48 protein-coding genes and 1 other RNA gene (1 of these 49 running past the window's edge) are annotated in these 57,671 nt (G+C 61.6%); 16 read left to right on the forward strand and 33 right to left on the reverse strand.

Annotated elements, in window-relative coordinates; all coding sequences use genetic code 11:
* The first annotated feature begins 270 nt into the window (after positions 1-270).
* Complete coding sequence (locus AC07VF_RS24725) at positions 271-1,437, forward strand: zinc-binding metallopeptidase family protein (protein WP_495009868.1); 1,167 nt, start codon at positions 271-273, stop codon at positions 1,435-1,437.
* Positions 1,438-1,609: 172 nt separating this feature from the next.
* Entirely contained in the window at positions 1,610-3,415 is a 1,806-nt protein-coding gene (locus tag AC07VF_RS24730) for a putative bifunctional diguanylate cyclase/phosphodiesterase (RefSeq protein ID WP_346626686.1), read from the forward strand.
* 3 nt (positions 3,416-3,418) lie between these two features.
* On the opposite strand, the gene AC07VF_RS24735 is transcribed toward AC07VF_RS24730, so the two are convergent.
* A complete protein-coding gene (locus tag AC07VF_RS24735; RefSeq protein WP_495009869.1) occupies positions 3,419-3,913 on the reverse strand; it encodes a GNAT family N-acetyltransferase in 495 nt (164 codons plus the stop codon).
* 236 nt (positions 3,914-4,149) lie between these two features.
* Here AC07VF_RS24735 and ffs point away from each other — a divergent pair.
* The 4 genes from ffs to AC07VF_RS24755 all read left to right on the forward strand — a co-directional run bounded on the left by ffs (position 4,150) and on the right by AC07VF_RS24755 (position 7,155).
* Positions 4,150-4,246: signal recognition particle sRNA small type (gene ffs / locus AC07VF_RS24740), an RNA gene on the forward strand.
* 318 nt (positions 4,247-4,564) lie between these two features.
* On the forward strand, positions 4,565-5,491 hold the full coding sequence (gene coaA / locus AC07VF_RS24745; protein WP_074889248.1) for a type I pantothenate kinase: 927 nt from the start codon (positions 4,565-4,567) through the stop codon (positions 5,489-5,491).
* The gene (locus AC07VF_RS24750; RefSeq protein ID WP_192174202.1) at positions 5,491-5,859 is read left to right on the forward strand and encodes a Rap1a/Tai family immunity protein; all 369 of its coding nucleotides are present in this window, start codon (positions 5,491-5,493) and stop codon (positions 5,857-5,859) included. The genes coaA and AC07VF_RS24750 overlap by 1 nt, the downstream gene beginning before the upstream one ends.
* Before the next feature lie 99 nt (positions 5,860-5,958).
* Complete coding sequence (locus AC07VF_RS24755) at positions 5,959-7,155, forward strand: MFS transporter (protein ID WP_495009870.1); 1,197 nt, start codon at positions 5,959-5,961, stop codon at positions 7,153-7,155.
* A 61-nt stretch (positions 7,156-7,216) separates the two neighbouring features.
* Here AC07VF_RS24755 and AC07VF_RS24760 read toward each other — a convergent pair whose 3' ends face one another.
* Both AC07VF_RS24760 and AC07VF_RS24765 read right to left on the reverse strand, forming a co-directional pair.
* Entirely contained in the window at positions 7,217-8,923 is a 1,707-nt protein-coding gene (locus tag AC07VF_RS24760) for an acid phosphatase (protein WP_495009871.1), read from the reverse strand.
* 364 nt (positions 8,924-9,287) lie between these two features.
* Positions 9,288-10,064 (reverse strand): substrate-binding periplasmic protein, encoded by a 777-nt coding sequence (locus AC07VF_RS24765; protein ID WP_282372538.1) that lies wholly within the window; start codon positions 10,062-10,064, stop codon positions 9,288-9,290.
* Positions 10,065-10,274: 210 nt separating this feature from the next.
* Between AC07VF_RS24765 and dnaX the strand changes: the two genes are divergently transcribed.
* The 4 genes from dnaX to recR all read left to right on the forward strand — a co-directional run bounded on the left by dnaX (position 10,275) and on the right by recR (position 14,738).
* Complete coding sequence (gene dnaX / locus AC07VF_RS24770; RefSeq protein ID WP_495009872.1) at positions 10,275-12,428, forward strand: DNA polymerase III subunit gamma/tau; 2,154 nt, start codon at positions 10,275-10,277, stop codon at positions 12,426-12,428.
* 100 nt (positions 12,429-12,528) lie between these two features.
* Positions 12,529-12,855, forward strand: coding sequence for a YbaB/EbfC family nucleoid-associated protein (locus AC07VF_RS24775; RefSeq protein ID WP_037011416.1), 327 nt, complete (start codon positions 12,529-12,531; stop codon positions 12,853-12,855).
* 182 nt (positions 12,856-13,037) lie between these two features.
* Positions 13,038-14,066: an NADPH-dependent curcumin/dihydrocurcumin reductase gene (gene curA / locus AC07VF_RS24780; protein WP_192174207.1), complete on the forward strand. Its 1,029-nt coding sequence runs from the start codon at positions 13,038-13,040 to the stop codon at positions 14,064-14,066.
* Positions 14,067-14,135: 69 nt separating this feature from the next.
* Positions 14,136-14,738 (forward strand): recombination mediator RecR, encoded by a 603-nt coding sequence (gene recR / locus AC07VF_RS24785; RefSeq protein WP_495009873.1) that lies wholly within the window; start codon positions 14,136-14,138, stop codon positions 14,736-14,738.
* 240 nt (positions 14,739-14,978) lie between these two features.
* On the opposite strand, the gene AC07VF_RS24790 is transcribed toward recR, so the two are convergent.
* From AC07VF_RS24790 to ccoN, 12 genes are all read right to left on the reverse strand, one after another.
* Positions 14,979-15,527: an adenine phosphoribosyltransferase gene (locus tag AC07VF_RS24790; protein ID WP_192174208.1), complete on the reverse strand. Its 549-nt coding sequence runs from the start codon at positions 15,525-15,527 to the stop codon at positions 14,979-14,981.
* A gap of 63 nt (positions 15,528-15,590) precedes the next feature.
* Positions 15,591-16,325, reverse strand: a complete 735-nt coding sequence (gene fnr / locus AC07VF_RS24795) for a fumarate/nitrate reduction transcriptional regulator Fnr (protein ID WP_369307097.1) — start codon at positions 16,323-16,325, stop codon at positions 15,591-15,593.
* 131 nt (positions 16,326-16,456) lie between these two features.
* Positions 16,457-17,839, reverse strand: coding sequence for an oxygen-independent coproporphyrinogen III oxidase (hemN, locus tag AC07VF_RS24800; RefSeq protein WP_495009874.1), 1,383 nt, complete (start codon positions 17,837-17,839; stop codon positions 16,457-16,459).
* An 89-nt stretch (positions 17,840-17,928) separates the two neighbouring features.
* On the reverse strand, positions 17,929-18,687 hold the full coding sequence (locus AC07VF_RS24805; RefSeq protein WP_495009875.1) for a sulfite exporter TauE/SafE family protein: 759 nt from the start codon (positions 18,685-18,687) through the stop codon (positions 17,929-17,931).
* A gap of 297 nt (positions 18,688-18,984) precedes the next feature.
* The gene (gene ccoS / locus AC07VF_RS24810; protein ID WP_495009876.1) at positions 18,985-19,200 is read right to left on the reverse strand and encodes a cbb3-type cytochrome oxidase assembly protein CcoS; all 216 of its coding nucleotides are present in this window, start codon (positions 19,198-19,200) and stop codon (positions 18,985-18,987) included.
* Positions 19,201-19,225: 25 nt separating this feature from the next.
* Entirely contained in the window at positions 19,226-21,697 is a 2,472-nt protein-coding gene (locus tag AC07VF_RS24815; RefSeq protein ID WP_495009897.1) for a heavy metal translocating P-type ATPase, read from the reverse strand.
* Positions 21,698-21,713: 16 nt separating this feature from the next.
* Positions 21,714-22,247, reverse strand: a complete 534-nt coding sequence (locus AC07VF_RS24820) for a FixH family protein (protein WP_495009877.1) — start codon at positions 22,245-22,247, stop codon at positions 21,714-21,716.
* A gap of 12 nt (positions 22,248-22,259) precedes the next feature.
* Complete coding sequence (ccoG, locus tag AC07VF_RS24825; RefSeq protein WP_495009878.1) at positions 22,260-23,675, reverse strand: cytochrome c oxidase accessory protein CcoG; 1,416 nt, start codon at positions 23,673-23,675, stop codon at positions 22,260-22,262.
* 56 nt (positions 23,676-23,731) lie between these two features.
* Positions 23,732-24,712, reverse strand: coding sequence for a cytochrome-c oxidase, cbb3-type subunit III (gene ccoP / locus AC07VF_RS24830; RefSeq protein WP_495009879.1), 981 nt, complete (start codon positions 24,710-24,712; stop codon positions 23,732-23,734).
* The gene (locus AC07VF_RS24835; protein WP_463582274.1) at positions 24,709-24,930 is read right to left on the reverse strand and encodes a cbb3-type cytochrome oxidase subunit 3; all 222 of its coding nucleotides are present in this window, start codon (positions 24,928-24,930) and stop codon (positions 24,709-24,711) included. The genes ccoP and AC07VF_RS24835 overlap by 4 nt, the downstream gene beginning before the upstream one ends.
* Before the next feature lie 5 nt (positions 24,931-24,935).
* Positions 24,936-25,547: a cytochrome-c oxidase, cbb3-type subunit II gene (gene ccoO / locus AC07VF_RS24840; RefSeq protein WP_282372522.1), complete on the reverse strand. Its 612-nt coding sequence runs from the start codon at positions 25,545-25,547 to the stop codon at positions 24,936-24,938.
* Positions 25,547-26,989 (reverse strand): cytochrome-c oxidase, cbb3-type subunit I, encoded by a 1,443-nt coding sequence (ccoN, locus tag AC07VF_RS24845; RefSeq protein ID WP_495009880.1) that lies wholly within the window; start codon positions 26,987-26,989, stop codon positions 25,547-25,549. Before ccoN ends, ccoO begins: the two co-directional genes overlap by 1 nt.
* Positions 26,990-27,846: 857 nt before the next feature.
* Here ccoN and AC07VF_RS24850 point away from each other — a divergent pair.
* Entirely contained in the window at positions 27,847-28,536 is a 690-nt protein-coding gene (locus AC07VF_RS24850) for an alpha/beta family hydrolase (RefSeq protein WP_495009881.1), read from the forward strand.
* Here AC07VF_RS24850 and AC07VF_RS24855 read toward each other — a convergent pair.
* The 3 genes from AC07VF_RS24855 to AC07VF_RS24865 form a co-directional block, all read right to left on the reverse strand.
* The gene (locus AC07VF_RS24855; RefSeq protein WP_495009882.1) at positions 28,511-29,008 is read right to left on the reverse strand and encodes a hypothetical protein; all 498 of its coding nucleotides are present in this window, start codon (positions 29,006-29,008) and stop codon (positions 28,511-28,513) included. The two genes, AC07VF_RS24850 and AC07VF_RS24855, sit on opposite strands and share 26 nt — an antisense overlap.
* A gap of 162 nt (positions 29,009-29,170) precedes the next feature.
* Positions 29,171-30,688, reverse strand: a complete 1,518-nt coding sequence (locus tag AC07VF_RS24860; protein WP_495009883.1) for an immunoglobulin-like domain-containing protein — start codon at positions 30,686-30,688, stop codon at positions 29,171-29,173.
* A gap of 456 nt (positions 30,689-31,144) precedes the next feature.
* A complete protein-coding gene (locus AC07VF_RS24865; RefSeq protein ID WP_495009884.1) occupies positions 31,145-33,202 on the reverse strand; it encodes a hypothetical protein in 2,058 nt (685 codons plus the stop codon).
* Positions 33,203-34,260: 1,058 nt separating this feature from the next.
* Here AC07VF_RS24865 and AC07VF_RS24870 point away from each other — a divergent pair.
* On the forward strand, positions 34,261-35,682 hold the full coding sequence (locus AC07VF_RS24870; protein ID WP_495009885.1) for an autotransporter outer membrane beta-barrel domain-containing protein: 1,422 nt from the start codon (positions 34,261-34,263) through the stop codon (positions 35,680-35,682).
* A 76-nt stretch (positions 35,683-35,758) separates the two neighbouring features.
* Here AC07VF_RS24870 and AC07VF_RS24875 read toward each other — a convergent pair whose 3' ends face one another.
* The 5 genes from AC07VF_RS24875 to acnA form a co-directional block, all read right to left on the reverse strand.
* Entirely contained in the window at positions 35,759-36,424 is a 666-nt protein-coding gene (locus AC07VF_RS24875) for a hypothetical protein (RefSeq protein WP_282372832.1), read from the reverse strand.
* 421 nt (positions 36,425-36,845) lie between these two features.
* Positions 36,846-37,499, reverse strand: a complete 654-nt coding sequence (locus AC07VF_RS24880) for a hypothetical protein (protein WP_495009886.1) — start codon at positions 37,497-37,499, stop codon at positions 36,846-36,848.
* A 280-nt stretch (positions 37,500-37,779) separates the two neighbouring features.
* Positions 37,780-39,345 (reverse strand): methyl-accepting chemotaxis protein, encoded by a 1,566-nt coding sequence (locus AC07VF_RS24885; RefSeq protein ID WP_192174223.1) that lies wholly within the window; start codon positions 39,343-39,345, stop codon positions 37,780-37,782.
* Between the two features lie 102 nt (positions 39,346-39,447).
* Complete coding sequence (locus AC07VF_RS24890; protein ID WP_495009887.1) at positions 39,448-40,239, reverse strand: CPBP family intramembrane glutamic endopeptidase; 792 nt, start codon at positions 40,237-40,239, stop codon at positions 39,448-39,450.
* Between the two features lie 241 nt (positions 40,240-40,480).
* Positions 40,481-43,222, reverse strand: coding sequence for an aconitate hydratase AcnA (gene acnA / locus AC07VF_RS24895; RefSeq protein ID WP_495009888.1), 2,742 nt, complete (start codon positions 43,220-43,222; stop codon positions 40,481-40,483).
* 235 nt (positions 43,223-43,457) lie between these two features.
* On the opposite strand from acnA, the gene rlmM reads away from it, so the two are divergent.
* The 3 genes from rlmM to AC07VF_RS24910 all read left to right on the forward strand — a co-directional run bounded on the left by rlmM (position 43,458) and on the right by AC07VF_RS24910 (position 46,682).
* A complete protein-coding gene (gene rlmM, locus AC07VF_RS24900; protein WP_495009889.1) occupies positions 43,458-44,525 on the forward strand; it encodes a 23S rRNA (cytidine(2498)-2'-O)-methyltransferase RlmM in 1,068 nt (355 codons plus the stop codon).
* A gap of 76 nt (positions 44,526-44,601) precedes the next feature.
* Complete coding sequence (locus tag AC07VF_RS24905; RefSeq protein ID WP_495009890.1) at positions 44,602-46,029, forward strand: FAD/NAD(P)-binding protein; 1,428 nt, start codon at positions 44,602-44,604, stop codon at positions 46,027-46,029.
* Between the two features lie 164 nt (positions 46,030-46,193).
* Positions 46,194-46,682, forward strand: coding sequence for a hypothetical protein (locus AC07VF_RS24910; RefSeq protein ID WP_282372824.1), 489 nt, complete (start codon positions 46,194-46,196; stop codon positions 46,680-46,682).
* On the opposite strand, the gene soxR is transcribed toward AC07VF_RS24910, so the two are convergent.
* Positions 46,673-47,134: a redox-sensitive transcriptional activator SoxR gene (gene soxR, locus AC07VF_RS24915; protein ID WP_192174229.1), complete on the reverse strand. Its 462-nt coding sequence runs from the start codon at positions 47,132-47,134 to the stop codon at positions 46,673-46,675. The two genes, AC07VF_RS24910 and soxR, sit on opposite strands and share 10 nt — an antisense overlap.
* Before the next feature lie 179 nt (positions 47,135-47,313).
* On the opposite strand from soxR, the gene AC07VF_RS24920 reads away from it, so the two are divergent.
* Positions 47,314-47,655: an antibiotic biosynthesis monooxygenase gene (locus tag AC07VF_RS24920; RefSeq protein WP_495009891.1), complete on the forward strand. Its 342-nt coding sequence runs from the start codon at positions 47,314-47,316 to the stop codon at positions 47,653-47,655.
* Between the two features lie 31 nt (positions 47,656-47,686).
* Here AC07VF_RS24920 and AC07VF_RS24925 read toward each other — a convergent pair whose 3' ends face one another.
* From AC07VF_RS24925 to AC07VF_RS24965, 9 genes are all read right to left on the reverse strand, one after another.
* On the reverse strand, positions 47,687-48,790 hold the full coding sequence (locus AC07VF_RS24925; protein ID WP_192174253.1) for a sigma-54 interaction domain-containing protein: 1,104 nt from the start codon (positions 48,788-48,790) through the stop codon (positions 47,687-47,689).
* A gap of 145 nt (positions 48,791-48,935) precedes the next feature.
* Complete coding sequence (gene ssuD, locus AC07VF_RS24930; protein WP_192174231.1) at positions 48,936-50,072, reverse strand: FMNH2-dependent alkanesulfonate monooxygenase; 1,137 nt, start codon at positions 50,070-50,072, stop codon at positions 48,936-48,938.
* A 398-nt stretch (positions 50,073-50,470) separates the two neighbouring features.
* A complete protein-coding gene (locus tag AC07VF_RS24935) occupies positions 50,471-52,087 on the reverse strand; it encodes an inorganic phosphate transporter (protein WP_346628811.1) in 1,617 nt (538 codons plus the stop codon).
* A 130-nt stretch (positions 52,088-52,217) separates the two neighbouring features.
* Positions 52,218-53,234, reverse strand: coding sequence for a transporter (locus tag AC07VF_RS24940; RefSeq protein WP_346628812.1), 1,017 nt, complete (start codon positions 53,232-53,234; stop codon positions 52,218-52,220).
* Positions 53,235-53,341: 107 nt separating this feature from the next.
* Positions 53,342-54,175: an aldo/keto reductase gene (locus AC07VF_RS24945; protein ID WP_192174234.1), complete on the reverse strand. Its 834-nt coding sequence runs from the start codon at positions 54,173-54,175 to the stop codon at positions 53,342-53,344.
* 234 nt (positions 54,176-54,409) lie between these two features.
* Entirely contained in the window at positions 54,410-55,846 is a 1,437-nt protein-coding gene (locus AC07VF_RS24950; RefSeq protein WP_495009892.1) for an efflux transporter outer membrane subunit, read from the reverse strand.
* Positions 55,843-56,763, reverse strand: coding sequence for an efflux RND transporter periplasmic adaptor subunit (locus tag AC07VF_RS24955; protein WP_495009893.1), 921 nt, complete (start codon positions 56,761-56,763; stop codon positions 55,843-55,845). Before AC07VF_RS24955 ends, AC07VF_RS24950 begins: the two co-directional genes overlap by 4 nt.
* The gene (locus tag AC07VF_RS24960) at positions 56,760-56,969 is read right to left on the reverse strand and encodes a DUF1656 domain-containing protein (RefSeq protein ID WP_065988670.1); all 210 of its coding nucleotides are present in this window, start codon (positions 56,967-56,969) and stop codon (positions 56,760-56,762) included. Before AC07VF_RS24960 ends, AC07VF_RS24955 begins: the two co-directional genes overlap by 4 nt.
* Positions 56,966-57,671, reverse strand: partial view of an FUSC family protein gene (locus AC07VF_RS24965; RefSeq protein ID WP_495009898.1) — the 3' end only. 1,385 nt of this gene lie beyond the right edge of the window; the window shows 706 of its 2,091 coding nt (coding positions 1,386-2,091); the start codon falls outside the window, past its right edge; the stop codon is at positions 56,966-56,968. The genes AC07VF_RS24960 and AC07VF_RS24965 overlap by 4 nt, the downstream gene beginning before the upstream one ends.

Raw genomic sequence — 57,671 nt, forward strand, 5'->3', positions numbered from 1 at the left:
GGATGTCCGTTCGGCGCGGGCCCACGGAGCGTCGTCGGAGTGAGGGAACCCGACGAAGTCGGGCCAAACCGAGAGCAAGCACCCTTGGTTACTTGGGGTGCTTTTCCAAGTAACTCGCCGAAGGCGAAATGCCCGCCGTTAGGCGGGACCCCGGATCTGGACCTGAGTGAAGTAGTCCCGCCGATAAGCGGGACCCAAGAGTGAGAAAATCCCACGGAACCCCCGTCATCCTTGACGATCTAGTGCTAGCAGCCCCATCAGGATATCGCCATGTTCCAGTTCTTCGAGCACCTCAGCACACGGATCGCGGCGCCATTCGCCGGCGAAAGCAAGCGCAACAGCAAGGTCTGGCAGTGCCATTGCGGGCAGTCGGTGTTTTTCCGCAACAGCCAGTGCCTGGCGTGTTCGGCGGCCCTGGGTTATCTGCCCGAGCAGAGCAAAATCGCCGCGCTGGAACCGGGCCCCGAAGCGCAAACCTGGCGTCTCAGCGACGAGCCCCAGGCCGGGCTCTACCGTCGTTGCGCCAATCTGGACACCGCGGCGGCCTGCAACTGGATATTCCCGGCGCTGAACGCCGGAGAATTCTGCATCGCCTGTAGCCTCAACAAGACCATCCCCGACCTGTCCGTGCCGGAAAACCCCGAGCGCTGGGGCAAGATCGAGACCGCCAAGCGTCGGCTGGTGGCGCAGTTGATCACCCTCGGCCTTCAGGTCATCCCGAAAAGCGTGGATGAAGAGCGCGGGCTGGCCTTCGAATTCCTCGGCGTCGACCTGGAAGGCAACCTGCCAACCACCGGCCACGCCAGTGGCTTGATCACCCTCAACGTGGAAGAAGCGGACGACGCCATTCGTGAGAAGGTTCGCGTGCAGATGCACGAACCCTACCGCACGCTGCTTGGACACTTTCGTCATGAAGTGGGGCATTACTACTGGGATCGTCTGATCGCCGACACTTACTGGCAGGACGGATTCCGTAACCTGTTCGGCGATGACCGTGCCAGCTACGCCGACGCCCTTGATCATCACTACCAGAACGGCGCGCCGGCCGACTGGCAGCAGAGTTTCGTCAGCGCCTACGCGACCATGCACCCATGGGAAGACTGGGCCGAAACCTGGGCGCATTACCTGCACATGATGGACGCCGTCGACACCGCACTCAGCCTGGGCATGGGCGCTCGGGACATGGACCTCGACTACCAGCCGTTCCCCCTGGAAACCTTGTACGACCCTCAGCATCCGGGCGGGCCGGCGTTCCTGGCGTTCGTCAATGCGTGGATCGAACTGGCTGGCATGCTCAACGAGTTGTCCCGCGCCATGGGGCAGGCGGATTTCTATCCGTTCGTGTTGCCGCCAGCCGTCATCACCAAGCTGCATTTCATCCATTTGGTCATACAGGGCGCGGGCGGCAAGGCCGATGAGGTCCTGCAAGTGCAGTAGCACACTCATGTGAGTGCGTGAAAAAAAGCGATCCGTACGAAGCGGTGAAAGGGATTCACCGCTTGTCCGCGACCCCTGCACACCGCAAAAAGCGGTGCTATTTTCCCTATACATATCGTTTTGATACTACTGGCGAAGCGGTTGGCGAAGCGGTCTAGAAGGGATTTCAGTTATGGCCACCAGTGCTCCACTGCCCAAAAACGAGCGTTCCCGGCTTTCACGCATTACCCACATGGGGCTCATCGATGCGACGGCTGACGATGTGCTCGACCACATCGTCTCGATGGTGACCCATTATTTCCAGGTCCCCATCGCCCTCGTTTCCATCGTCAGTGAGCACCGCCAGTGGTTTCGGGCACGGGCAGGCCTTGAAGAGCGCGAGACGCCGCGCGATATCGCTTTCTGTGCCTACACCATCCTCAGCCATGAGGCGTTTCAGGTTCCTGACGCGATGCTTGACGCGCGCTTCAGCGATAACCCGCTAGTGACCGGGGAGCCCCACATCCGCTTTTATGCCGGCGTGCCCTTGGTGACCGCCGATGGTCTTGCCCTCGGCACGCTGTGCATCATTGACACCACGCCCCGGCCGCAACTTGATCCGCGCGACCAGGCCATGCTGGAAATGTACGGCGAGTTGGTGATGAAGCGCCTTAATAACCTGCGCAGTGCCAGCTTCGTCGATCAGCCCACGGGTTTGTTCAATCGCCTGCGTCTTGAGGAGGATCTGGAGGCGTTGCACGATCGCCGCAAATACGCGCTGGTCGCGCTGGACATGGTCGCACCGGCGTTCCTCGACAGCATCGTCAAGGCGCTGGGCTACAGCTTTGCCCAGGAGCTGGTGCGCTGCATGATCGATAACTGCCGCAGCCAGTTGCCTGCCGACACCGCGCTGTACAAAGTCAGCCCCACGCGTATCGCGCTGATCACCCGTCATGCCCGCCCCGAGCAGGCCGAGAGGGTGTTTCGGCAGTTGCTCGAGCATTTTCGTCAGCCGCTGATCTGCCGCAATATTCCCATTCAGATGGACGTCGGCATCGGTGTGCTGCCATTGGGCCTGGACCGCTGCGATGAGCGCGACTGGATTCGGCTGGTGGTCAGCGCGGCGGACGAAGCCCGGGGCAAATCGACGGGCTGGCGTTGGTACGAGCCCCATCTGGACTTCGCCCAGCAACGAGCCTTTCTACTATTGGCCGCGCTGGCCGAGGCGGTGCGCAGTCCGGATCAACTGTCGCTGGTGTATCAGCCGAGGCTGGAAGTGGCGACCGGCCGCATCGTGACCGTCGAAGCGCTGCTGCGTTGGCAACATCCCATGCTGGGCCCGATCAGCCCAATGGAATTCATTCCCCTGGCGGAAAAGACCGCGCTGATTCGCTCCCTCAGCCTGTGGGTGCTGAAAAAGGCCGTTGCGCAAGCGGCGATCTGGCAGGCCCAGGGCTATGCCTTCAAAGTGGCGATGAACGTATCGGCCATCGACCTCGCGAACTCATCGTTCAGCGACGCGCTGTTCGAGCACTTGTCAGTCAGCGGTCTTGACCCGAGCGGCTTCGAGCTCGAATTCACCGAAAGTGCCCTGTGCGACAACCCTGAAGTGACCCGCCTGCAGCTGGAGCGCCTGCGTGGATTGAACATCGACATCGCCATCGATGACTTCGGCACCGGTTACAGCAACTGGACCTACCTGCGACAACTGCCGGCCACCACGGTCAAGCTCGATAAGTCGCTGGTGGAAAACATCGACAGCAACGACAAGGACCGCGGCCTGGTGGAAGCCATCGTCGACCTGGCAAAGCGCCTTGGTTATCGCGTCGTCGCGGAAGGCGCGGAAACCGAAGGCGTCTACGAAATTCTCTGCGAACTGGGCTGCCACGAAGTGCAAGGCTTCCTCGTCGCGCGGCCCATGACCGTCACCGCCCTCGAGCACTGGATGAACGTCGAGCGCCGCCGCAAGGTTCGGCAGCTGCGATCACTGGCCCATTGAGCGTTACAGCGTGAGAAGCATCAGCCGCTCAAAGCTGGCGTAAGCCGCATCGCTTTCGGGCAAATCCTGCCAATCCAGCGCCAGGTACAGCTGGCGCGCCGGGCGATTGCCGGCCTCCACGGCCAGCATCAATTGCTCCGTGTCTGGCCATAACGCTCGCGCCAACCCCGGCAGCGCGCGCAGGCAACGCTTGCCCAGTCCCAACCCCTGAAACCCTTTATCAATCATCAGCGCGTGCAATGTGGTGGTGATGCGCGGGCGGTCACGTGCCCAGTCCGGCAGCAGCGACCTGCGCTTGAGGACGAAAAAGCCCCGTGGGATGTCGTCGATGAGCAGCACGAAGCCTTGCCGGTCGACGACGGGACGTGCAGTGAGCGTGTGCAGACCGCCATGAATGTCGCCGACGTGACGGATCTGCTCGGGCAGCAACTCGATCTCCAGCAACTGGCGCTGTTGCGTGGGGGAGAGGGATTCGTATGGGGTGAGCGCGAAATGCATCGGTGGTTCCTGTGTCTTGCGCCCCGGCGCGGCCGGGCAGGGGGCGAGCCACTTGCTGGAGGGAGGTGAAAATGCAGGCGCCATTGTGCCGCATTCGGCCCCTCAGCCGCTGCATCGCGCAGGCGGCGAGGGGCTGACGACGCTCAAAATCTTAATCTGAAACAAGAGGTTGTAACTTCGCGCGAGACCGGTACAATGGCGCGGCTCGCCACTGGCGAGCGCCGTTATGGTGACCCCATCGGTCCCCCCGCAACGATTACCCGTGAACCTGGTCAGAGCCGGAAGGCAGCAGCCACAGCGGGAACATTGTGTGCCGGGGTGTGGCTGGTGGGGTTGCCTCCATAACGAACTCTTGTCGCAATGACGAGTGTGATCATCAGCATCTCTCCTGGCTCGATCCTTTCAACTTTCTCAAACCTGTCACCGTCTTGCTCGCAAAATGCTGCGTGGCTTAACGTTGTCATTTTCTTATCGCGTGCCTGACCTGATATCGAGGTCTACGGTGGAAACCCTGGCTGCAGATCTGGCGCAATGACGTCAAAGCCATAAGCCAATCGCCCCGACAGACCCAAATAAATCTGCCCTCCATTTGGATCAATACGATAGTCTTCGCACCATTGTCGATACGGACACCTGACTGGAACGCGATTGATGGCCCCTGATGACTATCTGGTAATGAGCAGCGCGGAGTGGGCGGGGCTGCGCGCCAGTACGCCATTGACGTTGTCCGAAGAAGACCTCGCCGCATTGCGAGGCGTCAACGAGGACATCTCGCTGGAGGATGTCGCCAACATCTACCTGCCGTTGTCGCGCCTGATCAATCTGCACGTCAGTGCTGCACGCAACCTCGACAGCATCAAGGACACCTTTCTCGGACGCCCTGCCAAACGCCAGACCTATGTGGTGGCGGTGGCGGGCAGCGTCGCGGTGGGCAAGAGCACTTTCGCCCGGGTGCTGCAGGCGCTGATGGCGCGTTGGCCGGATCATCCCCGGGTGGATCTGATCACCACCGATGGCTTTCTGCACCCCAACGCCCGGCTCGTCGCCGACGGCATCATGCACCGCAAGGGTTTTCCGGAAAGCTACGATCGCAAGCGCATGGTCAAGTTTCTCTCGGACCTGAAGGCCGGCACGCCGGAAATCACCGCCCCGGTCTATTCCCACATCAGCTACGACATCGTCCCGGACCAGTTCTTCAAGGTCAGCCAGCCCGACATCCTGATTTTCGAAGGGCTGAACGTGTTGCAGACCGAGGGCAATGACGGGCAGAAGCCGGGCAGCATCGTCTCGGATTTCTTCGATTTCTCGATCTATCTGGACGCCGAAGAAGGCGACATCGAGCGCTGGTACGTTGAGCGCTTTCTGATGCTGCAACGCACCGCGTTTCGCGCGCGAGGCGCCTACTTCCGCGAGCTGGCTGACCTGCCGCCGGAGAAATCCCCTGATGCGGCGCGCAAGATCTGGCACGACATCAACCGTCCCAATCTGCTGGAAAACATCCTGCCGACCCGCGAGCGCGCCAGCCTTGTGGTGCGTAAGGCGTCGGATCATTCGGTGAAGGAACTGTGGCTACGCTGATGAGGAAGTCCATCGCGGCCGCGTCGGCGTTATTCGCGTTGTGCGTCAGCGCTGGCGCTCTGGCGGACGGCAACAAGTTGCTGCTTGAATGCCAGGACGGGATCAACAGCATGAGCGGCGCCGTGGCGCAGAACGGCGTGGGTGTCGGCCATTGCGTCGGGGTCCTGCAAGCGACGATGGACACCCTGGACCTGTTCCACGAAGCGGGCGGATTGCCCCGACTGGTGTGCGTGCCCGAAGGCGGTATTCCGATGATTCAGTCGATGCGCATCATTGTGCAGTCCTTGCAGGCGCATCCCGAGAGTCTGCATCTGAATGAGTCCGTGCTGGTTGTCGCGGCGTTGAAAAACGCGTTTCCCTGCCAGTAACCCTCACGTTTTGCGCTAGCCTTTGCTTGATCCAGACGAGATGCTCCGGGTCGACCTGTGCCGCCGCGTCTGCGACGGCCTTCAGCAAGGATGCCGACGATGCGGATCAACGCACTGATTGTGTTACTGCTTACCGGTCTCGTGGCCGCCTCATATGGTTTCGGGATCTACCTCTTTGCCCAACTGGTGCCGGACATGCGCGCCAGCCTGGGCTTCGATATCGCCTACGTGGGCACCATCACCGCAGCGGGGCAGGCCGGGTTTCTCGCCAGTGCGTTGCTGGCGGCATGGCTGACGCCTCGCGTTGGCGGCGGTTGGGTGATTTTCGGATCGAGCGCCGTGTGTGCGCTGGCCTTGCTCCTTATGCCCCTGGCACAGAACGTGGTGTTGATCGGTCTGCTGCTGACGATTCTGGCTGGCACGGCGGCGACGGTATTCGTGCCGATGGTCGACGTGATCGCGCGCGCCGTGCCCTACCAATACCGCGGCATGGCCATGGGGCTGGTGTCGAGCGGCACCAGTTACGGCGTGTTCATTAACAGCCTGCTGGTGCCGTTTTATGCGCCCCAGGGCGAGTGGCGCACGGTGTGGTGGATCGTTGGGCTGATCACGGTCGTGCTGGCCGTCGGCGTGTTTCTGGTCTTCAAACGTGCGCTGCTCTTTAGGCGCAACGACGAAAGTGCCAGTGATGACCCGCCACGTGGAGGCGTTCTGCGTGAGGCGCTGCAGGGTTGGGTGTACGCAGTCTGGTCGATGAATTTTCTGATCGGCTTCTCGACCTTTCCGTTTCAGAACTACCTGTCTTCCTACCTGCGCACGGAGCTCAACTTCGGCGTCGAGTACACCGCGCAGATCTGGGCCAGCATCGGTTTCGTCGGCATGTTCAGCGGCCTGGCGCTCGGCGCGTTGTCGGACCGCATCGGCCTGCGCGCGGCGATGTTGCTGGTGTACGTCTGCGTGGCGACGGCGGCGTTGATTCTGGTCATCGCGCCGACCGGCTACTGGCCGCTCGTGGCAGGCGTCGTGTTCGCCGTGGCCTTCTATCCGATCTTCGGACTGATCCCGGCGTACGTGTCGAAGATGGCGTCCCGTGCGGCGCTGGCCGTGACCATCTTCGGCATCGCCAACATCATGCAAGGCGTCGGAGGCATACTCGGCAATTACTGCGCCGGGCTATTAGCGAGCGTCAGCGGTTCGTTCGTTGCGATGTATGGGGTGATTGCGGGGGTCGCGGTGGTACTGGCGGTGCTGACGGTTTGCTTGCCGAACGAGCCCGGCGGTCGGCAGGCGGCTTGATTACATATAAGATCAGCCCACCTGCCAGCGATGGTTGCGCGCGCGGCTACACTGGAACGAGCTACACCGGAAACTGCAGCGCGTTGCTCAGATCACCCATCGGCGTTTGACCCCGTGCCGCCATGGCGTTGTCGCGCTCGGTCAATCCTTCCAGTTTCTCCAGACCATGCACCCGCGTAATCAGACGCAGGATCGAGGCGGTGTCGTACACCGTGTGGTCGACCGTGCCCTTGCGCGCGAACGGTGAGATGACAATCGCCGGCACCCGCGTGCCCGGGCCCCAGCGATCGCCCTTCGGCGGCGCAACGTGGTCCCACCAGCCGCCGTTTTCATCGACGGTGATGACGATCACCATGTTTTTCCACTGCGGGCTGTTGCGCAGCACTTTGATGGCGCGATCGATATGTCGATCACCTGCAGCCACGTCGGCGTAACCGGCGTGCATGTTGAGGTTGCCCTGGGGTTTGTAGAAGGTCACCGCGGGCAGCTTGCCGGCCTCGGCGTCGGCGAGGAATTTATTGGTGCTGGATTCATCCCCCAGGCCACCGTCGCGCAGTCGCTTCTTGCGCTCTGCCGGATTGTCCGGCCCTTGCTGTTTGAAGTAGTTGAACGGCTGGTGGTGGTACTGGAAATTCGGAATCTTCGGAATGCCGGTCGAATCCTTGTACTCGTCCAGCGTCACCTGCCAGGCGCCGGCGTACCAGGCCCAGTCGACGTTCTTCTTCGACAGCTTGTCGCCGATGTGGTCATGGGTTTGCGGCACCAGCACGTTGGCCAGCCCCGGCTGCGAATAATCCGGTTTCTCCTTGTCCCGCAGCCAGGTCGGCCAGTAGGGCGGGGCCATGGTGTTGACGCCGTAACCGTCCGGCGTCAACGCGCTCGGGCCGAATTGCGGCGGGCCGGTCATGGCGCTGGCGGGTGACTTCTCCAGCGGTTTGAGCCGGTAGTCCAGAGGATCGCTGCTTTCCAGCACGGCGATCTGTGACTTGGCGGGGGAGTTTGCCGCGTCCGGGTAGAAGGGCGCCCGGGCCGAGATCAGGTACTGGTGGTTGAGAAACGAACCGCCGAAAGCGCCCTGGAAGAAGTTGTCACAGAGCACGAACTCTTTGGCGACGTCCCACAAGCGCAGGGAATATTGGGTCTGGGCGTAGTAGCCCATGGTCAGACCGCCGGAATCCGCCCAGGCGACGAAGGCGTCGTTCTTGCCGCCGTTGATCTGCATCTGGTTCTGATAGAACACGTGCCACAGGTCGCGGGTGACGACGCTCAGGGGCAGGTCTTCGCCGCTCGGGCCTTTGAGGGGGAAGGGCGCGTTGGGCAGGTTTTCCTGATACTGCACGCCCGTCGCGTAGGTGACGCCGTCGACGCTTTGCGGGCCGATCTGGCAGACGCCACCCCAGCACTGCGGCAGTGTGTCGAGGACCTTGCCGTCACGGTCGCGCTGGCGGTGTTGCTCGGGTTTCACGGCTGAAAGCGGGTGCTCAACGCCCGGGAAATTGGCGAACAGGTTATTAAAGCTGCGGTTCTCGCCGTAGATCACCACGATGGTTTTGATGTTGTCCTGCAGCGCTTTGTCCAGCGCCGGGCCGGTCAACAGGGTGTCCGTCGCAGGCTTGCCTTCAGGGGCTGCTTCGGCCGCCCCCACCACACCACTGAGGGTCGCGCCGGCGCCCAGTACCGCGACGCCACCGAGGAAGCGTCGACGGCTGCCATCCACCGGTGTCTGGGGGGCCGAAGCCTGTGCGGGATCTTCCGGTTTCTTGGTCATGGCGGGCGCTCGCAGGTCGAGTTGTTACAACATATGTCGCCGGAGCCTAGCGAGGGAATATGACGGGATTGCTACAGCGATAGGCGCGCCCCCCAGTGCGACTGGCATCAGCCGGGAAAGGGCCAGTGCAGGCGACATCCAATTTGCGGTGTGACGCGTGACGCTTTCCCGGCTAAAGCCGGTCCCACTGAGTGCGCGCGATCTTTTCGTGGGACCGGCTTTAGCCGGGAAGAGGCCAGTGTGTACGCCATCAGTCTTGCGGTGTGTCACATGACGCTTTCCCGGCTAAAGCCGGTCCTACAATCGGCGCCAGCCCCACAATCGAAAGTCGCAGCCAGTCTCACAACGGGAAAACGGCGCAGCCTCAATACGGGTCGTCGGGGTTGCCCGAATGCACCTGATACCGCTCGACAATCCGCTCGATCTCCCCGGACATCTTCATCCTCAGCAGCGTGCGCATGATGCGTTGCGCGGGTACGCTAGGGTCGTTGCGGGCGACGCAACCCACCGGCTGTTCATCGATGATCCACACGGCCCTGAGTTTCTCGTCGGCTTTCTGGTCGCGGTTGTACCAGTCCAGCGACCACTGGGTGTCCACGGCGTATCGGTAGCGATGGGCCGAGAGCTTTTGCAGGACCTGTTCCTGGAGTCTGGCGTCTTCGCGGATCAAATCGCGCGTGGCGAACAGCGGGTCCAGCACCGGGTAGGCATAGCCCAGCACGGTGCCGATGTGATCGCCGAGAATCGCGCTCAACTGAAAGGGTGCGGTGTCGTAGGCGCTGCCGACCAGCACGTTGCGCTGGGTCAGCAGTGGCAGGCTCCAGGTGTAGTCGCCCGACATGTCCGGCAACCAGGACTGCGCGGCGTAACAGCGCACATCGACGTCACCGCGCTCGGTCGCCGCCTGCACCCGAAGCCGTGGATACACGCGATATTCGGCAGTCTGGCCGATCTGCCGGGCCAGGCTTTCCATGATGTCGAAAAGAATGCCGGTCTCAGGTCCGTCGGGACCCACTTGCATCAGCGGCATCGACCAACTGTCGGCCACGGCGAAACGCAGGGGCGGGCCTTGCGCCGCAGCAGGTGCGCTCAGTAACTCCACGGCGCCCAAAAGTCCCAAGCCACTCACCCACACTCGCATCCGGATCCCTCGAAGTAACAGTGCGACGCTTCAAGCCTGCTGTGTCTTCGGAATCCAGGTGCGGAACCTTATGGGGGAACCATCTCGCGGAGCCGTCTTGCGGAGCCAGGCCAGCCATAATAAAGCGATAAGCGTCGGACACCAGATGCAATTTTGCCCCTGCTCCGCTAGCATTGGCGGTCTTCCGCAACCCAGTCGCGACGGTTTTCAATGAGTTATCAGGTTCTTGCACGTAAATGGCGTCCGCGCTCGTTCCGCGAAATGGTCGGCCAGACCCATGTGCTCAAGGCCCTGATCAACGCGCTGGACAGCCAGCGCCTGCACCACGCCTATTTATTCACGGGCACAAGGGGGGTCGGCAAGACCACCATCGCGCGGATCATTGCCAAGTGCCTGAACTGTGAAACCGGTATCACCTCAACGCCCTGCGGCGAGTGCTCGGTGTGCCGCGAGATCGATGAAGGCCGCTTTGTCGACCTGATCGAGATCGACGCCGCCAGCCGCACCAAGGTCGAGGACACTCGCGAGCTGCTCGACAACGTGCAATACGCACCCAGTCGCGGCCGCTTCAAGGTCTACCTGATCGACGAAGTGCACATGCTCTCCAGCCACTCGTTCAATGCGTTGCTCAAAACGCTGGAAGAGCCGCCGCCCTACGTCAAGTTTATCCTCGCCACCACTGATCCGCAGAAGCTGCCGGCGACCATTCTGTCCCGCTGCCTGCAGTTCTCCCTGAAAAACATGACGCCCGAGCGTGTGGTCGAGCATTTGACCCACGTCCTTGGCGTGGAAAACGTTCCGTTCGAAGACGACGCGCTGTGGCTGCTGGGTCGCGCCGCCGATGGCTCGATGCGTGACGCCATGAGCCTCACCGATCAGGCGATTGCCTTCGGCGAAGGCAAAGTGCTGGCGGCCGATGTGCGCGCCATGCTCGGTACGCTGGATCACGGCCAGGTGTTCGACGTGCTGGCTGCGTTGATCGAGGGCGATGCCCGCTCGTTGCTTGAAGCCGTGCGCCATCTGGCCGAACAGGGCCCTGACTGGAGCGGCGTGCTGTCGGAGATTCTCAACGTGTTGCACCGGGTCGCCATCGCCCAGGCGCTGCCTGAAGGGGTCGACAACGGCCATGGCGATCGGGATCGCGTACTGGCGCTGGCCCAGTCATTGCCCGCCGAAGACGTGCAGTTCTATTACCAGATGGGCCTGATCGGTCGCCGCGATCTGCCCTTGGCGCCGGACCCCCGAGGCGGCTTCGAGATGGTGCTGCTGCGCATGCTGGCGTTCCGGCCCGCAGACGCCGACAACGCGCCGACGCAGCCGTTAAAGTCAGTGGGGATCAACCCGGCCACGGTTGATTCCCGGACAGCGGTGGCGAGTTCAGCATCCGCAGCACCCAACCCCGTCACCGCCCCGTCGCCAGCGCCTGTTATCGACAAGCCTGCTCCGGTGGCCGTGCCCGACGCTCAACCTGCGAAGGCAAAGGCTGAGGAAGAGATCGACCTGCCCTGGAACGAGCCGAAGGTCGCGCCGCCAGCCCGCGCTGCCGAGCCCGAGGCAGAGCCTGAACCAGAGTCGTCTGCGCAGCCCGCTTCCGAATCCGTCGCCGAGATTCCCGAGCCCGTCCTCGACACCGTGGCCGAGCAGCCTGATCTGACGCCAATGCCGGCGCCGGTCCCCGCGAGCCCTGTGCCTGAGGCGCCTGAAGTCGAGTCGTCAGAGCAACGGCAAGCCGCCGCCGACGTCGTGACGCTGCAGATGATCGAGCACGTGCCCGACGCGACGCCGTACGTGCCGGCGCCCATGGACCGCGACGACGAGCCGCCGCCCGATGACGACTACAACGAGCCGGACATCGACATCGACCCGGCGTCGTTCGCTTATCTTGACGACCTGGCCCACGAAGCGGTCGAAGCGGTGGAGAAGGAGCCCGAGCTGTTGCCGGCCGCCAAGCCCGCCACCGGGCTGGCAGCCGACTGGCTTGAGCTGTTCCCGAAACTGCCGATTTCCGGCATGACCGGCAGCATCGCCGCCAACTGCACGCTGATTTCGGTGGAGGGCGACAATTGGCTGCTGCACCTGGACCCGGCCCACAGCGCGCTGTTCAACTCGACGCAGCAGCGCCGTCTGAACGACGCGCTGAACCAATACCATGAACGCACCCTCAACCTGAGTATCGAACTGATCAAGCCCGAGCAGGAAACCCCGGCTCAGGCAGCGGCGCGTCGGCGTGCCGATCGGCAGAAGCAGGCCGAGGCGGCGATTCACGGCGATCCGTTCATTCAGCAGATGATGCAGCAGTTCGGTGCGTCCATTCGCGAGGACACGATTGTGCCGGTGGATGCGCCGGCGCAGGCGCCGGTCTAGATGCTGATTCAGGACCAATGATTTCCAGGGGCGCTAAGCTGATGGGGCGCCCCGATTGTTCAACGACTTTCTATCCAATGACTTCCGAGGAGTAACTCCCATGATGAAAGGTGGCATGGCAGGCCTGATGAAGCAGGCTCAGCAGATGCAGGAAAAAATGGCCAAGATGCAGGAAGAACTGGCCAACGCTGAAGTGACCGGCCAATCCGGCGCCGGTCTGGTCAGCGTGGTCATGACCGGGCGTCACGACGTCAAGCGCGTCAGCCTGGACGACAGCCTGATGCAGGAAGAGAAGGAAATTCTCGAAGACTTGATCGCCGCAGCCGTCAACGACGCCGTGCGCAAGATCGAAGCGGCCAGCCAGGAGAAGACCGCCAGCATGACCGCCGGCATGCAGCTGCCGCCGGGCATGAAACTGCCGTTCTGATCGGACGGCTGTCGCGACACCCAAATGCCAGGCCCTCGTGCCTGGCATTTTTGTTGGGGACGGCGCCAGGGCCGCCCCGGATTACGCGCGTCATATGGAACCCCACATCCGACCGAACCCGTTCGGCTGCCCACGGTCTGCTGTCTATACCCTCGCAACCCTTCATCATGGAGCCCATTCCGATGACGCAAGAATTGATCCTCAACCAGCGTGTGGTCCTGGCATCCCGTCCACAGGGCGCACCGACCCCGGAAAACTTCCGACTTGAGCGCGAGGCGTTGCCTGACCTGCAAGACGGCCAGGTGCAATTGCGCACGCTCTACCTGTCCCTTGATCCCTACATGCGCGGTCGCATGAGTGACGCCCCGTCCTACGCGGCACCGGTGGAAATCGATGCGGTGATGGAAGGCGGCGCGGTCAGCGTGGTCGAGCAGTCGCGCAACCCGAAATTCAAGGAAGGCGATCTGGTGGTGGGTCAGACCGGCTGGCAGACCCACAGCATTTCCGACGGCAGCAACCTGTTGATGGCGCCGAAAGATCTCCCCAGCCCCTCGATGGCGGTGGGCGTGCTCGGCATGCCGGGCATCACCGGTTACATGGGTTTGATGGACATCGGCAAACCGAAAGCGGGCGAGACCCTGGTCGTCGCCGCGGCTTCCGGGGCGGTCGGCTCGGTGGTGGGTCAGGTGGCCAAGCTCAATGGCCTGCGCGTGGTGGGTGTTGCCGGTGGTGAAGACAAATGCCGTTATGTGGTCGACGAGCTGGGCTTCGATGCCTGCATCGATCACCGCAGTGATGATTTCGCCGAGCAGCTGAAAGCAGCCGTCCCGAACGGCATCGACATCTATTTCGAACTGGTCGGCGGCAAGGTGCTGGAAGCGGTCATCCCGCTGCTCAATGAGCGTGCGCGGGTGCCGTTGTGCGGACTGATCGCCCATTACAACGCGCAAAGCCAGCCGGAAGGGCCGAATCAACTGCCACTGTTGATGCGCACGCTGCTGACCAAGCGCGCGAAGATTCAGGGCTTCATCGTCTACGAAGAGTATTACCACCGTCTGGAAGAATTCATGCAGGCCATGATTCCGCTGGTGAAGGACGGCAAGGTGAAATTCCGCGAAGACGTGGTGGAAGGTCTGGAACATGCGCCGGACGCGTTCATTGGCCTGCTCGACGGCAAGAACTTCGGCAAGCTGGTGGTCAAGGTCTCGTGACCCTGATTTGACGGTAATCGGAGGCGCGGGTATAAACCGCGTCTCGTGTTTTTGTCGGACGTTTCTCCAATGAGCTTCAGCCCCCTGATTCGCCAGTTGATCGACTCCCTGCGCATCCTGCCCGGCGTCGGTCAGAAAACCGCCCAGCGCATGGCGTTGCAGCTGCTGGAGCGTGATCGCAGCGGTGGCTCGCGTCTGTCCCAGGCACTGAGTCAGGCGATGGAAGGCGTTGGTCACTGCAAACAATGCCGCACCCTCACCGAAGAAGAACTTTGCCCGCAATGCTCGGACGTCCGTCGCGACGACACGCTGCTGTGCGTGGTCGAGGGCCCGATGGATGTGTATGCGGTGGAGCAGACCGGTTACCGCGGGCGCTACTTCGTGCTCAAGGGCCACTTGTCGCCACTGGACGGTCTGGGGCCTGAAGCCATTGGCATCCCGCAGCTGGTCGCTCGGATCGAGGAGCAGGGCTCGTTCACCGAAGTCATCCTCGCCACCAACCCGACGGTGGAAGGCGAAGCGACGGCGCACTACATCGCCCAACTGCTGACCAATAAAGGTCTTATCACCTCGCGCATTGCCCACGGCGTGCCGCTGGGTGGCGAGCTGGAACTGGTCGACGGCGGCACGCTCGCGCATTCGTTCGCAGGGCGCAAGCCGATTCAGTTGTAGGTGAGTTCCCTGTCTTCAATACGCGCCGCTGTCTTGCAGCGAATGAGGACCTGTGGGAGCGAGCTTGCTCGCGAAGGTGGCCTTCCTACCGCTAGATATCTGGCGGCGGTACCGGCCTCTTCGTGAGCAAGGTGGAGCGCCACCCCGGTCACTTCCACAATATCGTGTTCGCTCAGGAGCAGCAGTGTCAGCTGGCCTGACGTCTGGTGCTGTGATCAGACGTCTTCCATTGGTGGCTTCCTACTTATCCGTCAACGCAAACTCGGTCAAACAGAACGTCGGGATTTCCATGTCACGCAGGCGCTTTGAACCGCCCAGCTCAGGCAGGTCGATGATTGCGGCGGCTTCGTGAACCTTCGCGCCCATGCGGCGGATCAGGTTGGCGGCGGCGACCAGCGTGCCGCCGGTGGCGATCAGGTCATCGAACATCACAACCGAATCCCCGTCGCACAAGCTGTCGGCGTGGACTTCCAGCAGCGCTTCGCCGTATTCGGTCTGGTAGGCCTCGGCCAACACGTCCGCCGGCAATTTCCCCTGCTTGCGAAACAGCACCAGCGGTTTGTTCAGCTCATACGCAACAATCGAGCCAATGAGAAACCCGCGCGCGTCCATGGCGCCGACGTGGGTGAACTCGGCATCGATATAACGCTGGATGAAGCTGTCGATGACCAGGCGCAGGGCCTTGGGTGACTGGAACAGCGGGGTGATGTCACGAAAAATCACGCCGGGCTTGGGGAAATCCACCACAGGGCGGATGAGGGATTTGATGCTGAATTCGTCGAAAATCATATGGATCTCGGGCAGGACATGACTCAAAAGACGCCAGTCTAAGCCCGCCCGGACCATCATGCATCAGCTTTCCAGCGATCCCCCGGCCAGCGCGCAGAGCTGAATCGGATCGAGGATGCGGATTTCCTTGCCCTCGGCGGCGATCAACTCGTTCTGCTGAAAGCGGGTGAACACCCGGGACACAGTTTCCACTGCCAGGCCCAGGTAGTTGCCGATCTCGTTGCGCGACATGCTCAGGCGGAACTGGTTGGCGGAGAAGCCGCGGGCGCGGAAGCGGGCGGAGAGGTTGACCAGAAACGTGGCGATGCGCTCGTCGGCGGTTTTCTTCGAGAGCAGCAGCATCATCTGTTGGTCATCGCGAATTTCCCGGCTCATCACGCGCATCAACTGGCGACGCAATTGCGGCAGTTGCACCGACAGTTCGTCCAGCCGTTCGAAGGGGATTTCGCACACCGATGTGGTCTCAAGGGCCTGCGCCGTGACGGGATACGCCTCGGCGTCCATCCCGGACAGCCCGACCAGTTCGCTGGGCAGGTGAAAGCCGGTGAGTTGTTCTTCGCCGCTGTCGCTGAGGCTGAAGGTTTTCAGCGCGCCGGAACGGACGGCGTAGACGGAAGCGAAGGTGTCGCCCTGACGAAACAGAAAATCGCCTTTCTTCAACGGCCGGCCGCGTTTGACGATCTCGTCCAGTGCATCCATGTCTTCCAGGTTCAATGAAAGTGGAAGGCACAACGGGGCCAGGCTGCAATCCTTGCAGTGAGCCTGGGTGTGAGCGCGCAGTTTGACTGGCTCAGACATCGGTAATTCCTTTTGCAGAAACACACATAAGTCGTAAGGGTAACTCAGCGGTCAACCCTGCGACTACCACGCGCCTCCATGGCCAGAAATGATTCCTCCGCTCCAGGCGGAAATGCCTGGATCACGCGGGCCTATATCACCCGGGAATAGCGCTGACGGTTTTGCGCGCCCAGATACCCGTCGAACACCATGCAGATCGAGCGCACCAGCAGACGTCCCGCCGGGGTGACGGTGATGCCTTTTGAATCCAGGTGAATCAGCCCATCCGTGGCCATGGTCAGCAATTGCGGCCACTGCTCGCAGAAATATTCCCTAAAGTGGATGGAGAATTCTCCCTCGATGGGCGCGAAATCGACGCGGCAATGGCAGATCAATTGGCTGATGATGGTGCGCCGTAGCTGATCGTCCTCGTTGCAACGCAAGCCGCGCTTGGTCGCCAGTTGGTCGCTGGCCAGCAAGGTCTGGTACTCGGTGAGATCGCTGGTGTTCTGCGCATAAAGCCCACCGATCTGACTGATGGCCGAGACGCCGAGGCCGATCAGGTCGCAGTGACCGTGGGTGGTGTAGCCCTGAAAATTGCGCTGCAGCGTGCCTTCTTCCTGAGCGATGGCCAGGTCGTCATCGGGCAGGGCGAAGTGGTCCATGCCGATGTAGCGATAGCCGGCGCCGGTCAGTTGCTCGATGGTGCGCTGGAGCATCTCCAGCTTCTGCTCAGGGCTGGGCAACTGCGCCGTGTCGATGCGCCGCTGGGGCATGAAGCGCTCGGGCAGGTGGGCGTAGTTGAACACCGAAAGCCGGTCGGGCTGCAGGGCGATGACTTGCTCGACGGTACGGGCAAACCCCTCCGGGGTTTGCAGCGGCAGGCCGTAAATGAGGTCAATGTTCACCGAGCGGAACTGCAAGGTGCGCGCGGCTTCGACGATGGCGCGGGTTTCTTCCAGGCTCTGCAAACGGTTGATCGCCCGCTGCACCAGCGGATCGAGGTCCTGCACGCCGAGGCTGACACGGTTAAAACCCAGTTCGCGCAACAGGCCCATGGTCGACCAGTCGGCCTCGCGGGGGTCGATTTCGATGCCGTAGTCGCCGGAGTGGTCATCCAGCAGGGTGAAGTGCTGGCGCAGATGGGCCATGAGCTGGCGCAGTTCAACGTGACTGAGAAAGGTCGGCGTGCCACCGCCGAAGTGCAACTGCTCGACCACCTGACGGTCATCGACGTGGGCGGCGATCAGGCTGATCTCGCGTTCGAGGCGCTGCAGATAGAGCTGGGCGCGACCGCGATCCTTGGTGATGACTTTGTTGCAGGCGCAGTAGTAGCAAATGTTGGCGCAGAACGGGATGTGCACGTAAAGCGACAATGGCCGCGACGCCATGCGGCTGTCGCGCAGTGCCTGCAGCAGATCGAAGGCGCCAACCTGCGTATGAAATTGCACGGCGGTGGGGTAGGACGTGTAACGCGGCCCTGCCAGATCGTAGCGGCGGATGAGTTCAGAATCCCAACGAAGGTCGTCGAGCATGGGGGCGTTCCCGTGAAGGCTGGCGGTGCGGGAAGTGTAAGGCGCGCGCAGATCAAGGCGTTGATCTGGGTCAATGGATGGGGCAGCGATTACTCGTGGGCCATGTCTGCATGGTTCATCTGAGGAGTCATCGTGTGATCCATCCCGTGATTCATCGTGTGAGGCGTGTGGCCCATCAGCCACTGTTGATGGGGGCCGGGGAGTGTCCACAGGCCGAACAGAATCACTAGCAGCCCGCCCGCCACGCGCACGCTGCGCCGACGGAGCAGGGCGGTGATTCGCTCGGCGGCCAGCCCCGTGGCGAGCAGTACCGGCCAGGTGCCGACGCCGAACGCGAGCATTAATAATCCGCTGTGCAGCGCATTGCCCTGGCTCGCCGACCACAGCAGCGTGCTGTAAACCAGTCCGCAGGGCAGCCAGCCCCACACCGCGCCAAGCAGTAAAGCCCGAGGCATCGTCGACACCGGCATCAGGCGGCTGGCCAGCGGTTGCAGGTGACGCCAGACCCCGCGGCCCAATCCTTCGATGCGGGTCAGGCCGCTCCACCATCCGGCCAGGTACAGGCCCATGGTGATCATCAGCAGCCCGGCGATCACCCGCAACAGCATCGCCCCCGGACTGTTGGCGGCCGCCCAGCCGAGCATGCCCGTCAGCAAACCGGCGCAGGCGTAGCTGAAAACACGTCCGACGTTGTAGGCCATCAGCAGGCGCAAGCGTCGTCCGCTTTGCTCCTTGGGAATGGCAAAGGTGAGCGCGCCCATCAGCCCGCCGCACATGCCCAGGCAATGGCCGCCGCCGAGCAGGCCCAGCACGAGGGCGGAGAAAAGTTGGGGGATGAGGTCATGCATGGGCATTATCCGAAAGCGTTCCGGTGAGTGTTATTACGCCATCGCGACAGATATCCCGCGGTCGATAGTCAGCCATCGTGAGCAAGCTCACTCTCATCAAACATGACAACACCGCAGATCTACCTGCGGACATAAAAATTGTGGGAGCGAGCTTGCTCGCGAAGGGGTCGAGATAGCCGCTGCATCTCTAGCGGCTGGAACGCCGTCTTCGTGAGCAAGCTCACTCCCACAGGGGTTGTGTTTGCTGCGAGACAGCGCGTCGTCTGGACGACGGGAGATCTTCCACAGGGACCGGGTTCACTTGGCCGAATCCTTTTTATCGCCCGATTTCTCTTTCCCCGACATCTCATCCACTCCGGCCTTGTGCCCCGGATCCTGATCGTCGAACAAAATGCTGTGGGCCGGGCCGTCGAGGTCGTCGTACTGGCCGCTGTCCACTGCCCAGAAAAAAACGTAAATCGCCACCGCCACAATCAGCAGCGCCACCGGAATCATGATGTAGAGCGCAGGCATCGGGCCTCCGGGTTGGGTCGTGCATTCATGGGGTCACCGTTTGATGGACAGGTAGGGATTCTGCAGAAAGCCGCTTCGTCCGTGTCAGACGCAACGCATTCAAGACCACCACCAGCGAACTCACCGACATCCCGGCCGCCGCCCACAACGGCGTGACCCAGCCCAGCGCCGCGAAGGGCAGCACCAGCCCGTTGTACAGCCCGGCCCACGCCAGATTTTCCACAATGATCCGCCGTGTGCGCCGAGCGAGGCCAAAAGCCTCCACCAACACGTGCAGACGGTTCGACAACAACACCGCGTCCGCGCTGGTCTTGGCCAGGTCGGTGGCCGAACCCATGGCGATGCTGATGTCGGCCGCCGCCACCATCGGCACATCATTAACCCCGTCGCCGATCACCAGAATGGTCCGGCCCTCCGCCCGCAGCCGTTGCAGAATGGCGAGCTTGTCATCCGGCCGCAGGCTGCCTCGGGCGTCATCAATCTGCAACTGAGTCGCGACGCTGGAGACCATGGGCGAGCTGTCGCCGGACAACAACAAGGTCTTCCAGCCGCGTTGTTTACACGCCGTGACCAGCGCCGCCGCGTCGTCCCGGAGCCGATCATCCAGTACCAGCCAGGCGAGTGCCTGCGTGTCATCCCCCAGCAACAACCACTGACCGGGCTCGTCGGGCATCAATGGTACGGCGACGCCACTCAAGGCGCAGACAAACCCGGGCTGACCGATGCGCAAGAGCCGCCCGTTGACTTCGCCTTCGAGCCCCAGCCCTGGCGTGGCGACGACCCCTTCAGCGGTCAGCGGCGTCTTGCCGAACGCCCGGGCAATCGGGTGTTCAGACCGACTTTCCAGTGCCGCCGCCAGACTCAAGCAGTCGTTACTGCTCAGCGCGCCGAGGCTGCGAATGGCCCTTAACGTCAGGCGTCCTTCGGTCAGCGTGCCGGTCTTGTCGAAGATCACCGTGTCGATCCGGTTCAGCCCCTCCAGGACATGGCCGCGGGTGAGCAGCAGCCCGAGTTTATGCAGCGTGCCGGTGGCGGCCGTCAGGGCGGTGGGCGTCGCCAGCGACAAAGCGCACGGGCAGGTGGCGACCAGCATCGCCAGCACAATCCAGAACGCGCGGCTTGCGTCGAGCTGCCACCAGACCACGCCGACACACGCCGCCAGCACCAGCGAAATCAGCAAAAACCACTGCGCTGCGCGGTCCGCCATTTGCGCGAGGGGCGGCTTCTCCGATTGGGCGCGCTCCAGCAATCGGACGACGGCAGAGAGTCGCGTGTCGGCGCCGAGGGCAAGGACTTCCACCGTCAGCACGCTTTCCACATTGGCGGTGCCAGCGGTGACGGCGTCTCCCACCTGACGGGGCTGCGGCAGGTACTCGCCGGTGAGCAGCGATTCGTCGATGCTCGAGCGGCCCGCGATGATTCGGCCGTCCGCCGGCAACAGCGCGCCGGGGTGGACCACCACCTGATCGTGCAAACGCAACTGATGGGTCAAGACGCGCTCGGTCTGGCCGTCCGCGTTCAACCGCAGGCAGGAAGCCGGCAGCAGATTGACCAGTTGCGCGGTCGCCGCGCTGGTGCGTTCCCGGGCGCGGCGTTCCAGGTAGCGGCCGGTGAGCAGGAACAGCGCGAACATGCCGACCGCGTCGAAATACAATTCGCCCACGCCGGTGACCGCCGTCCAGAGGCCCGCGAGGTACGCCGCGCCAATCGCCAGCGACACCGAAACGTCCATGGTCAGATGGCACGCGCGCAGGTCGCGCAGCGCCCCTTTAAAGAACGGCGCACAGCTGTAAAACACGATGGGCGTCGTCAGAAACATCGCCACCCAGCGCAGGATCGTATGCATCTCCGGGCTGAGGTCGATGTTGAATTCGGGCCAGGTCGCCATGGTCGCCATCATCGCCTGAAACCACAGCAGCCCGGCGACGCCCAGTTGACGGAGGCTGCGGCGGTTTTCCCGGGCCAGCTGCTCGGTCGCCTTGTCCGCCTGATAAGGGTGGCCGGCGTAACCGATGCTGCGCAACTCGGCCAGCACCTCGCTCAAGGGCAACCCCACGTCATGCCATCGCAGGTGCAGGCGATGACTGGACAGGTTCAGCCGCGCTTCGACCACGGCGGGCAACGCGCGCAGATGACGTTCGATCAGCCAGCCGCAGGCCGCGCAGGTGATGCCCTCGATCATCAGCGTCGTTTCAGCCACATCGCCGACGGGGGACTCATGGCGGACAAAGGGCGCCTGCACGTCGGGACGATCAAGGAGGGCTTGTTCGTCGGCCAGAGGCGTCGGTAATACCTGAGGATTGATCGACGCTTCGCTGCGGTGCAGGTAATAGCTTTCCAGGCCGCCGGCGACGATGGCGTGGGCCACGGCCTGACAACCGGGGCAGCAGAACTCCCGCGCCTCGCCCAGCACCGACGTGATGAAGCGCCCGCCCGGAGGGACCGGCAACGTGCAGTGGTAGCAAGACCGCAGGTGTTTGATCTCGGTGGTCGGCATTTGAGTGGCGTTCACATCAATGCCTGCCCGCGCCCTGAATCGGCTCGTCGCCCAGGGTCAGTGGCTGGCCGGGGACGATCCGTTCTTCCTCGAACAGGCGCCAGGTCTGGCCGTTTTCCACCCCCAGCAATTCGACAAAACGCCGGCCTTCGACCCTGTCGCTCAACTGCCCGACATAACGCCCCGGTTGCGAAGGATTACGCGCCAGCACGATTTTGCGGTCCTTGTCCGGCTGAGTCGGAGAAATCAGGTTCAGCACCAGGGTTTCCGGCTGACTGGCGCCGCTCAGCTGCACATCCACTTCGCCGGTCAGCTCATCCAGTCCCACCATGGCTTGCAGATTGAGGGACTGACCCAGCAATTCGCGATCCAGGGAGCGGTTGATGCCTTTCCCGGCCTCGTAATAATTGTCGGTGACGAGGTTGTCCGGGTGGGTGACGGCGATGGTGACCATGGCCAGGGTCAATGCCACCGAGCAGGTCAGGATGCCGATGATGATCCACGGCCATAAATGCCGGTGCCAAGGTGTTGCTGCGGTGACTGGGGTCATTTCCGGCCTCTCTCAGCGAATGGACGGGCCGATGAAACGGCTCTTGGCGTGGACTTCGGTGTCGCTTTGTTCGATGTCCCTGAGAACGAAACTGACCTCGTTGGTGCTCGACTGCAGTTGCTCGGGCGCGACCGACAGCTCCACCGGCAGGCTGACGATCTCGCCCGCCGGCACCTTGATCTCGCGGCGGCCTTGCAGCTTCAGGTCCGGCAGCCCGTTGGCGTCGAGCACATACGTGTGGTCGATCTGGTCCTTGTTCATGATCTTGAGGCTGTAGACGTTTTCGATCCGTCCCTCGACGTTTTCCCGGTACAGCACGCGGTCCTTGCTGACGTCGAAACCCACCAGCGAGCGGGTGAGAAACGCGCCGGTCAGCCCGCCGATCATCACCAGCAACACCAGGCCGTAGCCGATCAACCGCGGCCGCAGTGTATGGGTAACCTGCCCGGAAAGGTTGTGCTCGGTGGTGTAACTGATCAGGCCGCGCGGGTAGTCCATCTTGTCCATGATCCCGTCGCAGGCGTCGACGCACGCCGCGCAGCCGATGCATTCAATCTGCAAGCCATCGCGGATATCGATGCCGGTGGGGCAGACCTGCACGCACATCGTGCAATCGATGCAGTCGCCCAGGCCTTCAGCCTGGTAATCGGTTTCCTTTTTACGCGCACCCCGTGGCTCGCCGCGCCGTGGGTCGTAGGAAACGATCAGGGTGTCCTTGTCGAACATCACGCTCTGAAAGCGCGCGTAGGGGCACATATAAATGCACACCTGTTCGCGCAGCCAGCCGGCGTTGGCGTAGGTGGCGAGGGTGAAGAAACCGACCCAGAAATACGACCAGCCATCGGCCTCGCCGTTGAAGAACGCCTGCAGCAGTTGGCGGATGGGCGAGAAGTAGCCGACAAAGGTCAGGCCGGTGACGAGGCCGATCAGCAGCCAGAGGCTGTGCTTGGCACACTTGCGCGCGAACTTGTTGCCGTTCATGGGCGCCTTGTCGAGTTTGATGCGCTGATGGCGGTCGCCTTCGGTGACCTTTTCGCACCACATGAACACCCACGTCCACACGCTTTGCGGGCAGGTGTAGCCGCACCAGACCCGCCCGGCGAACACGGTGATGAAGAACAGCCCGAACGCGCTGACGATGAGGATGCCCGACAACAGAATGAAATCCTGCGGCCAGAACGTCGCGCCGAAGATGTAGAACTTGCGCTCCGGCAGGTTCCACCACACCGCCTGATGGGCGCCCCAGTTAAGCCAGACCGTGCCGAAATACAGCAGGAACAGCACAACGCCGCCCCCCATGCGCACATTGCGGAACACCCCGGTGAACGCGCGGGTGTAGATCTTCTCCCGCGAGGCATACAGGTCAACGGTGTCGCCGTCCTTTTCAGTCGGCGGGGTGACGTTGTGCAGCGGAATCTGGTTGCTCATGGCAGCGTCCTGCGCCCTTCGGGCCGAATCATCAGGGTGTGCGACGGCGATATCCTTCACTCGGGCTTTGCCGCCGGTTCGTCCCCATGGGACAGGCTATACACGTAAGCCGCCAGCAGGTGCACCCGGTCATTTCCCTGCAGCAAAGCCTGTGCCGGCATCTGGCCCTGGCGGCCGTACTGGATGGTCTGCTGCAACTGGGCAAAGCTGGCGCCGTAAATGAACGCGCCGGGGTGGGTCAGGTCTGGCGCGCCCAATGCGGCAACGCCTTTGCCCTGCGGACCGTGGCAGGCGACGCAGGTGGTGGCGTAGATTTTCTGGCCCGCCGCCGGGTCGGCGTTCGCGTCGGCGGGCAGGGTGCGGCTATACAGCTGGGTCAGCACGTAAGCCGACACGTCGCGCACGCCTTGATCGCCAATCACCGCACCCCACGCCGGCATGACCGCATGACGGCCGTCCATGATGGTGGTTTTGATGCTCTGCGGATCGCCACCCCAGCGCCAGTCAGCGTCGGTGAGGTTGGGGAAGCCGTAGGCGCCTTTGGCGTCGGAGCCGTGGCAAACCGAGCAGTTCGACGCGAACAGCCGACCGCCCATCTTCAGCGCTTGTGGGTCTTTGGCCACTTCCTCGATGGGCATCGCCGCGAATTTTGCGAATATCGGCCCGAAGCGCGCCTCGGATTGCGCCATCTCCTTCTCCCATTCGTGCACGCCGGTCCAGCCGGTTGTGCCGTCGGAAAACGGGATTTTCTTGTCGTTGTCGGTGTAGTCGTAACCCGGCAGCAGCCCCGTCCAGTTGCCCAGCCCAGGGTAGAACGCGAGGTAGCCCAGGGCGAAAATAAGGGTGCCGATGAACAACCAGAACCACCACTTGGGCAGCGGGTTGTCGTACTCCTCGATGCCATCGAACGCATGGCCGACGGTTTCATCGGTGGTGTCGGCGCGCTGGCCCTTGCGCGTGGCGATCAGCAGCCAGCCCATCGCGAAGATCGTGCCCAGCGTCAGCACCGTGACGTAAATGCTCCAGAAGGCGCTCATGGTTTCTGGCTCCTTTCGGGTGTTGACGGGGCGTGGGCTTTGCTCTGGTCTTGCGCTCGTCTCACCTGCGCAATCGCCTCCGGATCATCGGCAAACGGCAGCAACGTCGCATCGTCGAATTCCGCCTTGCGCCGCGGGCTGTACACCCACAGCGCCAGACCAATGAAAGCCACCATCACGACGACGGTGCCCAGGCCTCGTATTGTTCCCATGTCCATGGCGATCACCGTTTGCTCTTGATGAGGGTGCCCAGGCCCTGAAGGTAGGCCACCAGCGCATCCATTTCGGTCTTGCCCTTCACCGCGTCGGCTGCGCCGGCGATGTCGGCATCGGTGTAGGGCACGCCCAGGCTGCGCAGCACTTCCATCTTCTTGCCGGTCAGCGTGCCGTCGATCCTGGTGTCCGCCAGGAAGGGGTAGGCCGGCATGATCGACTCCGGCACCAGGTCCCGCGGATTGTTCAAATGCGCGCGGTGCCAGTCATCCGAGTAACGACCGCCGACCCGGGCCAGGTCCGGCCCGGTGCGTTTGGAACCCCACAGAAACGGGTGATCCCAGACGCTTTCACCGGCCACCGAGTAGTGCCCGTAGCGTTCGGTTTCGGCGCGGAACGGCCGGATCATCTGCGAATGGCAGCCCACGCAGCCGTTGGCGATGTAGACGTCGCGGCCTTCGAGTTCCAGCGCCGGGCGCGGCTTCATGCCTTCGACGGGCAGGGTGGTGACGTCCTGAAAGAACAGCGGAACGATCTGGGTCAGCCCGCCGACCGCGACCGCGATGACCATGAAGATCGACAGCAGGCCGATGTTCTTTTCCAGTGCTTCGTGCTTGATCATCAGTGCGCCCCCACGACGGCAATCTGTGCGGCGGCTTCGGCTTCTTCCGTGTTCGCTGCACGAATGGTGCGGAACACGTTGTAGGCCATGAACAGCATGCCGCTGGCGAAAATCCCTCCGCCCAATGCGCGGACGATATACCCCGGATGACTGGCCTGCAGGGCCTCGACAAACGAGTAGGTGAGGGTGCCGTCGTCGTTGATGGCGCGCCACATCAGGCCTTGGGTGATGCCGTTGACCCACATCGCGGCGATATAGAGGACGGTGCCGACCGTGGCGAGCCAGAAGTGCGTGTTGATCAGCGCGATGCTGTGCATCTGCGCACGACCATAGAGTTTCGGGATCATGTGGTAGACGGCGCCGATGGAGATCATCGCCACCCAGCCCAGCGCGCCGGCGTGAACGTGGCCGATGGTCCAGTCGGTGTAGTGGGAGAGCGAGTTGACGGTCTTGATCGCCATCATTGGCCCCTCGAACGTCGACATCCCGTAGAACGCCAGCGACAGCACGAGGAACCGCAGAATCGGGTCGGTGCGCAATTTATGCCACGCGCCTGATAGGGTCATCATGCCGTTGATCATGCCGCCCCAGCTTGGCACGAGCAGGATGATCGACATCACCATGCCCAGTGATTGCGCCCAGTCGGGCAGGGCGGTGTAGTGCAGATGGTGCGGGCCGGCCCAGATGTACAGGGTGATCAGCGCCCAGAAATGCACGATGGACAGGCGATAGGAATAGATCGGGCGTTCGGCCTGTTTCGGCACGAAGTAATACATCATCCCGAGAAAGCCAGTGGTGAGGAAAAAGCCCACGGCGTTGTGCCCGTACCACCACTGGATCATGGCGTCGGTGGCGCCGGCGTACGCCGAGTACGACTTGAACAGGCTCACCGGCAGCGAGATGTGGTTGACGATGTGCAGCATTGCCGTCACCACGATGAACGCGCCGTAAAACCAGTTGGCGACGTAAATGTGTCGGGTCTTGCGCTTGACGATGGTGCCGAAGAACACCGCGCCGTAGGCGATCCAGACAATCGCCAGCAGGATCGCGATCGGCCATTCGAGCTCGGCGTACTCCTTGGTGGTGGTGTAGCCCATCGGCAGGGTGACGATGGCGCCGATGATCACCGCCTGCCAGCCCCAGAAGTGAAAGGCCGCCAGGCCGTCGGAGATCAACCGCGCCTGACAGGTGCGCTGGACGACGTAATAGGAGGTGCCAAAAAGGGCACAGCCGCCGAACGCGAAAATCACCAGGTTGGTATGGAGGGGGCGCAGTCGACCGAATGTGGTCCACGGCAAACCGAAATTCAGGTCAGGCCACACGAGTTGGGCGGCGATGAAGACGCCCATGCCCATGCCGATGATGCCCCAGACCACCGTCATGATGGCGAACTGGCGGACGACCTTGTAGTTATAAGCAGTCGGGCTGGGTGCTGTGCTCATGTCAGGTTCCACGGTGTGTATTTTATTAGTGTGGTCACAGCCGCACCTTCGATCGCGCGTAACCCATCACGCAGTGGCGTGGTTCGGGATCGACGGAAGCGAGGGACGCGGTGCACGCAGAGGCCCGTTTGCCGAAGCGCAATTGGGTTCTGGCTGAGTGGCCTGAGGGAAGGAAGACAGGTCGAGCTGGATCGCGCGCGTGAGTGGGAGGGATTGGATACAACCCTGCGGGTGAAAACAGCGCTGAGGCTGCTTGTCTGCAAGAGGGCTGCGTTGCCGGGCACAATCTTGTTGCTGGGCCTGTGGCTAGCTGTCGCCGGTCCACTGTGCGGACACAGCTTAGACGCGAATGATCGCGGAGGGAAGGCTTTGGAACAGCGCCTGCGACACTTGGCCGCGCTCGACGGAAAGTTGCCGCGTCCTTGGCGGGACGCGGCGATCAACCATTTCCGGAGATAGCTGAAACGCTTCTCTGCCTGCCGTTCCTGTGCATCGAGAGAGCATTTCGACTGCAAAGTTGTATACAAAAAGCCGCTGACATTGGCACTTTTATCTGCCCAAAAATATTTGGCCCGAGCTGGCAGAAAGGCCGGCGATCGTCACGGGTGATCGTCCGGAGCGGACAAAAAGCATATTCCGTCGATGAAACCGCCCGGTTGTGTGCAGGTTGGGGCGCTCAGGATTCGGTGCTCGTTGCCGAAGTGCCGGGCCAGACTAACGCCCGGGAGCTGAACCCTTGCTGTCGGAGCAGGGCAAACGGAGGGCAGGCTCATGGCACGCCGACGTTGCTGCATAATGCCGGCCGTGGTGCTCGCCTCAGTCGGCGGGTGGTCGATGTTTTGGTAAAAGAGACCTGCATGAGCAAACAACACGCGGCGAAGCGAACGGCCGATCACTGCGCGCAGCTGGCGCAAGAACACGGCTGGATCTGGGACGCTCCAACCGGCCAGGCAGCGGACGCGCCATCGACGCTGATTCTCGCCCACGGCGCGGGCGCCCCGATGGACAGCGACTTTATGAACGACATCGCCACGCGCCTGGCGGCCTTGGGTGTTGGCGTGCTGCGCTTTGAATTCCCCTACATGGCCCAGCGCCGAATCGACGGGCGCAGACGACCGCCCAATCCCCAACCGAAGTTGCTGGAGTGCTGGCATGAGGTGTACGCCGCCGTGCGTGGGGGTGTGAGCGGGCGAGTGGCGATCGGGGGCAAATCCATGGGCGGACGCATGGCCAGCGTCATCGCTGACGAAGTCGAAGCCGATGGGTTGTTCTGTCTGGGCTATCCGTTCTACGCGGCGGGAAAACCCGAGAAACCGCGGGTCGCGCACCTGGCGGGACTGCGGACGCCGACGCTGATCGTGCAGGGCGAACGCGATGCGTTGGGCAACCGAGAGGCGGTTGAAGGGTATGAGCTGTCGAAGGCCATCGAGGTGCATTGGGTGCCGACGGCCAACCATGACCTCAAACCGTTGAAATCATCGGGGCTCACTGTCGAGGCGTGCATGCAGGAAATCGCCGAGCTTATGGCGCGTCGGCTGATCGGATAGCGGGATGTTCCTCGGCGTTCAGGTCACAGACCAGGTCGAACAGGCCGTCGGTCACGTGAAAGTCCTTGGTCGGGACCGCAAACTCGAAGTTGCCGTGCAGCAGTCCTGAAGTGGCATCGCAGCCCACCAGCGTCAGGTTGCCTTGCTGCAGATCGCGGGAGTGATAAATCTTCGCCATCCGCGTGGGCGTCAGGTGGTAGATGACGGTGATCTGTTCGTTGCGCAGCAAGTTGTAGCTGCCGGGTTGCACTGTCTGGTCAATGAACAGGCCGATCATGGTGCGGTGCCGGCGTACCGTGCCGGTGGCGAGGATCTTCCAGATTCGGCAGGTGAGCGGATCCGACCGGCCCGGGCGCAGGCACGCCATGGCGCTCAGGCGGTGAGTGATGAAGGGGTGGCCGTTGACCGTGGCGCTGAACGTGCCGCGCGCCGCCGGTGCCTGCGGGCGTTGAAGAGGAGGTTTTGCGGGCATTTTTCTGAGGTTTCCTTGAGTGGATTTTAAGGGCGGCGTGGGCGCTGCAGGTGTAAGACGCCGTCGGGTGGCGACGACGTCTTTGAAAGGAGGTGCTGCTTGGATGTCTGAAGCGTGCTGGCGCGCGTGAGTGGCTGATTCGCGAATCAGCTAATTGGCTAATTAGCGAATAGCAACGCCCAGGCTGGAATTGATGTGGAGCAGTTTGTAGTCCTTTCCGGTGTTGAGGTTCTTCACGTAATACCACTTCGCGCCGAACACGTTCTTGGCGACGGTGGAGGACCAATAGTTGGCATTGCCCATTGGCCAGCGATTGCCGTAAGCGTTATAGATCTCGATCAACTCGTGGATGCTCGGGACGCGCGCGCCGATGCGGTTGGCGGCGTTGGAGATCTGGGTGTAGTTGCCGGAGCCCACGCCGTGGCATTCGATGACGCCGGTGACGGTTACGTCGTAACTCTGCTGCTCGCCCGCTGAATCGGTGACCGTGATGGTTGCCACGCCGTTGCCGCGCACCGACGTCCAGCCGGAAGCTGCTACGACGGCCACCTTCGCATCGCTGGTCGAATAGGTATAAGGAGGGCGACCGCCGCTGGCGATGCGATGGACGGTGGTGCCCGTTGGAAAGGTCGGGAGCAACGCAGGGTGGGCGGGCAGCAGGTAAATTTTACCGGCCAGGGTAACCGGTGATGTGTCGAACATCATGCCCTCGCGTACCGACAGCTGAAGCGGCACAGACTCCATGTCGACGCCATTGCGCGTCACGATGTAGGTCAGCGTCGCGGTGCTGCCGATGCTCATCTCGATCAGCATTTTGGGCACGCCGAAAACCAGTTCGGTCATGCCACCGACGTTCATCATCATGGTTTCAAACGTACGTGCACCAACCCATCGCACTCGCACCAGATCCCGAGGGTCCATCCCGCGATAACTGACACGCACGATCGCTTCCCAGCCGGTAATCAGTGAAGGACGCAGAATGCCGTCCGGGCCGACTGTGTCGACGGTTGGCGCGGGCAGTTCCAGCGCGGCGCTCATGATCTTCAGCGCAAGTTTGGCCGACTCCTGCACGATGCCGCTGGTACGGGTTACGGTGTAGGCCACCTCGACATTTTGCCCGTCATTGACCGTGACTACGCTGTTAGGGAACACCAGGGCCAGCACCTGACCGGCTTCGGCGGCCGAAATAATCTTCTCCTGGCGATCGTTGCCCTTCGGACCGTTCCACTGAGCAACGACCGTTTCGCCCTCGCGCAGATCAGCCGTGGCATCGATCACCAAGGTGGCGCCATTCGCGGCATCGGCTGGGTCCAGCACCTGACCCTTGGCTTCGCGGATCACCGGTGCCGGCAGAGGTCGGCGCATGCCCAGGTCGAGCTGGATCATCACCGGATCAGAGACCATCGACACATTGCCCGCACGGTCGGTCACGGTGTAGGTGACCGGAGAAGTCTGGCAGTCCGACAGTTCCATGAACGGACGCGTGAAGTCCACCATCACCCGGTTCAGGCCCATGTCGTTGGCATCAACGACGGTCATCGGACCTTCCATCGGACCCCAATAGGTGCGGATTTCGTCCCCTGCGGCCATGCCGCTGTAGCCTGCGATCTTGCCGGGAAGGATGTTGTTGAGGCCTTCCAGCTCGGAAGAGGTGAGGCCATTCTGGATAACGTCGGGCAAAATGATGGGGCCGAGTTGCGGTGCGCCTGGGGCGGTTCGGTCGATTTGGATTGGGGTTGTGCCGGAGAAAACTTCTGAATCGCTGAACGGGCTATAGACTCGGTAAGAGACGGCGTGAGTGCCCTCTGAGAGAAGCGAAACAGGGATGTGTACGGTCAGTAAGTCGCCGGGCTTGTCAGTCGGTAGAATTTCCTTTTCTGGCAAGACGCGCTCCCCATCAAATACAAGCTGATAAGTGTATTGCGGCTCAGCTGCCTGCCAAACCGGAAAGTTGACAGTAATCGGCGCGCTCAACGCATCGTTAGGGATTAATCCTCCCGCAAGCGCTGCTGGAATAGTTGGCAGCGCTAGCAGAATGGGAGCGGTTGCACGGGTGAGTTGCTGCGATGTCATTGATATTACCTCTTGATGATAGGCAGACAGGTCCGGTTGAACCGGTCCTGTCCGCTAATTCGATTAGTTAATGGAACAGACTGCTTCGTTTGACTCGCGCATCTCGACAGGTACGCGAGTGATCTTAGATGTTACTGAGCTTTGGTTACTATCGGGGGCTGGATCAACCCTGATATAGGCTTCACAAAATCCGCGGCAAATGGTTCTCAAGATATTGTACGGAACTCGAAAGCTGTACCCGTTTAGAATGTCTTGATCATCGAGCTCACGACTTGCGGTGTAGGTGGCGGAATCGATCGGATTGTTTTCTCTATCAAAACCTCTGAAGGTAAAAAACAACTTTTGATTCTCTGCGATATTAGCGTAAGGCACAACGTACCCATCAGTACCGTCAGGCGCTACGCTCTGAGAGATATAGCCAGCCGGGTTCAACTTAAATGTCGGGCCTTCGATGCCTTCGGGACCACCTGGAAGATTTTCTTTTGAGCGGACGGTAACCCGCTGATTTGGGGATAGGGTCAAGTTAGGGTTGCCCTGTCGAGCTACGGCGTAACGGACCGGGATTTCGGCTCCGGTGCCCTGCGCTTTCATAATCGAGTTGGCGACTGGAATAACGAGATCCGAGGCCGCAATCAGATCTTCTTCTTTAATTTGGTACCATTGCAGTCGCTGCTGATCTCCCCAAAAAAGATGGATGTCATCATTCACTTTGAATGAATCGGTCCAGCGGATGATCGCCCTGCTGTTGTATTCGTAATCTTCCTCATCAATGAAGTTATCGTCCTTGTTTGGACTTGCAAGGCTGGTCCCCTGAATAATTGGCGCCTCTGAGGGTTCAGGTACTGGCAAGGTCAGGTACACGTCTACGGCAGTAGGCAGAGAAGTACCATTTAATTGATTTTGTCGAGTGACGGTGTAACTGATCGAAACATTGCCTATCGGCGCCACCGCTAAGGTTTCGTAAGAAACCTTTAGGGAAAGCACAATATCTTCGCTTTCGTTGCCGGGGGGGATTTGGACCGGAAGCATCGGATAATCCTCACCCCAGTGCAGTGTAATTTGATCAAACGCTGCCGCCCCTGGGTAATGTGGAATATCAACTTGTACTCCGGGTTTGGCTTCCATGTAGTCGATCAATGATCCGATACCAGGGTCAAGTAGAGGGGCAGGGTAGTTTTCCGGAATCTCCTCAAGCAACAGCAACACGTTTACCGCAAGCGACTCCTCAGAAATGTTGCCCGCCCTGTCTACGACCCGATAAATTACATCGTGGCTTCCGGATGTAATTGATTCAAGAAAGTCCCGCTCGAAGTCGAACACAACTTTGTTGAGGCCCATGTCATTTTGGTCTACGACAGCTATCGGACCGGCGACCTCACCCCAGTACGTATGGATGACGTCATGCTTCGCCATGCCAGTGTACCCAGCAACCTGAACCTCAAGCTTATTGCCCAACTGGGTCAACTCAACGGCCGTCAGGCCATTCTGAACTTCCACAGGGAACTGGATCGCGGCGAGCTGAGGCATGCCAGGAGCTGTACGGTCGATAACTATCGGAAACTCGTCGGAAAAATTTTCTGAGTCGGCTGCAGGACTGTAGGTCCGGTACGTCAGTCGATGGACGCCCTCTTTGAGAAAGTCGACGGGTATCTCGAGGGTAAGGGGATCGCCCGGTTTCTCACTTGCCTGAATGACCTTTTCCGGTCCGGACGGAGTTCCGTTCCATGTTAATTGATAGGTATATCCTGGTTCGGCGGCCTCCCACACTTCGAGGTCGACAATTACAGGCGCATTCAGGTTCGTCACGGGAATCAACCCGAGATTGTCGGCGTCGTGAAATGCTACTGCGACGTCGGGTGCTTTTAATGGCAGCGGCTCTCGACTGGTACGAGGGTGGATGATGGTCGGTGCTGTTTTAATGTTGGACATGTTGATTCCTTGAGTTCGTTTTTTTTGTTCGGACTGGGGTGCGTCCGACAGGATCTTTATGAAGTGGTGGAGTGCCAATTCCTGATTTAAATAATAGCTTTTTCTCGGGCCTGTCAACGAAGCAAGAACCTCGTTTTTGTAGGAAAGCCAGGCCGGTGTAAGATGAATATTTGTATGTCGTAATAAAGTCATGCGCTTTTCAGGTCGCGAATCTTCGGTTTTGCTAGCGTTTCAGAGCCGGGGATGTAGTCCGCGGACTTCGTACTTTTCGGATATTTCCTACTCAATATTTTTTGGCCAATTTCCCTAGTTGTCGGTAGCGCGCCCATACTCGTCGCTTTCCATGTACAGATATCGGAGGCGATGTGTCGTCACTCAGGGAAGTTTTGCTATTGGGAGCTAAGCCAAATATTTTAGCGTTGGCGATGGGCGTGATTTCGCCAGCGCTTTGGGCTGAACAAGTTAGTTATTTGCCTAAGGCGCTTGAGCTCACCAAATTCGCGGATGTCGAAAGTTATGACCTCCCAAAGCCCAAGAAATCCGACGAATCCTTCGTGCCAGTCGACGACACTATTGTTAACGTGGGTTCTTCGGCGCCCTCTCAGAGTTATTTGGTGACGAACGGTGGGGTATTAAATGTCCTGGAAGGCGGAGTCGTTAACTCCATCGCTATAAGTCATTCGGAGGTCAATGTTCATGCTGGATTAGTCAAGAACGGGATTGCTGTAAGCTCTGGAGACCTGAAACTAGACGGCACAACGGTTGAGAATGCACAAGGGCTGGGTTTGCAACTTTTGCTTACTGAAACCGATCTGATCACGCGCTCTCAAGCTCATGTTAATAATAGCTCTATCACTGGGAGTTTTTACGGGCTGGGTGTCGGCGCTACCGGGGAGATTTGGCTCGCCAATTCAGTAGTAAAGGGCGTGAGTACTGATGGTGCGCCTAAGGCCGGAGGTATGCGTCTTAGCGGCGGTGTCGCACATGTTACGGATAACAGCAGCATCATTGGTGAAGTTAACGGCATCTACATAGTTAACGGTGCATCTAACATAACCACGCAGGAAAACCGTCTGGATATTACTAATTCCTCAATAAGCGCTGGGACTGGGGCCGCGGTAGTGGTTGATAGGCTTTCCAGCAGGGCTCAACAAACGACAGCGGACATAATAATTCGCGATGGATCCAGCCTTGAGTCAGATTCGGGATTACTCATTAGTGTCCAGTCAGAAAGCACCGCGAACGTCAAAGTGATCAACAGCACCCTCTCCGGTGATTTCGTCGCCGACGACACAAGCACCCTCAATGTGGTACTGCGCAATCACGGGCAGTTGAACGGGAATATCGTCAATGGCAATGCAGTGACCATCGATTCCAGTGGCCGCTGGCAGCTTGCGGCTGATAACAGCGTTAACTCGCTTGCGATGGACGGCGGCAGCGTTGGTTTCACCGGAGACGGCTTTCATTCGCTTTCGCTGGGCAAGCTGTCCGGCTCTGGGCTGTTCGATATGCGTATCAACCTGGACGACGGCACCGGTGATTTGCTCAGCGTGAATGGGGAAGCCTCGGGCAGGCATCGTCTGCGTATTCAGAACACCGGCATCGAGGCAGTACCTGCCGAGTTCGATCCGCTGCGGGTGGTTCACACCGAAGGCGGGGATGCCGAGTTCGGGCTGGTGGGCGGTCGGGCGGATCTTGGGGTGTATTCCTACGAGCTTGAGCGACAGGGGACGGACTGGTTCATCGTCGGGTCCGGCAAGGAGATCAGCCCGTCCACGAAAAGTGCGCTGGCGTTGTTCAACACAGCACCGACAGTGTGGAACAGCGAGTTGACGACGTTGCGCAGTCGCATGGGTGAAGTGCGTGGCCAGGAGCAGGGCGGCGGCTGGATGCGGACGTATGGCAGTCGCTTCAATGCGGCGCTGGATTCCGGCGTTGATTACCGCCAGAAGCAACAGGGTCTGTCGTTCGGTGCGGATGCGCCGGTGCCGGTGAGCAACGGTCAGCTGTTGCTCGGTTTGATGGGGGGTTACAGCAAGTCGGATCTGGACATCGGCCGAGGCACTTCGGGCCAGGTCGACAGCTACTACATGGGCGCGTATGGCACGTGGTTGTCGGAGGGCGGTTATTACCTGGACGGCGTGCTGAAACTCAACCAGTTCCATAACGAGTCGAAGGTGGCGATGAGCGATGGCACCAAGGCCAAGGGCGATTACAGCAGCAAGGCGTTGGGCGGGTCGCTGGAAGTCGGTAAGCATATAAAGCTGGCCGATGAGTATTTCGTCGAGCCTTTTGCGCAGGTGTCCAGCGTCTGGATCGATGGCAGCAGTTACACGCTGGACAACGGCATGCAGGCCAGGACCAACCAGACGCAGTCGGTGCTGGGTAAAGTCGGCAGTACCGTGGGACGCAGCTTCGCCCTGAAGGACGGCGGCGTTGTCAAACCGTACGCACGGGTGGCGTGGGCACACGAGTTCTCCCGCAGTAATGACGTCAGCGTGAACGGTCAGCGTTTCGACAACGATCTGTTTGGCTCCCGGGCGGAACTGGGCGCCGGCGTTTCGGTGTCGCTGTCCGAGCGACTTCAGGTGCACGCTGATTTCGATTACATGAAGGGTGAGCATGTCGAGCAGCCTTGGGGTGCGAACGTGGGCGTGCGTCTGGCGTTCTGACGCGCGCGTCAGCTAGTTGAAACGCGGTTTTGAAGCCCCGGCTGCAGCGATGCAGTCGGGGCTTTTTTACGTGGGCTTAGGGTTTTGGCTGCATCCGGCGCCGTCGCGGTGGACGGCCCGGAGGCGAGCCTTTGCCGCGTCGCTTCCTCAGGCGCGGCAAGTTGACGGTCAGCGTTTCCGAAATGCCGACGAGCTTGGCGCGCCGTACCACTTCATAGCGCACCTCGACGCATCCGCTTTCGTAGTCCGCCAGGGTTTCATTGTTGAGGTACTGAACCAGGCGAGGGCCTTTGCGGCCTTCTACCTTGCCGATGGTGGTGTAGAAGGTGTTGTGGCCCCAGCGCAGCTTCAGGTGATCCCCGAACCACAGCTTCGGTGAGCGCGGGATATTGATGTAGATGCCCACGTGCAGCTGTGCGTCGGTCGGGCCTTCGGGGTCGGCACCGGTGATGAAAGGCGCTTCGAATACCGGCGCCGGAGGCGGGTGCTTCATCTCGTGATGCCAGGGAAATCCCGGGGCATTCTGAAGCTGGCCGGCGTAGACCAACGCCTGTTCAGCCGCACTCTTGCCCGCGGGCGGTATTGCCTGCAGATCTTCGTAGAGCGGGATGGAACTCTTGTCGGGTGATTTGCCTTTCTTCCTGCGGGTAGTTCTCGGGTTAGGCAGTGTTACCTTGTTATCGTTATCGGACTCATTCGGCTGCGAGTGGGGTGGCGGCTGGATATCCGTTTCATCTTCCATTGGAACTCCTTGATCAGATCGCTAGTGCGAGGATTACAGGATTGGGTGTTGGCGCTTGCTTGTAGGACTGCGGCGCTGCACATGCCTATGATCGATTCGAAAAATAGGACTGTCAAACAAGCGAAGTGCATGGGATTGCATGGCTTCTCCGAAAAAAAATCGTGGTTGAATATATTTTTGATATGTGAATTCGGCGCTTTTCACGGTGTTTTTGAGCGATTTAAATAATTATGTATCGCGCGTAGTCTATAAAATTTTGATAGTCCATCAGACGCTTCCTACGGAGATGTAGGTTCTGTGGAATCGAGATGCCAAAAAATAATTTAAATTATTTTTCGCTGGCGATTTTGTTGACAAAACCTCCACGCATTAGCGTGGAGGTGGTTACTTTTAGTATTCAGTTGAATAGCGGGAAAGCTGGTTACAATTTAAGTGAAACCAGGGTCGGCAGGCTGGTGATGGATGCATTGCCCGCCCGGTCGGTGACGACGTACTCGATGGACACGGTTTCGGCTGCATGGGTTAGCAGGTCTTCGCGGCTGAAAGCGATTTCGACGGGCCGGAGGGTGAGCTCATCCGTCTCGACCAGATGGGACGGGCCTTCAACGCCGTTGAGTAATGTCTGGATGACATCGCCCGGTTCCATGCCGGCGTAGCCAGGGAGCAGGCCAATGAGTTGATCGCCGAAGGTGGCGGTGGGGAAGATGAGGGGAGCGAGGAGGGTGGCGCCGGGTTTGGTGCGGTCGATACGAATTGTGGTCGACGGCGATTCAACGGTAATGCCACCTGTCACGTTTGTGACCGTATAAGCGACTTTGTAGGGGCCGTCATTCTCCAGTTGTTCTATGGGTAATGTAAGTGGCAAGGGTGTTCCTGGCGCTGGCAGCGGAACGGGCATTGTTTGAATCGGCCCAACCATGCTGCCGTTAATCATGAGCTGAAAAACATCTCCTTCATCCGAGTACGCCCATGCCTCCACAACTACAGAAATATCCTGGCTTAGATTGGCGAGCGGTATGAGGCCATCGATGTCAGCCACCGGTACGGAAGGTGCAACTAGCCCTGTCGACTTCATATGTATCTCCATTCACAAATCGCTACGCTCTGTTTGTAAAGAGCGAGCATTAAATTGATTATCTAGATCAACAAATACTCCACCCATGGTGGTAATTATTTATCGTCTTTCAACAATCAACTAATAGAGCTCTACAAATCCTGTCAACAGCCAAACCCCCGCTCCAAACCAAAAACTGCTTCCCCAAATGATTTTCAGAAATGTCCTACTTAAACCCCAACACAAACAAAAAAGCCCCGGCAGACAATCTGCCGGGGCCTTCGCATAACCCACCAATCACTCAGCGGTTGAAGCGCTCCACCAAGGAGTATTGCGTGTGAGCAGTTTGGGTCAGTTCGGCACTGAGCGTGGCAGAGCGACGGGCTTCGTCGGAGGTCTGGTCCGCCAGGTGCGCGATGGTGCTGATGTTGCGGCTGACCTCTTCTGCCACCGAGCTTTGCTCTTCGGTGGCGGCGGCGATCTGCGTGGTCATGTCGGTAATGTTGGCCACTGCGTCGCTGATGCCTACCAACGCCCTGTCGGCTTCCATGACCTGCTCGACGCCTTCTTCGGCCTGGCGCCGGCCTGTGTTCATGGTCTGAACCGCGTTGGTAGCCGTCTGTTGCAGCTTGGCGATGAGGGCGTGGATCTGGCCGGTCGACTCGGTGGTGCGTTGCGCCAGTTGGCGGACTTCATCGGCGACGACAGCAAAGCCGCGACCCATTTCGCCCGCGCGGGCGGCTTCGATGGCGGCGTTGAGGGCCAGCAGGTTGGTCTGGTCGGCGATGCCTTTGATGACGTCGACAACGCCACCGATTTCATCGCTGTCTTTCGCGAGCTGGGTCACGGTCAGGCCTGTTTCGCCTACTGACGCCGACAGGCGCTGGATGGCTTCGCGGGTGTCGCTGGCGATCTCGCGGCCGCGACGGGTCAGCTCATTGGCCTGCTGGGTGGCGTCAGCGGTGCGCTGCACGTGATTGGCCACTTCCTGGGTGGTCGCGGCCATCTGGTTGACGGCGGTGGCGACCTGTTCGGTTTCGACGCGCTGACGTTCCAGGCCGGTGGAGCTGGCCTGCGCGAGGGTGTCGGACTGACGCGCCTGGTCGTTGAGGTGTTCGGCGGTGTCCTGCAGGCGGGTAAGGCAGGTCTTGAGACGCGCTTCCTGGCTGAGGATCGACATCTCCAGCCGCGCCTGTGCGCCGCGACTGTCGGTGTACATCTGCGCGATCAACGGGTCGGAGGTGGTTTGCTCGGCCAGGCGCAGCAGGCGCTTGAGGCCACGCTGTTGCCAGCTCAACCCCAGCAGGCCAAGCGGTACGGACACTGCGGCGGCGAGCAGGAAGCCCCAATGGGAATTCAGCCACACGCCAATCAAAAAACTCACCTGGCTCACCAGGATGAACGGCAGCCAGTCCTGCAACAGCGGCAGCCACTTGTCACGGCTTGGCACCGCGCTTTTGCCGCTGTTCAGACGTTTGTAGAGCGATTCGGCGCGACGCACCTGTTCAGCGGTCGGCTTGATACGCACGGACTCGAAGCCCACGACCTGTTTGTTCTCGAAGACTGGCGTGACGTAAGCGTTGACCCAATAGTGGTCGCCGTTCTTGCAGCGGTTCTTGACGATCCCCATCCACGGCTGGCCCTGCTTGAGGGTGGCCCACATGTGTTCGAATACCGCTGTCGGCACGTCCGGATGGCGCACGGTGTTGTGCGGCGATTTGATCAATTCATCTTGGGAAAAACCGCTGATTTCAATGAAGGCGTCGTTGCAATAGGTGATGACGCCGCGCGCATCGGTGGTGGAGATCAACCGTTGCTGCGCCGGGAAGGTCCGTTCGCGTTGAGTGATGGGCTGGTTATTTCGCATGAGCTATTCGATCCAGGAAGGCTGTGAAGAGTTATCGGCCCGAAGCGAAAAAAATTAAGCTTTTGTGAACTGCGTCATAGGTTGGGTGTCGCGGGCGGTTCTTCAGCGATCGAACATCGGATAGGTGAACAGGCTGAAATGCAGCAGGTTCAGGCCGAAGTGGGTGAGCACGGCAGCGGGCAGGCCGCCCAGTCGATAGGCAACGCCATAACCCACACCTGCGATGCCCGCCAGAAGCGCCCATTCCCAGCCAGCACCGATGTGCGCAAGACCGAACAGCAGCGAGGCTGTCCCGATGGCCAGGGCGTCGTGGCAGGGCAAGTGTTGCAGCCATCTTTTCAGGCTGCCTTGCAGGTAACCGCGAAAGAGCAGTTCCTCGGTCAGCGCGACCAATAGCAGGTTGTTCAGCGCCCAGATGCCCGTTTGCTCGGGCCACTTGGGCGACCAGCCGACGAGGCCCAGCAGCAGCGCCGTTGATAAACACGCTGCGGCGGTGACGGGCAAGGCGATGCTGGTGACGCCCAGCCAGCGTCGGGGACTGAATGCGATAAACACCCAGGGGCAGGCGATGGCGATCCAGAAGCCGATAAGGGGCTTGTCGAGATTCAGGTACATCGAATACGGCGCGGCCTCGGGGCTGAGGCGCACGCCGGCAATCGCCCTTGCGCTGAGGAAACCGGGGAGCCAGTGACTGGCCAGCCCTGCTGCGATGGCGATGAACAGGGCGTGACCGAACAGGCGCACGGCGCGGTAATGGAAATGGCTGACGCAGATGCCGGCCATGATCAGCAGTCCGAACGTGATGACCACGGGAACGCTGAGCTGGCCGTAGAGCAGCGCCAGGCAGTAGCCGAGAGAGAGCAGAAGGAGGGAAGTCCAGCGTTGCACCGACATGAAGTCGTCCTTGAGCGTCGGAATAGGCTGGCGATTTTAACGTTGATTAAACGCGTGTGTATGTCGGATCAACGGGGAGCTGGTCCGATTGTTTCGTGGATGCAGGGCGGAGGTGGTGTAGGGCGTTTCTGATAACAAGGGATTTGGGTTAGACGCTGGCAATTTGCGTTGAGGCAGACGACGCCTTCCCGGCTAAAGCCAGTCCCACTGACAGCGAGACCGGCTTCGGCCGGGATGAGGCTCAGGAAGCAATCAGCTGCCGCAACACGTAATGCAGAATCCCTCCCGCCTTGAAGTACTCCACTTCATTCAGGGTATCGATCCGGCACAGCACGTTGATGTTTTCCTGCTGCCCGTCCTCCCGGGTGATCTGCACGGCCAGGCTCATGCCCGGTTGCAGCGTGGCGCCGGTGAGCCCGGTGATGTTCAGCACTTCCTTGCCGGTCAGGCCCAGGGTTTTGCGGCTTTCGCCTGCCTTGAACTGCAGCGGCAGGACACCCATGCCGACCAGATTGGACCGGTGAATGCGCTCGAAACTCTCGGCGATGACTGCCTTGACGCCCAGCAGATTCGTGCCTTTCGCCGCCCAGTCGCGACTGGAGCCCGTGCCGTATTCCTGACCGGCAATGACCACCAGCGGCGTGCCTTCGTCCTGATAACGCATGGCCGCGTCATAAATCGGGAGCTTCTCGTCAGTGGGCACGTGCAGCGTATAGCCGCCTTCTTCGCCGCCGAGCATTTCGTTGCGAATGCGGATGTTGGCGAAGGTGCCGCGCATCATCACTTCATGGTTGCCGCGCCGCGAGCCGTAGGAGTTGAAGTCCTTGTATTCCACGCCCTTGCTGCGCAGATAACGCCCGGCCGGGCTGTCGAGTTTGATGTTGCCCGCGGGTGAGATGTGGTCGGTGGTCACCGAGTCGCCCAGCACCGCGAGCACGCGAGCCTGCTGGACGTCGGCGATGACTGGCAATGGCCCGGCGACGTCCTCGAAAAACGGCGGGTGCTGAATGTAGGTCGAGTCCGGCTGCCAGACGTAGGTCGCCGCCTCGGGCACCTCGATGGCCTGCCACTGCTCGTCACCGGCAAACACCTCGGCGTATTCCTTGTGGAACATGCCGGTGCTGACGTTCATGACCGCGTCGGCGATTTCCTGCTGGGTCGGCCAGATGTCACGCAGGTACACCGGCTGGCCGTCGCTGCCTTCGCCCAAGGGTTCGCTGCTCAAGTCGGTGCGCACGGTGCCGGCCAAGGCGTAAGCGACCACCAGCGGCGGCGAGGCCAGCCAGTTTGTTTTCACCAGCGGGTGCACGCGGCCTTCGAAATTGCGGTTCCCGGAGAGCACCGACGCAACGGTCAGGTCCGACTGCTGAATGGCTTTTTCGATCGGGTCAGGAAGCGGCCCGGAGTTACCGATGCAGGTGGTGCAGCCATAGCCCACCAGGTCGAAGCCCAACTGATCGAGATACTGGGTGAGGCCAGCCGCGTTGTAGTAGTCGGTCACCACCTTCGAGCCGGGCGCCAGCGAGCTCTTCACCCAGGGTTTGCGCGTCAAGCCTTTCTCCACGGCTTTTTTCGCCAGCAGGCCGGCCGCCATCATCACGCTGGGGTTTGAGGTGTTGGTGCAGGACGTGATGGCCGCGATGACCACTGCGCCGTTCTTCAGGCGATAGGTCTGGCCGTTATATTCATACTCAGCCTCGCCCACCTGTGCCGCATTGCCCACCGCGACACCGCCGCCGCCTTCGCTTTCCAGTCGGCCTTCTTCGTGTTTGCTCGGGCTGACCGCCAGGCCCAGGAAGTCGCTGAAGGCCTTGGACACATCGGGAAGGGCGACGCGGTCTTGCGGACGTTTTGGCCCCGCAAGGCTGGCCACGACGGAACCCATGTCCAACTCCAACGCATCGGTGAACGCCGGTTCCTGACCGGGCAGGCGCCACAGGCCCTGGGCCTTGCAATAGGCCTCAACCAATTGCACCGTTTCGTCCGGACGCCCCGACAGGCGCAGGTAATCCAGCGTGACGTCGTCGACCGGGAAGAAGCCGCACGTCGCGCCGTATTCCGGGGCCATGTTGGCAATGGTGGCCCGGTCCGCCAGCGGCAAGTCCGCCAGGCCATCGCCATAGAATTCGACGAACTTACCGACCACGCCTTTCTTGCGCAGCATTTGCGTCACGGTCAGCACCAGGTCGGTGGCGGTGATGCCTTCGCGCAGTTTGCCGGTGAGCTTGAAGCCAATGACTTCCGGAATCAGCATCGACACCGGTTGGCCGAGCATGGCCGCTTCCGCCTCAATGCCGCCAACTCCCCAGCCCAGTACGCCGAGGCCGTTGATCATTGTGGTGTGGGAATCGGTACCGACCAGCGTATCCGGGAAGGCGTAGGTGCGGCCGTCTTCTTCCTTGGTCCACACGGTGCGGCCGAGGTATTCCAGGTTGACCTGGTGGCAGATCCCGGTGCCCGGCGGCACCACGCTGAAGTTATCGAAGGCGTTCTGGCCCCAGCGCAGAAACGCGTAACGCTCGCCGTTGCGCTGCATCTCAATGTCGACGTTCTCGCCGAAGGCCTTGTCGTCACCGAAGCGGTCGACCATGACCGAGTGATCGATGACCAGATCCACCGGCGACAGCGGGTTGATGCGCTGGGGATCGCCACCGGCCTTGGCCACGGCGGCGCGCATGGCGGCGAGGTCAACCACGGCCGGCACGCCGGTGAAATCCTGCATCAGCACGCGCGCGGGGCGGTACTGGATTTCGCGATGGGATTTGCGCTCGACCAGCCAGTCGACGAGGGCCTTGAGGTCGTCGCCGGTCACCGTGTGGTTGTCTTCCCAGCGCAGCAGGTTTTCCAGCAGCACCTTGAGCGACATCGGCAGTTTGTCGAGATCGCCCAGTGTGCGCGCGGCATCCGGGAGGCTGAAGTAGTGGTAGGTCTTGTTGCTGACTTCCAGGGTTTTGAGGCTTTTCAGGCTATCGAGGGAGGGCATGACTGACTCCTTGACGGTCCGTGCAGTACGCGCGGACGGGCGATCAACGGTAAGACGGGTATTGCTTCGGCGCTCTGGGCGGCGCCTTTGAATGTTCATTGAGTAGTACTGGACCCACCGGCTAAGCCAGTGGTTCCTGATTCGGCTATCATGCGCCGCTTTCGAGTCATTGAGGTTAGTCCTCATGTACAGCTTGCGCCGCGACCCGATTCGTGGCGCGCGAGGAGACCGTCCCGTGAACACCCTTTTCATGCATTGCCGCCCCGGCTTCGAAAGCGAGGTCTGCTCGGAACTCAGCGAACACGCCGCTCGCCTTGAGGTGTCCGGCTACGCCAAGGCCAAGACCGACGCCGCCTGTGCCGAATTCATCTGCACCGAGGCCGACGGCGCGGAACGGCTGATGAACAGCCTGAAGTTCCGCGAGCTGATTTTTCCCCGGCAGTGGGCTCGTGGCGTGTTTGTGCAGTTGCCGGAAACCGACCGCATCAGCGTAATCCTCGAGCACATGGCCGGCTTTGCGCCGTGCGGCAGCCTGTGGCTGGAAGTGGTCGACACCAACGACGGCAAGGAGCTCTCGACCTTCTGCCGCAAGTTCGAAGCGCCATTGCGCAAGGCGCTGGAGAAGGCCGGCAAACTGGTCGACAACCCGAGCCTGCCGCGTTTACTGCTGACGTTCAAAAGCGGGCGGGAAGTGTTCCTCGGGCTGGCTGACGCTGACAACTCGGCGATGTGGCCCATGGGCATTCCGCGCCTGAAATTTCCCCGGGAAGCGCCGAGCCGCTCGACCCTCAAGCTGGAAGAGGCCTGGCACCATTTCATCCCCCGGGATCAGTGGGACGAGCGTCTGTCGGGCGACATGACCGGCGTCGACCTCGGTGCAGCCCCCGGTGGCTGGACCTATCAACTGGTGCGGCGCGGCATGCTGGTCACCGCCATCGATAACGGGCCGATGGCCGAAAGCCTGATGGACACCGGGCTGGTGCAGCATCTGATGGCAGACGGCTTTACCTTCAAGCCGCGTCAGCCGGTGGACTGGATGGTCTGCGACATCGTCGAGAAGCCCGCACGCAACGCCGCGCTGCTGGAAACCTGGCTGGGCGAAGGTCTGTGCCGCGAGGCCGTGGTCAATCTGAAGTTGCCGATGAAGCAGCGCTATGCCGAAGTGCGGCGTTTGCTGGAGCGCATCGAAGACGGCTTCAAGGCGCGCGGCGTCAAGGTCTCGATTGGTTGCAAGCAGCTGTACCACGACCGCGAAGAAGTGACCTGCCATCTGCGCCGGCTGGACATGAAACGCAAGGGCTGACGTCGGCTTGAATCCGCTGCCACGCTGTTCATAATCAGCGGTGCGCGCCCGCGGGGCGAAGAGAAGGGGAGACGCAATGAGCGCTGCACACAAGGGACCTGACGCCGACATCCTCATCGTCGGCGGTGGCCTCAGCGGCACGATGCTGGCGGTGCAGCTGCTGCGCCTGCCGGGGCAACGGCGCATCGTCATCGTCGAATCACGCAGCGAGTTGGGCCGGGGCGAGGCCTACAGCGCCACCGAGCTGGGCCACACGCTGAATGGCAACGCCGCGCGCATGAGCGTCGACCCGGACGACGTCGACGATCTGACCCGCTGGCTGACCGACTACATCGCCGCCGGCGGCTGGCCGGAGTCTGATCAGCAGCACGTGCCGGTGGCCGAGCTGTTTCCGCCGCGCGGGATCTTCGGTCTGTACGTTCAGCAGCGCCTGGCCGAGGCCCGGCTGATCGGCGAGCGCTGCGGTTCGACCGTCGAGCACGTGCGCGGCGAAGTCACCGACCTGCAGACTGACGCATCCGGCATACGCCTGACCCTCGCCAACGGTGAGCACCTCACCGGCCGCTTCGGCGTACTGGCGACGGGCATGTTCGCCGCCGCGCGCACGCCTCAGCGCGATTCAAACGCCCTTAATGCCGCCGCTGTTGATCCGTGGGACGTAAGCGCCATGGGCCAGCTCGACCCCCAGGGCCGCGTGCTGATCATCGGCTCGGGCCTGACCATGGTCGACGCAGTGGTGTCCCTTGAGCAAGCCGGTCACCGTGGGCCCATCGACGTGTTTTCACGCCACGGCCTGCTGCCCCACGTGCGCCGTCAGCCGCCAACGTGGCCGGACTTCCTCGCCGCCGACCCGAACATTCGCAGTACCCGGCAACTGGTCAGGGCCTTGCGCGAGCAGTGCGCTCAAGCGGCGGAGCAGGGCATCGACTGGCAGGCGCCGCTCGACACCGTGCGCGTCCATATTCCACGGCTGTGGAGTCAGGCGTCTGACCTGCAGCGCCGCCAATTCGTACGCCATGTCCGTCCGTGGTGGGAAAGCCATCACCACCGCTCGCCGCCGCCCAGCGCGCACTTGCTGGACCGGCTGATCGACGAAGGGCGCCTGCACATCCACGCCGCGTCGTTGCTCAGCGTTGAGGGCGCCGAGGCCGGACAGGTCTCCATCAGCGTTCGCTATCGCGGCCAGGACACGGCCAGCAAAGAGAGCGGCGCAGCGCTGATTAACTCGACCGGCATTCAATACGACTGGCGCCGGGTCGACCGTGCCCTCCCGCGCAATCTGCTGGCGCGCGGCCTGATTCAGCCGGGGCCGCTGGCGCTGGGCATTGCCGCCGATGCGGGAGGCGCGGTCATGGACGCCGAAGGGCGTGCCTCAACGCGGCTTTATGCCATGGGCCCGCCCTTGCGTGGTCTGTGGTGGGAAAGCACCGCCGTGACCGACGTGGCGTTGCAGGCCAAAGCGCTGGCGGCACGATTGGCGGCGTTGAGCACCGTACCGTCGTGAAGCCGCAGGAAATTGTGTCGACCACGACACACTTTCCGCAGCCCCTCCTAAAGCACGCTCCGAACGAGCCGAAAGCCCGTTATCGACCCGGTAAGACCGCCCGCTTTTCATCAAGAGGCGACAGGGACGTCAGCGAGTGCACAGGGCTATGGAGGCCATCGTTCATGTTGAGCTTGAGTTTCAGAAATCCTGCGGAGGCAGCACTGCTGCTGCCGCCCTCCGTCGCGTCCACTTCTACAGCCGCCGACGACGCAAGTCAGACCGCCAGCGCCGCCGAGCAGGTGCCCCAGGGCATCGAAGTGCTGCTCTCGCCGGACGCGCAGAAGGTGGCGAAGAAGGGTGACAAGAACGCCGACATCGACGCCACCCACTTGCCTGACCGGATCAAGGAGCAGCTCAAGCTGATCCGCTCGATTCAGGAGCGCATTGCCAAACGCATGCAGGACATGCATGCGTTCATGAGCGACCGGTCGCTCTCGCCCCGCGCCCGGGAGGGCAAAATGCGCCAGTTGCAGATGGAAATCATGGCCATGACCAACTCGCTCATTCAGGCCACCAATCAGCTCAATCAAGCGATGCAGCAGATGCATCTGTCACTGGCGGACCAGACGTTGGCCGGCACCCTGGTCAGTCCGCAGAATCTTCAATCCTGATCCAGCAGGCGCGGTCCGGCGCCTTGCTCGCTCAGGCTGTCGCCGAAGTTGCGCAGCGGGCAGGCCTCCATCGACAGGCAGCCGCAGCCGATGCAGCCATTGAGTTGGTCGCGCAGGGCGGTGAGGCGGTTGATGCGTTCATCCAGATCGGTTTTCCAGCGCTCGGATAACCGGGTCCAGTCGTCAAGGCTGGGCGGTCGGTCCTGGGGCAGGGTCTGCAGCGCGGTCTGGATCGTCGCCAGCGGAATGCCCAGGCGCTGGGCGGTTTTGATCAGGGCCACCCGACGCAGCACGTCCCTGGGGTAGCGACGCTGATTGCCGGCGTTGCGCTGGCTGCTGATCAGGCCTTTGGCCTCGTAAAAGCGCAGCGCGGTGATGGCCACGCCGCTGCGGGCGGACAGCTGGCCGACGGTGAGTTCCCGGGCGATGGGCGGGATGTCCTGGGTAAGCATGCAATCTTCCTGTGTGCCGAACGACGCTTGACCTCCAGTTAACTGGAGGTTTTATCCTGCGCAGCATCCCTTGGCCGGACCGCCTTGGCAAGTGGGGCACCGGCGCAAGAAACGTAGGGGGCCATACCGGTTCGCGCAGCATCCTGTTTAGCAACAACCGTCATCTGTGGAGAACGTTCATGACACCAGCAGCCGCCCATCTTCCGTACAGTCAGTTCGTTGAGTTCGCTGTCGACCCGCAGCATCAGGCCGGGCTGGTCGGTACGCTCAACGAGCGTTTCGAGCAGTTTACGCGGACCTACCCAGGCTTCGTCCGCGCCAGCGTGCAGGTCAGCGAAGACCGTCAGCGGGTGCTGAGCCATGTGCAATGGCTGTCGAAGACCGACTGCGAGCGTGCGTTCGAAAACGCCGAGCAGGGCGAAGGGGACATGTGGGAGTTGATCCGTCGACACCGTGCCACGTCGATGATCTTCAACGCGTACGAAGTGGCGGGGGAAATCGTAGGACCGCGTCAGGGGTGAGCGCAGTCCTACAGGTTGCATCGCTGTGGGATCACACCGATAAATGCAGCATCTGCTCACCCTGGGTCTGTTCACCGGGACGGCGCTTGTTGACGGCCAGTTCGCCAATCTTGATCAGCCGCGCGCGCACGACGTTGCGGCTCAACCCCAGCAATTGCGCGGTGTGCACCTGGTTGTAGTGGCTGAAGCGATAGGCCGCGCGCAACAGGGCGTCTTCGACCTTCTCGTGCAGCGCGCCGGCCTGCTCCTCGAACAGACGCTGGAACGCCCGGGCCAGCAGGGCGTCGGTGGAATCGTCGACGGCGGGGGCTGAGTCTTCCTGGCGTTCAAGGCGCAGGTTCGACAGGCGCAGGTCGCTCGACTGAATCACGCCGTTGCGGCAGATCAGCAGGGTGTGGTGAATGACGTTTTCCAGCTCGCGGATATTCCCCGGCCAGCCGTAGGTGCGCAGCTTGTGCTCGGCATCCGCGCTGATCTGAATCGGTCCGCAACCCAGACGCTGGCTGTAGACGTCGATGAAGTGCCGGCTCAGCGGCATGATGTCGCCCGGCCGTTCGCGCAGGGTGCTCAGCTCCAGATTGACGACGTTCAGGCGGTAGAACAGGTCTTCGCGGAAGTGCCCGGCGTTGATCGCGCGTTCCAGTTGCACGTTGGTCGCGGCCAGCACCCGCACGTTGATCGGCGTGCTTTTGCGCGAACCCAGCCGCACCACTTCGCGCTCCTGCAGGACGCGCAGCAGCTTGACCTGAATCGCCAGGGGCAGATCGCCGATTTCGTCGAGAAACAGCGTGCCGCCGTTGGCTTCTTCGAACCAGCCGGCCTTGGCGGTGAGGGCGCCGGTGAACGCGCCTTTTTCCTGGCCGAACAGCTCGGCTTCCACCAGGGATTCAGAAAACGCGCCGCAGTTGACGGCCACGAACGGCTGGTGACGACGGCTGCTCAGGTTGTGAATGTGCCGCGCCACCAGCTCCTTGCCGGTGCCGGTTTCACCGATGATCAGCACGCTGGCATCGCTGGGCGCGACTTGTTCAATGTGGGCCAGCAGCGCCTGGGACCTCGGGTCCTCGAACACCTGCGCGGTGGCGCGGATCGAGGTGGCCAGGGCCGGCGAGGGCGGTAGGGTCAATAGCTGCATGGGGATCACTTGTGGTTGGAACGGTAAGCTGGCTGTCATGAAGGACTCCTTGTCGCGATGGCAGTTGTCGCGCTGGCAGATCAACCGCTTCCCACATGCTGCGCGGGCGCGCAGCAAGCGGTTGTTTCCAGGGGTGCGGTGAAACTTACTTCTGCGGCGGCAAGTCGTTGGCAATCATCTCGCCGAACGGGCCGGTGAGGTTGGTGATGCCGCGGCCTGCCAGGCTCCGATACGGCTCGGGCAACAGCGGGAACACCAACTCGGCGAAGCGATAGGCTTCTTCCAGGTGTGGGTAGCCGGAGAAGATGAAGCTTTCGATGCCCAGGTCCGCGTATTCCTTGATGCGTGCGGCGACTTCCTGGGGATTGCCCACCAGCGCCGTGCCCGCACCGCCCCGTACCAGGCCGACGCCGGCCCACAGGTTCGGGGCGATTTCCAGGTTGTCGCGACGACCGTCGTGCAGCGCGGCCATGCGGCGCTGGCCTTCGGAGTCGAACCGCGAGAAGGATTTCTGCGCGGCGGCGATGGTCTCGTCGCTGATGTGCTCGATAAGGGTGTCCGCAGCTTTCCACGCTTCTTCGCTGGTCTCGCGGACGATCACGTGCAGACGGATGCCGAACTTGACGGTCCGACCGTTGCGTGCGGCGCGCTCACGCACATCCGCCAGCTTCTCGGCCACGGCGGCAGGGGGCTCGCCCCAGGTGAGATACACATCGACCTGCTCGGCGGCCAGTTCATGGGCTGCCTCGGAGGAACCACCAAAATACAGCGGCGGATAGGGCTTCTGGATCGGCGGGTACAGGGCTTTGGCGTTCTGCACTTTCAGGTGCTTGCCTTCGAAGTCCACGGCTTCGCCCTGCAACACACGGCGCCAGATCTTCAGGAATTCGTCGGTGACTTCGTAGCGCTCGCTGTGATCGAGGAAGCTGCCGTCGCCACGGTTTTCATCCGGGTCGCCACCGGTCACGACGTTGATCAGCAGGCGTCCACCGGACAAACGATCCAGCGTCGCGGCCATGCGCGCGGAGACGGTCGGAGAAATGATCCCCGGACGAATCGCCACCAGGTAACGCAAACGCTCGGTCAGCGGCACGAGGGCCGATGCGATCACCCAGGAGTCTTCGCAGGAGCGGCCGGTCGGAATCAGTACGCCGTGGTAACCCAGATCATCGGCGGCCTGGGCGACCTGCTTCAGGTAATTGAGCGTGACCGGGCGCGCGCCCTTGGTCGTGCCCAGGTAATGGCCGTCGCCGTGTGTCGGTAGAAACCAGAAAACATCCATGAGAAATCCTTCGAGCGGAATCGGTGGGCTTGTAACAAGTGCACCCGTTATAAAGGCTCCGATTTATTCCGTAAAAGAACTGAATCCCATATTTTTATAACCGTTAGAGATATGCCCGGATTTGTACCCTTTGAAGATGCAGCTGACGGGTAAGATCTTGTGGGAGTGAGCTTGCTCACGAAGGAGCCGGAACAACCGCTGCATTCTCGGCGCCTGAAACGCCGTCTTCGTGAGCAAGCTCACTCCCACAAGTCGTGCATTCCACGCGAATCTGCAGTGGGCCTGTCAAACCCGCCTACCTGATTTAGGGCGAGTTACAGACCTGCGCCGGGTCAGAACACCGCGCAAAAAAACAGGCGCCGAAGCGCCTGAAGGAGAGTACGGGAGACTCTTGGACATCAGAAAATCTGGGTGAACAGCCAGTACAGGCTGCCCGACAACAGAATCGCGGCAGGCAGAGTCAGCACCCATGCCATCGCCAGATTGCGCAGGGTGCGCATCTGCAGGCCGGAGCCGTTGGCGACCATGCTGCCGGCCACGCCCGAGGACAGAACGTGGGTGGTCGAGACCGGCAATCCATACATGTCCGCCGCGCCAATGGTCAGCATCGCAACGACTTCAGCCGATGCGCCCTGGGCGTAGGTCAGGTGAGTCTTGCCGATCTTTTCCCCGACCGTGATCACGATGCGTTTCCAGCCCACCATGGTGCCCAGGCCCAGCGCGATCGCCACGGCCACCTTGACCCACAGCGGAATGAAGCGCGTCGCGGTATCGATCTGCTCCTTGAACGTGTCGACCTTGGCCTGGGTGTCGGCGTCGAAGTTACCGACCTTGTTCTTGTCCATCACACGGATGGCTTCCGACGTCAGGTACATGTCGTTTCGTACGTTGGCCGTGGCTTCGGCTGGCACCTTGGCCAGAGATCCGTAACTGGCGACCTGATCGCCGATCTTGCCGGCCATCACCGCCAGCGCCGGGATCAAGTCAGGCGTGGCCTGCTTGTCGCGGATGTAAGTCGACAGCGTCTGGCGGGAATCGGCCGGCGCGGGAAGCGGCGCCGCTTTGGTCAGGGCCTGTTGAGTAACCTGGGCGACTGCAGCGAATTGCACCGATTGATCGGCCGGCATGGCGCGGTTCAGCGCGTAAGCCATCGGCAGCGTACCCACCAGAATCAGCATGATCAGGCCCATGCCTTTCTGACCGTCGTTCGAGCCGTGGGCAAACGACACCCCGGTGCAGGTCAGGATCAACAGACCACGAATCCAGATCGGGGGCGGCTTGTTGCCTTCCGGCGCTTTGTACAGCGCGCGGTTCTTCACGAACATGCGCAGCGCCATGAGCAACAGCGCGGCGCAGGTGAAGCCCACCAGCGGCGAGAGCAGCAGCGAATAACCGACTTTGGTCGCCTGGGACCAGTCCACGCCGCTGGTGCCGTCGCGGCCATGCATCAACGCGTTGGCAATGCCGACGCCGATGATCGAACCGATCAGCGTGTGGGAAGACGAGGCCGGCAGACCCAGCCACCAAGTGCCGAGGTTCCACAGGATCGCTGCGATGAGCAGGGCGAAGATCATCGCGTAACCCGCCGATGAACCGACCTGCAGGATCAGTTCGACCGGCAGCAGGGCGATGATGCCGAACGCCACCGCGCCGCTGGAAAACAGCACGCCCAGAAAGTTGAAGGTTCCTGACCAGACCACGGCGAAGTTCGGCGGCAGAGAGTGGGTGTAGATGACGGTCGCGACGGCGTTGGCGGTGTCGTGGAAACCGTTGACGAACTCAAAGCCCAGCGCGATGACCAATGCGACGCCAAGCAAAATGAACGGCGTCCAGGTCAGCACGACGGTACCCAGATCGTCCATGTCCTGCTTGAGGCTGTAGCCGGTGTAGAACAGGCCCAATGCCAGCACAACGAAGAAAATCACCATCGTCGTCATGCCAGGCTTGCGCCCGAATTGAGCACTCAGTCCGGGTCCCTGTTGCAGAGAGCCTTGAGCCAGTGTGGGGGTCGCCATGGGGCACAATCCTGTTGATGAGGGATAGTGACCATGATCATTACAAAATGTGACAGAGATGCGACATGGGTCACGTTTTGCGCGGATTTGCTGGTGTTAGGGACCAATGGACGCGCTAATGACGCTGCCGCTAATAGTCCCGACTTTTGCGAAACGCCCACCTTCCCGCAATAAACGTAAATGTCGCCACCAGCGCAACCAGCACCCAGAACCCATGGGGATCGGACGCCAGTGGTATACCGCCGACGTTCATGCCGAAGAAACCCGCGACGATGTTGATCGGCAGCGCCAGCACGGTGACGACGGTGAGGGTGAACAGCGTGCGGCTGCTCTGTTCGTTGAGATTGGCGGCGATTTCTTCCTGCAGCAGTTTGATCCGTTCGCCGAGGGCGGTGAGGTCGCTGATCACCAGCGCCGACTCTTCGGTGGATTGCCGCAGTTCTTGCAAATCCTCCTCCAGCAGCCACTGCGGCGGTCGGTGCAGCAGGCGCATCAGCGAGCCGGGTTCCAGGGCCAGCAGCCGTTGCAGGCGCACCAGCACCCGACGCATGGCGCCCAATTCCGAGCGGTTGTTGCTCAGGCGTTGGGACAGAAGCTGGTCTTCGATTTTGTCGACGCTGATGCTGGTCTTGCGCATGAACTGGCTCAGCACGTCGCTCTGGTCGCGCAGCAGGTGGGCGAGCAGTTCCAGCGGGGAGCGGAAGGTTTCGCCCTGTTTCACCGACGAGCGCAGCCGGTCCACTGAACGCAACGGCTGATGGCGCGCGGAGATCATCAGGTTGCTGCGTACGCAGACCCACAATGTGGCGATGTCGGTGGAGACGCGGTTGAAGTCGAAGACCACGTCGTTGACCACCGCGAGCAGGGCGGAGTCGACGTGTTCGATGCGCGTGGAGCGCGACCCTTCGTGCAGGGCTTCGAGAAACTCGTCAGGCAGGTCGAGGTTGGTTTTCAGCCAGCGTTCGCAGCTGGCGTGGGTCAGGTTCAGGTGCAGCCAGACGAACTCGTCCGGCGCGGTGGGCTGGCGCAGGCATTCAAGCGCCGCCGTCGAATCCAGTTCGCGGCCGGGTTCCTCGGGACGGAAGCGGAACCCGTACAGCAAGCCAAACAGATCGGAGTCCTGATGGTGGGCGATGCGTTGATTCATGAAGGCTCGCAGACGGGAAGTGCCCCGCAGGGCACGAGATCGAAAGCGGCATCATCGCAAGGGGTTTTGACAGTTTTGTGACGGTTTGTGTCTGCCAGCGGTCTTGTTCAGACCATTGACAGGCGCGTCTTGCGCAAGGGCGCCGGCCATGAGGAATCAATCAACAATTCATCCTCGATGGACAGCTCGATCTCAACCGCGGCAGCGTTTAATTCCAGGTGATGGGGCGTGACGGCCTTGGGAATGGCGATCACGCCGTCCTGACGCAGCACCCACGCCAGGCTGATCTGCGCCGGGGTGGCGTCGTGGCGTTCGGCAACTTCAAGGATGGCAGGGTTCATCAGCAAGTTGCCGGCCTGACCGATCGGGCAGTACGCCATCAGCGGCATCCGGGCGGTTTGCATCCACGGCAACAGGTCGTATTCGATGCCGCGTTCTTCCGGGTTGTACAGCACCTGATTGGTGGCACATCCGCCGCCGAGGCCGAGCTCGTCCAGCTCAAGCAGGTCGGACACGTCGAAATTCGACACGCCCCAGCGGCCGATCTTGCCCGCTTCGCGCAGACGCTCGAAGGCCTCGACGGTTTCTTCCAGCGGGTACTGACCGGCCCAGTGAAGCAAATACAGATCGATGTAGTCGGTCTTCATGCGCTTGAGGCTGCGCTCGCACGCCGCCGGAATGCCCGCTCGGCTGGCGTTGTGCGGGTAGACCTTGCTCACCAGCATGACCTCGTCGCGGCGCCCGGCAATGGCCTGGCCGACCACTTCCTCAGCGCCGCCTTCGCCGTACATCTCGGCGGTGTCGATCAGCGTCAGGCCCAGGTCGATGCCCAGTTGCAGCGCCGAGACCTCCGCCTCGAACTGATGGCGGTCCTCACCCATGTGCCAGGTGCCCTGACCGATAACGGGGACGGTTTTGTCTGCCAGTTCAAGCGTGCGCATCGGGGGTGCCTCCGGGCGGATAGGACTGAATGATTAAAAACTCAGGCAGTGCTGGCCGGCAGGGGTTCAATCGCAAGCGAATGCGCGGTGCGTGAGTGGGACTGCGTATCTACTGTAGGACCGGCTTCAGCCGGGAAGAGGCAGGTGTGGACGACATCAATTTTGCGGTGTGACCACCGACGCCTTCCCGGCTAAAGCCGGTCCCACAAAGAGTTCACGCCAACCCGCGAGAACTTACTTATGCCCGTTCTCCCAACCCCCACCCAGCGCCAGGAACAGGTCGATCTGTCCCATCGCCACCTGGGTGTTCGCCGCCGCCAGTTGCGCGGTGACGTCGGTGTAGGTGCGGGTGGCTTGCAGGTCGGCGAGGAAGGATTCGCGGCCGGCGAGGAAGAACCGATGGGTCTGGTCCGCTGCCTGGCGCGCCGACTCCTCGGTTTCCACCAGCGCATCGCGACGTTGCAGCAGCGCGGTGTACTGGGACAGACCGGTTTGCGCCTCGCGGATGGCGTTGAGCACCACGCCATCAAAATGCGCCAGCGCCGCCTGATTTGACGCTTCGGCGATGTGAATCCGCGCCCGCGCGCCATTGGACGGGATGGTCCAGTTGATCACCCCGCCAAAGCCCCAACGATTGGTCGACGGATCGCCCAGTTCATCGAGAATCCCCACAGTGCCCACCGTCGCGCCGATGCTGATGTCGGGATAGAGCTCGCCCGTCGCCACACCAATGGCCGCCGTCGACATCGCCAGTCGGCGTTCAGCCTGGCGCACATCGGGGCGACGCTTGAGCAGCGCGGCGCCATCGCCCACTGGCATGACCTGGGCAATGTGCGGCAGCTCGGCGCATTCCGCCACCCCTTGGGGCAGCTGATTCAGCGGACGGGCGAGGAGCATCGACAGGCGATACAGCGCCGACTTCTGCGCCGCTTCGTAACGCGGCAAGTCAGCCCGCAGCGAGCGGAACTGGGTTTGCGAGCGCGTCACCTGGGTTTCATCGCCGCGGCCGGCGTCCCGCAGGCGTTGGGTCAGGCTCAGGCTCTGCTTCTGCAGGTCAAGGGAGTGCAGGGCGATGTTGCGTTCTTCGTTGGCGGCACACACCTGGGTGTAGGCGCGAACCACGTCGGCCACCAGCGTGATGCGTGCCGTGTCGGCAGCGGCCTGGGTCGCGTCGGCGTTCGCCTGGGCGGCTTCGATGCCGCGCTGCAACACGCCAAACAGGTCGAACTGGTACGAGGTGGTCAGCCCGACATCGCCGACGTTCGCGACCGGGACTTTTTCCGGCAGCAGATAGGCCTGACCGGCTTCCTGCAAGCGCTGCGCCCCGGCTTTGGCCGTGCCGCTCCAGCCACCGGCCGCATCCGCCTCGCTCATCTGAAAGCGCGCCCGTTGCAGGTTCGCCGCCGCGACGCGCAGGTCAGTGCTCGACACCAGCGCCTGACCCACCAGCTCGTCAAGTTTCGGGTCGTGATACAGCCGCCACCAGTCAGCCGGTACCGGCGCCGACACCACGTTGGACGACGAACCGGCCAGCTCGCCTTGCAGATCGGGGCGATTCACAGCGGATTTATCGGGCAGCGTGTAATCCGGGCCGACCACCGTGCAAGCCGACAGCAGCAAGCCCATGCACATGCTCATGCCCACCGTCAGCAGGCGTGCGCGGTGTTTCATTTCGGCGCTCCTGGCTGGACGGATTGGTCATTTCCCTGAGCATCTGCGCGGGCGTCATCAATGATCGACACCGTCGCGGTCCGCCCGGCAATCATGCGGAAGTCCGCCGGTACTTCATCAAAGGCGATGCGCACCGGAATCCGCTGGGCCAGACGCACCCAGCTGAAGGCCGGATTGACGTTGGGCAGCAGGTTCGAGCCGCTGCTGCGGTCGCGGTCTTCGATCGCCGCGACAATGCTCACCACATGACCACGCAGGCGCGCGTTGTCGCCGATCACGCGGATGTCCACGCTGGAGCCGATGTGAATCCCGTCCAGCTTGGTTTCTTCAAAGTAGCCGTCGATGTGGAACGAGTTGCTGTCCACCACCGACAGCACCGGGTGCCCGGCGCTGACGAATTCGCGGTCGCGGGGCGCGCGGTCGTTGAGGTAGCCGTCCACCGGGCTGCGGATCACCGAGCGGTCCAGGTTCAGTTGTGCGGAATCGACGGCCACTTGCGCTTCGTTCAACGCCGACAGCGCGCGGGCTTCCTTGGACTGGCTTTCTTCCAGCTGTTCGCGGGCGACCAGATTGCCGAGGCTGCGGTTGCGACGGTTCTCGCGCTGGGCCTGCTCCCAGGTCTCCTTGCGCTCGGCGACCGTGGCCTGGGCCTGGCGCAAGGCGAGACGAAAGCGGTCCTGGTCGATGGTGAACAGCAACTGGCCTTTCTTGACCAATTGGTTGTCGCTCACCGCGACCTTCTCGATCAGCCCCGAGACGTCGGGGGCGATCTGGATGACGTCGGCGCGGATGTGCCCGTCGCGGGTCCAGGGCGCGTACATGTAATACATCACCATGCGCCAGACGACGATCGCGGCGAGGGTGACAACCAGCAGGGTCAGGACCACGCGGCCCAGCGTCAGAAGAGGTTTTTTCATTTCATCAGGTATCGACTTAGGGTATCCACGACGCCGAGCAGCAGAGCGTATAGACCGACGTTGAACAAAGCCCGGTGCCAGACCAGGCGGTAGAAGCGGGCGCGCGTCAACACGGCGTGCACCACCAGAAAAATCAGGTAAGCGATGCCCATCAGCACCAGAAAGGTCGGCAGGAAAATCCCGCTGATGTCCACATCACCGATCATAACGGCGCTCCATCGATGCCATAGGGCGGTTGTTCTTCCTGCTCGGCGAGCACATCGACGATCTCCACCCCCGGCAGCAGCGCCAGGCGCAAGCCACTGAGGGCGTGCAGCAGATTCATCCGCGCCGCGTCATCCCCCTCACCATTGAAGGTCAGCGCGCGGCGGGCGCGGTCCATGGTCATCAACAGACCTTTGGGCGCCGACAAACGCTCCCGGGCTTTCAGGCAGGCGCGGAAATGCGCACCGACTTCGATGGTGACCTGACGCAGCAACTGGCGCGGCAAAGGGTCGACCCGCGGCATATAGGCCAGCAGGTCGAGCATGTTCAGGGCGACGCGGGCTTCACGCAGCGCGCTGGTGGAATCCTGCGCAGTGATCGCCAGACGCGGAAGATGCTGCATCAGCCGGTCGAGCATGCGCACGCCCATTTGCCGGTGCTCGGCCAAGGTGGCCTCTTCGCTGAGGGAGACGATGTCGCGCCAACTGAAGCGGGTCATGCGCTTGGCCGCCACTTCGGTGCCGAACGGTCTGACGATCAGCGTCCAGACGAAGGCGAAGGCCAGACCCGCCGGCCCGGCCAGGTTGGAATTGACGAAATTCACGAAGTCGGCGTCGTAGGCGCTCTGGATGCTGATAAAGGACGAGGTATTGACGATGGTCAGCAGCGTGCCGAGGTAGAACTTCGGTTGCACGGTCAGGGTG

The organism is Pseudomonas sp. GW821-FHT02H06, assembly GCF_059421525.1.

Coding starts and splice junctions, on each gene's coding strand:
- AC07VF_RS24725 (WP_495009868.1), top strand. CDS start 271: ATGTTCCAGTTCTTCGAGCACCTCAGCACACGGATCGCGGCGCCATTC.
- AC07VF_RS24730 (WP_346626686.1), top strand. CDS start 1,610: ATGGCCACCAGTGCTCCACTGCCCAAAAACGAGCGTTCCCGGCTTTCA.
- AC07VF_RS24735 (WP_495009869.1), bottom strand. CDS start 3,913: ATGCATTTCGCGCTCACCCCATACGAATCCCTCTCCCCCACGCAACAG.
- coaA (WP_074889248.1), top strand. CDS start 4,565: ATGGCCCCTGATGACTATCTGGTAATGAGCAGCGCGGAGTGGGCGGGG.
- AC07VF_RS24750 (WP_192174202.1), top strand. CDS start 5,491: ATGAGGAAGTCCATCGCGGCCGCGTCGGCGTTATTCGCGTTGTGCGTC.
- AC07VF_RS24755 (WP_495009870.1), top strand. CDS start 5,959: ATGCGGATCAACGCACTGATTGTGTTACTGCTTACCGGTCTCGTGGCC.
- AC07VF_RS24760 (WP_495009871.1), bottom strand. CDS start 8,923: ATGACCAAGAAACCGGAAGATCCCGCACAGGCTTCGGCCCCCCAGACA.
- AC07VF_RS24765 (WP_282372538.1), bottom strand. CDS start 10,064: ATGCGAGTGTGGGTGAGTGGCTTGGGACTTTTGGGCGCCGTGGAGTTA.
- dnaX (WP_495009872.1), top strand. CDS start 10,275: ATGAGTTATCAGGTTCTTGCACGTAAATGGCGTCCGCGCTCGTTCCGC.
- AC07VF_RS24775 (WP_037011416.1), top strand. CDS start 12,529: ATGATGAAAGGTGGCATGGCAGGCCTGATGAAGCAGGCTCAGCAGATG.
- curA (WP_192174207.1), top strand. CDS start 13,038: ATGACGCAAGAATTGATCCTCAACCAGCGTGTGGTCCTGGCATCCCGT.
- recR (WP_495009873.1), top strand. CDS start 14,136: ATGAGCTTCAGCCCCCTGATTCGCCAGTTGATCGACTCCCTGCGCATC.
- AC07VF_RS24790 (WP_192174208.1), bottom strand. CDS start 15,527: ATGATTTTCGACGAATTCAGCATCAAATCCCTCATCCGCCCTGTGGTG.
- fnr (WP_369307097.1), bottom strand. CDS start 16,325: ATGTCTGAGCCAGTCAAACTGCGCGCTCACACCCAGGCTCACTGCAAG.
- hemN (WP_495009874.1), bottom strand. CDS start 17,839: ATGCTCGACGACCTTCGTTGGGATTCTGAACTCATCCGCCGCTACGAT.
- AC07VF_RS24805 (WP_495009875.1), bottom strand. CDS start 18,687: ATGCATGACCTCATCCCCCAACTTTTCTCCGCCCTCGTGCTGGGCCTG.
- ccoS (WP_495009876.1), bottom strand. CDS start 19,200: ATGCCTGCGCTCTACATCATGATTCCGGTGGCGCTGCTGATTGTGGCG.
- AC07VF_RS24815 (WP_495009897.1), bottom strand. CDS start 21,697: ATGCCGACCACCGAGATCAAACACCTGCGGTCTTGCTACCACTGCACG.
- AC07VF_RS24820 (WP_495009877.1), bottom strand. CDS start 22,247: ATGACCCCAGTCACCGCAGCAACACCTTGGCACCGGCATTTATGGCCG.
- ccoG (WP_495009878.1), bottom strand. CDS start 23,675: ATGAGCAACCAGATTCCGCTGCACAACGTCACCCCGCCGACTGAAAAG.
- ccoP (WP_495009879.1), bottom strand. CDS start 24,712: ATGAGCGCCTTCTGGAGCATTTACGTCACGGTGCTGACGCTGGGCACG.
- AC07VF_RS24835 (WP_463582274.1), bottom strand. CDS start 24,930: ATGGACATGGGAACAATACGAGGCCTGGGCACCGTCGTCGTGATGGTG.
- ccoO (WP_282372522.1), bottom strand. CDS start 25,547: ATGATCAAGCACGAAGCACTGGAAAAGAACATCGGCCTGCTGTCGATC.
- ccoN (WP_495009880.1), bottom strand. CDS start 26,989: ATGAGCACAGCACCCAGCCCGACTGCTTATAACTACAAGGTCGTCCGC.
- AC07VF_RS24850 (WP_495009881.1), top strand. CDS start 27,847: ATGAGCAAACAACACGCGGCGAAGCGAACGGCCGATCACTGCGCGCAG.
- AC07VF_RS24855 (WP_495009882.1), bottom strand. CDS start 29,008: ATGCCCGCAAAACCTCCTCTTCAACGCCCGCAGGCACCGGCGGCGCGC.
- AC07VF_RS24865 (WP_495009884.1), bottom strand. CDS start 33,202: ATGACTTTATTACGACATACAAATATTCATCTTACACCGGCCTGGCTT.
- AC07VF_RS24875 (WP_282372832.1), bottom strand. CDS start 36,424: ATGGAAGATGAAACGGATATCCAGCCGCCACCCCACTCGCAGCCGAAT.
- AC07VF_RS24880 (WP_495009886.1), bottom strand. CDS start 37,499: ATGAAGTCGACAGGGCTAGTTGCACCTTCCGTACCGGTGGCTGACATC.
- AC07VF_RS24885 (WP_192174223.1), bottom strand. CDS start 39,345: ATGCGAAATAACCAGCCCATCACTCAACGCGAACGGACCTTCCCGGCG.
- AC07VF_RS24890 (WP_495009887.1), bottom strand. CDS start 40,239: ATGTCGGTGCAACGCTGGACTTCCCTCCTTCTGCTCTCTCTCGGCTAC.
- acnA (WP_495009888.1), bottom strand. CDS start 43,222: ATGCCCTCCCTCGATAGCCTGAAAAGCCTCAAAACCCTGGAAGTCAGC.
- AC07VF_RS24905 (WP_495009890.1), top strand. CDS start 44,602: ATGAGCGCTGCACACAAGGGACCTGACGCCGACATCCTCATCGTCGGC.
- AC07VF_RS24910 (WP_282372824.1), top strand. CDS start 46,194: ATGTTGAGCTTGAGTTTCAGAAATCCTGCGGAGGCAGCACTGCTGCTG.
- soxR (WP_192174229.1), bottom strand. CDS start 47,134: ATGCTTACCCAGGACATCCCGCCCATCGCCCGGGAACTCACCGTCGGC.
- AC07VF_RS24920 (WP_495009891.1), top strand. CDS start 47,314: ATGACACCAGCAGCCGCCCATCTTCCGTACAGTCAGTTCGTTGAGTTC.
- AC07VF_RS24925 (WP_192174253.1), bottom strand. CDS start 48,790: ATGCAGCTATTGACCCTACCGCCCTCGCCGGCCCTGGCCACCTCGATC.
- ssuD (WP_192174231.1), bottom strand. CDS start 50,072: ATGGATGTTTTCTGGTTTCTACCGACACACGGCGACGGCCATTACCTG.
- AC07VF_RS24935 (WP_346628811.1), bottom strand. CDS start 52,087: ATGGCGACCCCCACACTGGCTCAAGGCTCTCTGCAACAGGGACCCGGA.
- AC07VF_RS24940 (WP_346628812.1), bottom strand. CDS start 53,234: ATGAATCAACGCATCGCCCACCATCAGGACTCCGATCTGTTTGGCTTG.
- AC07VF_RS24945 (WP_192174234.1), bottom strand. CDS start 54,175: ATGCGCACGCTTGAACTGGCAGACAAAACCGTCCCCGTTATCGGTCAG.
- AC07VF_RS24950 (WP_495009892.1), bottom strand. CDS start 55,846: ATGAAACACCGCGCACGCCTGCTGACGGTGGGCATGAGCATGTGCATG.
- AC07VF_RS24955 (WP_495009893.1), bottom strand. CDS start 56,763: ATGAAAAAACCTCTTCTGACGCTGGGCCGCGTGGTCCTGACCCTGCTG.
- AC07VF_RS24960 (WP_065988670.1), bottom strand. CDS start 56,969: ATGATCGGTGATGTGGACATCAGCGGGATTTTCCTGCCGACCTTTCTG.